Here is a 56,912-nt window from a genome sequence, read left to right on the forward strand (position 1 = left end):
CAACCTGAGATCGATCAGGAGCGATCCATAGTACGCGTTCAAAAGTTCTTTTTTTATTGAGACTTGCATCAAGAAAACAGATAACAGAATTCTGGTAAATCATTTGATTCACCCCCATCATTTTACTGGTTTCTCTAAAGCCAAAGGAGCACTTTCACGTATTAAAGCATTCATATCTGTAACCCAACGTTTATTGGCAAGCATGTGTTTTACCATAAACATTGATGTTCCGGCTTCAAGACCAATAAACTGATCGCATTTTAAACAACTTTTGCTTATGGTTAAGCTGGTACCATTCTTTTTCAGTTTTTCGAATATAGGTTCAGCTATGATGTTGACCATCTCAGAATCCATGCCTGGACGAACATCTGGCCGCCATGCATCGTGTAACCAATCAATATTCTTTATAAAATTGATCGGCCTTCCTATATCGAACACTACTTTCCATTCAATACCAATCTCTTTATAGTACCGCCTTTCAATTTCGAATAATTCAAGTGTCCTTTTGGTCAATTTATTCGTTGGTTTGAACGTTCTAGCTGTATCAATTATCCCCTTCTTATTGTCCTTAATGGATAACATAAAATCAGAGGTCTGAACAACATCATCCCCTTTTAGGTGAGCGTGCATAATATTTAGTTTCCTCGCTATCCGTTGAGTTTCTTCAATAGGAAGGGGAAATTGTTCTCTAATATCTGTAACCTGATCTGTCCATTCTTGTACAAGTAAGTATTGATACTCATATTTTGATAACGTATGATGAATACGGTTGGAATGCCATCCTTGCGTACGTGTTAACCACCCCTCAGATGCTACCTTATTATCATTTGCTTGAATGAACGGAATGTAATCCTGCCCTCTGCCCTGCCCTCTGCCATCTTTAAGTCGATTTTGGTGCGTTATATTTACAGTGTTTATCACTTTCACCCCCTTTAATAGTAGAAAACAGAAAGACGCATAACAAATTTGTTATGCGTCTCTAGAAGTATTATATATAAACATTAACCCTGGTATCTCATTCCAAAACAGATCTCCTTGTTATTCCGTAATCAAGTCTAACCTTAGTACACTTCACAAATTCCATCGTTTAAATACTACCAAATTCCAATTAACAGCTTTTAATATTATTGATTATTAACGAGAATCTGATTTTTTATCCGTCGCATTCAGAAAATATTCAGGTGTGGAATACCGTATAATTTTGCAATGCTCAAAGAGCATGATCAAAATAGGTTGTCCGTACATCAATGTACAACGCTCTAACAAATAACACCATTGAGTCAATTCCAATCTTCCGTAAGATTCAGCTCTCTCTTACAGATATCGCACTGAACATAAATAACTGTACCAAGACTTGTTGGAGTGAATGTATAGGAAAGCTTAGCTCCTGTTACATCAACTGCTTTACAAGCATCCCATTCCCTAATCCTCTTTTCCATTCCCGCTGTAATTTCAAATATCATTTCATCCCTCTTTAAATTATATTTTAATAATATAACCTTAAATTTCTATTTATTATTTGGTACTATGTCTAGAGAAGTCAAGTTGTATTATATATCTTTGGTATTAATTAAGAAACTTATCCGTTACATACTGGATTTATTATCTACATTAATTCTTAAAAAGGTATTGATTGCTCTCTATGAGGAAATAGTTCTTTTGTATAAACATTTTTACTTATTTTGAAGGATAAAAGCCCTTCAGCATCTCACGCATATTCGGCTTAATGTTGATATCCGGACGTTTTTCCTTGGCCAAGGCTTCAGCCTCTTCTACAGTTGTAGCAAGACCTAATTCAAGCAATAAGCCCGTAGCAACCGTACCTGTGCGATTTCGTCCGCCAGCGCAATGGAAATAGACTGTCTTCCCGTTATTCACGGCTGCTGTTACCGCTTGGATCGCTGCTAGTACAGAACCTTCTTGGCCGCTCTCATCCTCTACAATCGGATTATGATGACGGGTTACTTGTTCAGGGAAACCGTCTGCTTTGGTGCCGGTATCTCTTAAATCAAACACATCTGAAATCTCTTGCTCCTGGAGGGCATCAAGCAGTGCATTCTCCCCGCCAATATATACTTTACCTTCAATCAGTTCATGATAATTTACCATTATAGTTTCTCTCCTGTCTCATTATCAGCAGCTACTCCACCATCGTGACTATTCACCCGTTTCAGCAAATTGTTTGATACGCTCGCCCACTTGATCGCGAACCCGCTGGAAGACCGCCCACTTCTCCTCATCTGTTCCTTGAGCTTTCGCCGGATCATCGAATCCCCAATGCTCACGTTTAACCTGAGGTGGCGTAATGGGGCATTTATCTGCTGCATCTCCACATAATGTAATGACGAGATCAGAGCTGTTCAGCAGCTGCGGATCAATAATATCTGACGTTTGACCTGAGATATCTATACCTACTTCACTCATCGCCTGAACGGCCTTCGGATTCAAACCATGAGCCTCAATGCCGGCACTATACACATTCCATTCATTGCTCAAATATTTCTTGGCCCAGCCTTCGGCCATCTGGCTTCGGCAGGAGTTTCCAGTACATAAAAAGTAAATGGTTTTCTTATCCATGAGTCCCAATCTCCTTTGAGTTTAAAATAAGGTCAATGTTATATATAAACCAAGCAGTGTGATGAACAGCGTAGGGATCGTCAAAAGAATTCCTGTTTTGAAGTACGTGCCCCAGGATATCTTTACTCCTTTGGTGGAAAGCACATGCAGCCACAGTAAGGTAGCCAGCGAACCAATCGGTGTTATCTTCGGTCCTAAATCAGAACCAATAACATTCGCATAGATCAAAGCTTCCTTAATCAGTCCGGAAGTGTTCGTGGCATCAATGGCCAGCGCATCAATCATTACGGTAGGCATGTTATTCATTATCGAAGAGATCACCGCGGCAATAAAACCCATCCCCATCGTAGCGGCGAACAGCCCTTGATCTGCAAAGGCCTGGATAACATCAGCTAATACATTCGTAAGCCCCGCATTTCTTAGACCATATACGACAACATACATGCCGATGGAAAAGAACACAATGGCCCAAGGTGCCCCCTTCACCACTTCTATTGTGGGAACAGCAGGACTTTTCCTTGCCATGAGCAAGAAAAAGATCGCGATGATACCCGCCACTACGGATACCGGAATGTTCAGAAACTCACTGACAAAGTATCCTACCAGCAGAACCGCAAGTACAAACCAGGATAACTTGAACATCTGCTTGTCTTTAATAGCCGATTCAGGTTTTTTCAGCTGGGAGCTATCGAAGGTTCTTGGAATACTTTTTCGGAAGAATAGATAGAGTACAAAGATGCTTGCCCCTAAAGAAAATAAGGTAGGCATTAACATCCGTCCGGCGTATTCCATAAAGGTTAGCCCGAAAAAGTCGGCCGATACGATATTCACCAGATTGCTTACAACCAGGGGCAAAGACGTTGTATCCGCTATAAACCCGCTAGCAATGATGAACGGAAAAACCTTTTTCTCATCAAAATTTAGCGCACGGACCATAGCCAGCACAATTGGTGTTAGAATGAGCGCTGCTCCGTCATTAGCAAAAAATGCCGCTACTACAGCACCAAGAATGATGACATAGATAAACATTCGGGTTCCATTCCCGCTAGCAGCTTTGGCCATATGTAAAGCAGCCCATTCGAAGAATCCAATTTTATCGAGAATTAGGGAGATCAAAATGATTGCTACAAAGGCCAATGTTGCATTCCACACAATCAGCGTAACATCCAGAACATCCTTTAAGCCGACGACACCGACAAGTAAGGCGAGTAACGCTCCACCGCAGGCAGACCATCCAATGGACAACTTTTTAGGCTGCCAAATGACAAAAATCAATGTGACTATAAATATCAGACTTGCCAGAGCTACCAATGGTATTCCCCCATTGTATGTCTAACTCCACGCATCAGATCACTCCCTTCAAAGAGTTAAGTTTAATGTCATGAATCATTATATAATTATATGCTTATATATTCAACGAAAAAGTGTTACTCGCAGCATGCAGTTTTAGAAGGTTTATTCAAATGCAAGAGAATGTCACTCGCATCCGGAGTGAGATTTAGGATCGCCTTAACATGGGGTTTATCTTCAATGTTTAAAGAATAGTACACCCACTGCCCCCTTTTCTGTTCCTTTACCAGTCCGCTGCTTTTTAATTTACGTAGATGCTGACTAACGGCTGGTTGAGAAATGTCAAAGAGATCCACGAATTCACATACACACCACTCTCGCTCTTTTAGAAGTGTAAGGATAGTGAGACGTGTCTTATCTCCAAGGAGCTTTAAATCTTCTGCAAGATCATTAAGTGTATCCAATTTTAAATCTCCCCTCTCCGTATATAAGACGATACTTATATTCTAAGACCTTTAAGATGAATTATCAACATTGCAAAATAATATTTGCAATTTGCAATTAATTGCGCTATAACTACATCAAGAGGTGAGAACAATGGAAACCCCGCGAGAACTATTCCAAATCATGACCCGGCGGCTAGGATTTCTCAATAAGGACTGCTGCAGCGTAGGGGGATGTAATCTTTCCGCAACCCAAAGCCAACTGTTATATGAGATCGATCGGAGTCCTGAGCCTTCCATGCAACAAGTCGCCGAAACCCTTGGCACGGATATCACTACCTTTAGCAGACAAGTCCAGTCTTTGGTGAAAATGAACCTGGTTAGAAAGGCACCTAACCCCACAGATCGGAGAATTTTTACCCTGTCGCTTACACCTGAAGGAAAAATGGTAGCTACAACTATTGAGCACCAAATGAATCAGTACCTGAACGAAGCCTTTTCGCATATGAGTGAGTTTGAAGTAGAAACATTATTACGGTCCATTAAGCTTTTCAACGAATCTATGGGAAAGCTCAGCAATTGCTGTGCACCCGTTAAAGGGTAATTTCTCTTCTATTTTACTTGTATGTTGCAAATTATTTTAGCTAAGGAGTGTATAATCATGACCAATCTTACGGATGATCAGATCCGCCAAAATGTACGGGGGCGCTATCAAAAGATTGCTGTAAGAAACGTTGCGACTTCCCCTTCCAGCCGAACTTCTGCTGACAGCAGTTGCTGTGAATCCCCATCTGATTTCAGTGCCATATCTGCTAAGTTGGGTTACTCCAGTGAGGACATCGCTGCAGCTCCTGAAGGCGCAAATTTAGGTCTTGGTTGCGGTAATCCACAGGCTATTGCTGAACTGCAGGCGGGTGAACATGTTTTGGACCTAGGGAGTGGCGGCGGATTTGATTGTTTCCTGGCTTCCCGGCAGGTAGGTAATGAAGGCCATGTTATAGGTGTGGATATGACACCTGAGATGATCAGTCGAGCAAGAGATAATGCCCTTAAAGGTAAGTTCAGTAACACCGAATTCAGATTGGGAGAAATAGAGCATCTTCCCGTTGCTGATCATTCGATCAACGTCATTATCTCCAACTGCGTGATTAATCTCTCCCCAGACAAACAGCAAGTATTCCGTGAGGCTTATCGTGTTCTTCAGCCAGCCGGTCGTCTTGCCATATCAGATATCGTAACTACAGCTGAGCTTCCTCCTGAGATCAAAAATGACCTGGATGAATACTATTCCGGTTGTATCTCAGGCGCCTCTTCCATTGCCGATTTAGAGGTAATGCTCCATGACTCCGGCTTTACTGATATCAGCATTGAGCCAAAGGACGAATCTAAAACATTCATCCAAGATTGGGTTCCAGGTGCAAATGTTGACCAATACATCGTCTCTGCTGTAATTAAAGCGAGAAAGTAATCTTAAGGGGATGTTCATGTGATTAGTACATTAACTGTTCGTCAGGCCACACCTGAGGATATTCAAAGCATTCTTCGTATCTACAATCAGGGGATCGAGGACCGGATCGCTACACTTGAAACAGAGACGAAAGACTCCTCATATATGGAATCATGGTTCAATGATCACCAAGGCCGCTTTAGCGTTTTGGTTGCTGAACGCGAAGGTGAAGTCGTGGGCTGGGCCTCACTGAACCCATATTCCCACCGTTGCGCGTATAACGGCGTCGCTGACCTTTCTGTATATATTGATCGAAGCTTTCGTGGGCAAGGTGTAGGCAGCTCCCTCCTGGAATCCTTACACAAGGTAGCAAAGGAAAATAGCTTTTATAAAATGGTTCTCTTTACCTTTCCGTTTAATGAGAGTGGTCAAGGATTGTATCGGAAAATGGGCTACCGGCAGGTTGGTGTATTTGAGAAGCAAGGATTGATGGACGGAGCGTTTATTGATGTAATGATTATGGAGAAGCTACTATAAAAATGAAGTAAAAAAGAGAAGTTCCACCCGCAAACGGAGGAACTTCTCCTTTTAATCTATTCCTACAATCTCACTTCTTCTCTCCATAAATAACACATCTCTCCAGACTCCGTTCATTTTCCCGACTTTTTTTCTAAGTCCTATTTCACGGAATCCATGTTTAGCATGTAGTGATATGCTCATCATATTCTCAGGAAAAATTCCAGTCTGGATCGTCCAAAACCCGTTTTCCTCTGATTTTTCAACAAGCTTGCCAAGAAGCAAATGGCCAATCCCCTTCCCTCGTGCAGACGCTGTTACATAAATACTGTCCTCTCCAACACCAGCGTACACGCAGCGGGATGATACAGAGCTCAGAGAAGCCCATCCAACAATATCTTCATCATCTAAACAAACAAGGCTACACTCCGTATTATGACTGGAAAACCATTGCTCCTTTGAAGGGGCATTGGTCTCAAACGTTGCATTCCCTGTCTGAATGCCTTCCTCATAAATGGATTTAATCGCATCCCAATCTCGTTCGTTTGCTTTTCGAGTCAAAAGCATATTATTAACACCTCCGTGTTCTAATCGAAGTATCGCGGATGTCTCATATGTCTACTCGTGAAGAATCCCATACACTCCTGAAGCAGCAACTGCACCAAGGATCGTGGCTAATATGTATATCCAGAGATGGTGCACATTTCCGGATATGATCGCTGGGCCTAAGGATCGAGCCGGATTCATAGAGGCTCCGCATATCGGGCCTGCAAACATCGCCATTAATCCCACCGTCCCTCCTATCGCTAAGCCGGCAAAACCTTTCACTGCTTTACCATGTACCGCAGATCCTAAAATCACCATCATAAGCACAAAGGTTAGTATAAATTCCAGAGTGAAAGATTGGCCATCCCCAGACCGGGGTAGAGTAGCTCCTAGATTAGCGATGTTTCCGAATAAAAGATATAATGTACCACTCGCAGCCAGGGCAGAAATGCATTGAGTGAGAACATAAGAGAACCCTTCCCTAATTGAAATATCCTTCCGAAATAAAAAACCGAGTGTCACTGCAGGGTTAAAATGAGCTCCTGAAATGTGCCCAAAAGTGTATATTAGAGCCATTACAACCAAACCAAAGGTTATTGCAATACCATCATGCGTTAAGCTATTTGTAATGCTATTAATTACAATAGCGCCTGTTCCAGCAAAAACTAAGAAGTACGTACCTATGAATTCGGCCAAAAGTTTTTTCTTCAACATACTGTTTTCTCCTTCATCTTCACGAATAGGTGTTTAAGGGATCGCTTGGTTTGAACTCACATACCCCATCATCTTAGAAAAATAGTAAAAACGTGTGTTAGCCATGAAATAAAATGAGAATAAATAATAGCCACGCTGCAATAAATTACGGGGTGTTATCTTTACTTTAAGGTCGATTTTTTGGTGTGGTTCAATCGTAAATTCCGGCTGATCAAGTTCGATGTCCAACTCCTTCGTATCAATACAAAGTACAGCAGCAGTTAACTCCACAGGAAAATTATTGTGATTTTCTATGGAATAAATCACATCATTCCATCCAACCGATTCAAATCGCATGTCACTGCGGCCCATAAATTGAATGCTGGTGTCCGCGACATCAGAAATTCCGCCGCACTGCATACATTTGAAACTTGTTCTTCGCAAAGGGCCGGCATATGTAAAAAGAGAGTATGAAAATTCTCCTGTTATATTCCCACATTCCCGACAAACTGATTTAAATTGTATAGGGGCCGTTTCTTTTCTTTTTTCACTGATGGATTCAAAATAACTGTCTGAATGTTTTTCGGTATATGATTTTATGGTGTAGAACAGTTCCTTGCTGAGTTGTTTGTACTTCCCTTCCATATTATGTATGGTTTCAAGCATCTTTGTTCTTGTTAAAATATTGAAATTGTACTCTTTCGAGGCTTGATGAATATGGATATATTGATTTTGAAGATCTTCTAATCTACCTTTAAGATGGCTAGGAATTTTTGAAATGTCTTTTAAAAACTCCAAATTCATATTATATTCGTGGATAGACTTTAATTGCCTAGTGATTGGATCATCGAACGTGAAGATGACATTCATGGATACGGCCTCAAAGGGAGTTTTAGAAAAAAACATACAGACCTTTTCATTTTCAGTAGGTGAGTCTGCTACGTGATAATAAACAACTGATTTCCTGTCTGCATTCCCATTCTCAAAATACAATTTGCACTGATTAATATGAATATCCGAACCTTTAGGGAGATTTAGGATCTTCACTTCAAAAAAGGTTTCGTTTTGAAATCCAGTGATCTGTAAATCTAAGTTTTGCATATTCTTAAAATCAATATGAGCGGTAACCGGCTTTAACATTTCATAACCGAATGATGGATCTCCTATTTGGTAATACAAATTATTTTCAATTCCTGTCCTAAGGAGAAACTTATTTAGATAATAGACTTTCTCGCCTTCTGTAAACCCATACTTTAATAGATTATGTGCCAGAATGTTCTCCACCACATCCCCAGTTTTAATGCTTGGTGATGTTGTAATACTGAGAGAGCTTCCCTCAATTAAATGCTTAATAACCGTATAGTCATATGGAATGCAGCTGCTATCCAAGTCTCCAATGTTGCAACCATTCAGAAATAGAACCTTCGCATGAAGGGCTGTTGTACTTAATCTTTTTCGGTTGCTGGTGTAGCACAATTCCCCGTTGTAATAACAGCTTGGTAAAAAATGATGACGATCATTGAAGGTTTGCTTGGAGGCATTCTCATACCCACAAAATAGAAAGTCATCCATCACAACTGAACATTCTCTGGAATGAGCGATGTAATTTAACTCAACGACATTTGTTGACGAGGTCATCAAGTGCTCCAAATGAGCTAGATCGCACTGTCCTTTCGGAAAATAGTATGCCAAGCCATCGTTAAATACATGTTGCGCTTCACGGTCATTCTTTGTTTGAATGCGATTTAAAAGAAGGTATACGGCCTCCGCTTTTATCTCTGAATCTAAAGTGATTCTCTTAAATAAGTAATTCACTATGGAGTATTTATCCGTATATGGAAGGAATCCGACAAACTTGTTCAATGCTTCTATTTTGTACGTAAAGCTAAAGTCCATTGCGGAATATGGCAAGATGAGGAATACCGATTGAAGTTCATTCCGGAGTAATAATGATGTTAGATGCTTATAGTCAGTTAAATACAAGAACCGTTTTCTGTATACGATGGCATATAATAATGACAATAGTGTTTCTTCGCTACAAATATCTGTATATGTTTCAAATACACCTACGGCTTCTGTTTCATTTCCAGTCAAGCTTTCGTTATACAGTTCGATCAGATTCTGTACATGAACTGCGTCTAAGGAGAAGCTACTCATTGGTTCAGAAACCCAATCATATGGCTCATCCTTAATGGAGAACAACTGATGTACATTTTGTTCTGGATAGACGGGTAGCCAGTGCACATCTTCTTGCAGGCATTTATAAATTAATGAATACAGGTCCTCCCCTGTCACCACAGGCTGTAATTTGTATTTCATAATCTGTACTCCAATCTTATATGAATTGCACAAGCCTAAAAAAACAAACTACTATCCCAGACCATGTTGGACGTAAACCATTCAACACATTCCTGCAGTTTTAGACGTGTATCCTCTTCACTATCCCCTTCTATAACAAATGATGCTAAGCAATCGTTACAATGGTTACCATAATCAAAGGACTGCCCAGGTTCAGCCAGGATTTCATATTCGATAGCTTTGAATGGAATCTGAACTTTTGGTGCCCGTATAAACATCCCTTTTTTCGGATGAACAAGGACATTACCCACAATATTCACAGGCTTATCAGGAACAGATGTATTGAGATTGAGCTGACATTGAAGACGGAGCCACGATTCCATTAGATTAAAATCAAAAGCACTGTAAATCATATCTCCAATTTTGGAGCCACCTACTCGACTTGCAATTTCACAAAATACCAATTCATCATTCGGTGTATGAAAAATTTCCGCATGAAAAGCCATGATTCTTGGGGAAGGCAGTGCGTCTATACTTTGCTGAACAACTTGTTGTAATCGTGGAACTAAGGTATTATCAGCTTCCAATATGTAACTCCCCGAAGGATTCCCATCGGTGTAAGCTAAGCAGTCATTGATGTAAACAGACGGCCAAGAAAATAGTATTCTTCCGTCTTGATAAAGACCATCTACATGGTAAACGACTCCTGGAACATATTCCTCCACAATCCATTCGCCTTGAAAGCCTTTTTGTAGTCTTTCGATAAGGTCTGCATGATCTCTAATGATGCTTACACCCTCAGCCCCGGAACCATCTACAACCTTAACTACAAGAGGTAGGGAATGCTTTGAGGCAAATTGAATCAGATCCATATTGGTCCTAACCCTCTCAAATACAGGTACCGTCACACCGGATTCCTTTACGATTTGCTTCATAATGCACTTGTTCCTATAAGCAGTGGCACTTTTCAGATTCTGACCTTCTATCCCAAGCGTTTCTCGAAGTTCCGCAGCTCTTATAAGATCATATTCTGCAACTGCGATAATGGCTGAAAACCGGTAGTGACTGTGCAGCTCCATAGCTCTTCGCTCCACATTTCCATTAGCACCGAATCGATTAAAGCTTTCGATATATTCGTAGCGGTCATTCACGTGCAGGAAACTATCATGCGAATCGGATGAAGTGAGCATAACCAGTTCCTTGGAATCCAGCCATTGCTCATAAGGGGTGAACGAATGCAAGTTACGATTAAGAATTAGAATAGCCACTAGCCTTCCTCCTTCCTCCAGGCAACCGGAGTTGGGGAATGAATCCCCAACTCGGTTGGCCCAGGTATCCATGTTTTGTTAGAACGTTGCTTCTGGTAAACAGGTTATGGTTGAGCCTTAACACCACAAATTAGATAATATCCAACTTTATCTTCCAGAAACTCAACAGCTTCAGGTGCTTCATTGACAAATTGCTCGTAGTCTTTCTTATATTCTTCACTCGAAGACATTAGTTCCGCATAACGCTTGTTCTTATCTTCAGTAAAATTATGAATTTGAATATGCTGGAAGGAATGTGATTCCATATAGCTAATGTTTTCGCTCAGGAGAATACTCCCTGCACGGCATCCACTTATGAAATTCAGATTGTCTCTAATTTTTTGGGGCACTGGCACAAAGGAAACAAAATCAGTGTAGATAAAGATACCTCCTGGTGAGAGTAACCGCTCAACTTCCTTCATTGCTTTCTCACGATCTGGGATTAGATTAAACACACATTCACTGTAGATCAGATCGAATTGTTCATCCATGTAAGGCAGTGCCTGTGAATCTGAGACGAAGAATCCCACTTTTTTGTGAAGTTCTTTTGGCAAATCGGCACTCTTTTCACGAGCACGCTCAACCATCTTGTCACTGAAATCAACACCAATGAATTGAGTGCCTTCATCAAACTCACGGACAAGCTGTAGCAGGGTGGTTCCCATTCCGCACCCAATATCTAAAATCCGCTTTTTCCCATGATGCTTCACAAGCTCAATAATCATTTCTGTTGGTCCTGATGGCGAGAACTTATCCGTACCTGAAGGATACAACCCTTCCTCTTCTGCTACCGAATTATAGAAATCCCGAACGGTTTGGCTAGCAATAGTAAGCGGTGCTGGGCCTTCTGAGCAGCAATTATTACTGACTGTTTGTTGGTTTGACATATCATATCCTCCTGTTTTATCACCAAATTAAAATAAATGTTTCCTCCATAAACGAGGAGTAATGCTATTGATCTAGCAGCATCCTGTTGAAGGATCGCAGCTGCCTCCTGCTGTATCAAAGACACTTTTAATACCTTTAGTCACAGCGGGGTCCCTCACTAGTGGGGTATTACAATCGAATAATGGTGCTTGATCCAGGGGAATCTCTAGATAAGGCAGAACACCAATAAAGTGCTCGCTATAGGGCGCTTTGGTCATAATTTCATAGGTTTTGGCACAAACGGCCATTCGTTCTCCACGCGGAAAGCGGTGCCCGTCATCATCCACCACTTCACTCCAAGGCCCTTTATAAATCACTGCGTGCCCTTGATCAAGACAAACTCCTTGTTTACCTTTATAAGCCTCAATTACAAACCGCCGGAGTTCCCTTCCAGCCACTACTTTGTAGGGCAAGGTTTCCCTCCACACAATGGACATCCCATAGAATCCGGCTGTTTCTAATAGTTTGAATATTTCTTTTTCTTGTGGAATGAATTGAATGTGATGATTGTTAGTTGTTAAAGGAAGTTCATTATGAGTTAGCTCCTCATCTGTTAGCACAATGGTCAATAACAATTTTCCGCCACGACGAAGCACTCTGAACGCCTCGGACAGGATCTCTTGACTTGTATCCTTCAAACCCAGATTGAGTGTGTCACCTAAGAATACAGAATCGATAGTATCATTCTGGATAACTGGGTCTTTCAACCGCTGTTCAGATAGTGCTTGCTCCAATTGCTGATAAGCGGCAACATCTGAAAGTGTATTTGCTATAAGATAATTAGTAATGAATTCTGCTTTTGTTCTAAAATCGCCATATCCGGAACTCAGAATTTTACAATTCTCTGCTGAATAATTGGGATCATTTACTATCATTCGCCCCTGTGATCCTACGCTTTCTGAGATACGCTGAATTAGGCTTGGGTCGGAAGGTCCAACGACAACGATATCGGAGCCGTTAACAGTCAAATGCTCCGTAATAGAAAGCTGTAAATCAATTGAAAGAGACGAATTGGTAAGATCAAGCACTGCACCATTCTTGGAAGCAATGCTTAATGCCGTTCTTTCTAAACGTTCTAATGGAGAAAAGCTCATATTTGCGCCTTCTTTCTCATGATTTTAATCTCAGTTACAACATTTTGAATCCGAGCTTAAGGTTCCTTTATTCTGACTTGCAGTAAAAAGGTCTATGTTCGCTACTTGCTGGGCACGCATCGCTATAGCAATTGCATGTGCTTGACCGATCTCCTCGTTGCAGAGCCCATTCTGTTTAGCAGATACGACTGCTTTTTTAACTACCTCAATGTCACCTATGATAAAGGCAGCACCTAAGACAGCTAGTGCCCGTTCACGTTCAGATAAAGCATCGCCTGACAAAGCACTATTTGTAAACTCCAGCAATTTATCTTTTAATTCGGGTACTAAAGCGATCATGATCAACACTCCTTAGTCATAGGAATTAGCATTTTAAGCAACAGCGTTTAAAGATCCCCTCTTCAACTGGAGTCAAACTGGCAGCATATAGTTCGTCCACTCTGGGATCGGGATGCTTCCATTCCACATGAAATTCATGCTCGATTAGCTCTAATGCTTGAATAGAGGCAGTGTGAAGTAACGGAGAGCCTTTGTATAAATGCAATCTTGTTTCGTATTGAATCGGATCGATAATTTGTTCTAAATCATTATTCTCCACAAAAGCTCTGAATGTTGCTAATTCCTCTAATTTGACCCACGGGTTGTACATGATAAACGTTGGATTTAGTTTGATGCCAATATCGCTTAAAAAGGCTACTGCCTCTTCAATATCTTCCAATGAAGTCTGTTTTGCTACCGCATCAAGAACTTCTTGGGTTGGGAACTCTAAGGCGGAAGTAATAAATTTCACATTTAAATTGGACATTTCTTTTAAGGCTTCTTTGTTCTCCAGAATATGATCAACACGGGTAGTAAAGTCATAAGTCAGGTCTGGGAATTCAGTATGCAACCGTCGCAATACAGTTAAACCAAACCGTTTGGAGTTAAAGAAATCTGCATCTACAAAAGTTAAGTGCGTCATTCCATCCTCCATAAGTACACGGACATCCTGAATAACGAGATCTTCCGGCACCATTATGACTTTGCCATCATAGGCAGCGTAAACTGAGCAATATAGACATTTATGGTGACACCCTCTTGCAATTTCAGTTGACCCGACAATTTGTTTTCCGTCACACAATTTGTCAATTTGTACTTGCGGGTACTTATACAAAGGGGGCAGCAAATGCCTTGCAGGCAAACGAAAGTGATTCCTTGATAGATACGGATGAATCTGTTGATTTTCTGCCGCATGCTTTGCATTTACAATGCCTGGTAGTTCTGATTGCTGATCTCCGGACAGATATTTAGCCAATGCGACCAACGGTTCTTCCCATTCTCCTACAACACAGGTATCACTATACTTTCCAACTAGCCGCATCGCGTTAATGGTTGCATATTGTCCAAAGAACGTGATATGCGCTTTCGGATTAGCTTCGCGAACCTGCTTTGCTATTTCAATCCCTGGAAGAAGTGCATCGAAAAGAGGAATTGAGATGGCAACAAGCTCTGGGCCCTCAAATAAATCAGCTTTAATCCCATCCACATATGTGTCCAGTACGGTTACATTGAACCCTGCTTCTAGTAAACTGGCAGCACCCGAAGCAACAGTCATAGGCTGGAAGCCACCCTCAAAATTCGAAACGAGTAATATACTTAACACATCTTTCCCTCCTGTTTGCAAAATGCTATATGCTCCAAGCCTATTTCAAATGAAATAAGCAATGTGCCAAATGTAACCGGCTAAACACAATCACTGCACTTTGAAGCTCTTCAAGTAGAATCTCGCTGTATTAGGGTGAATTATGAGGAAATAATGAACGCAGAAAGAGCGAATGGGAAAAAATATTAGCTTTACACTTTACTGTTTAATCACTTGATTATATAATGATTGGGAATTAGTGGTATTGTCAATACAAAAAATTTAAATAATATCAAAATATTGAAAATGGGTGGTGAAGATTCTGCTTACTCTAGAAAAAACAGCCAATATATTCAAGCTAATGGGCGATAAAAACCGATTAACCATACTCTGCTTACTCCGGGAGAAGGAATTATGTGTTTGTGAGATTGTTGATTTTCTGCAAACGAGTCAGTCCAATATTAGCCAGCATATGCGAAAGTTAAAGGATGGCGGCTTAGTAAAAGAGTCCAAGCGAGGGCAATGGGTTCACTATTCCCTGACTGAGGAATTTGAATATTTCAACGAACTCATTGATACTCTTCCCGCTGATATCAAAAAAGATTTAGATCAACTCAAACCCAAATGCACATGCTAGGTTCAATTAAAACAGATACCTTCTTAAAGGAGTGGCCCTTATGCGGACTGTAATTATTAATCGTTTTTCTCCAAGTAGTGTTAATTACGAAGAATGGCTTAAAGATATTGACGGGGAATTTATTATGATTACAAAACCCGAACATGTATCTGGGTTTTCTGAATTTTTCATTCACAAAGCTGGCTTTAATGATTTTGATCAAAATGAAAACATATACAGGCATATTGTTGAATTACACGAAGCCAAGCAAATTGATTACATAATTGCCGCACAAGAATTTGACCTTCTAAAGGCAGCACAATTACGAGAATATCTTGGACTGCAGGGACAGAGCGTCGAGAGCGCTCTAGCTTTTCGTGACAAGGTTTTTATGAAAAATTTAGTGAAACACTCGATTCAAGTTCCTCATTTCATGAAGATAAACCATCTTTATGATGTGCTTGAGTTTGAGAAAAACAATGGATATCCGTTCGTAATCAAACCCATTGATAATGCAGGCTCCATGGGGGTACATGTCATTCATGACAAAGCGGAATTAACTGAAATGCTTGAGTACGGCTTAGAAACTAACCTTGAGATTGAGACTCATGTAGCCGGTGAGATGTATCACATTGACGGGCTGTATCAAAACGGCTCACTGCTGTTGTCCCGTCCCTCTCAATATGTTAATGGATGTTTAGCTTATCGTGAAGGAAATTATGTAGGTTCCGTCCTCTTAGACCAGAATCATGTCATGTATCAACGATTAAATGAAGCGGTTCATGCAATATTGAATGTAATGCCAACGCCTGATCATGCTATTTCCTTCCATGCTGAAATCTTCCACACCTTTAATGATGAATTGGTATTCTGTGAAATTGCATGTCGAGTGGGTGGTGGCTTAATTGTAGAAGCTATCGAATTTGCGACCGGAATTAATATTTTAAAAGAATCCATACGTTCACAGTGCGATGGTTCCATTTGTTATGATCCAACTAAAAATGAATTAGTTGGTTTTTGTGTTATTCCTCCTAAAGAAGGAGTCTTAGATGCCATTGATGGAGATCTACCTTTTGAATGGGTAGTTGAAAGCATCATAAAGACGGATAAAGTGGGAACAAAATTTGCTAAAGCAATCGCCAGTTCTTCCTATGTGGCCATGGTTCTAGTAAAGGGGGAAAGTGAAGAACAAATTAAAGAGCGCCTTGACTTGGTAAGTACATGGGTCGAAGAACATTTATCTTGGAAAAGTGAGGAGGAACTGGTGAGAGGGGCTAGCGTATGATCAAAGAATTTAAAGGCTTCCACAAAATAGTTCAACTAAGAATTTTATTGATTTTCATTAGTTCATTTGCATCGAATATGATCTTTCCCTTTATGTCTATTTATTTGGTCAAGAACACCACTGTAAGTACAGCCAGTCTAACTATTTCTATTGGAGTCATTGTTAACTTCTTGGCAAATATTATTGGCGGCTATTACGCAGACGTAATAGGAAGAAAGAAATTAATGGTTATCTCAGAGGGACTGAAGGCCACTGTTTTCTTCCTCATGATGCTCACAAATTCACCATGGTACTCCTCACCTTATGTAACAGCAATTGGGTTTATCTTTTACAACCTATGTTCAGGATTGTATTCGCCGGCTTCTGAAGCAATGCTGCTTGACGTGACAGAAAATAAGGAGCGTAGAGCTATGTATGGCTTCTTATACTGGATTTCTAATCTGTCGATGGCACTCGGTAGTTTAATTGGTACCCTTTTCTTTAACCAATACTTATCTGTACTGTTTATCATTCTGTTTATATCCTCGTTGGCGTCCCTCTTCATCACGATTTTCATGATTGATGAAACTTACGTTCCTTCGCGGAATGATTCTAAGGTTAAAATGAGTTTGTCTGAGCGCTTCAGTGACTTGTTTAAAAGCTATAGACTTGTATTAAAAGATCGTATTTTTATGATCTTTATCTTGTCCACGATGATCCTGTTCTCTATGGAAAGTCATTTTAGCAACTATATTGCCATTCGATTCGAAAAAGGCATTGATCAGTTCAACTTGTTTCCCTTTGACCTGTCATTAGGAAGTATTGAAATGTTTGGCTATCTTCGAGTGGAAAATACGATTCTAGTCATTGTGTTTTCCTTTATCACTGCTAGTTTGATTAAAAAGCTAAGTGAGAAAACAACTTATTATTCCGGCGCCATCTTTTATGTCGCTGGATATTCAATCATTGCGTACTCCAATCAGCCCTGGGTACTTTTTTTAGCAATGGCACTGGCTGTCATCGGAGAAGTTATTTTCGTCCCTACCTATGAGTCATACCTTGGAGATTTAGCCCCAGATGAATTGAGAAGCTCATATCTTGCTATGAACAAAATCGCTCTCAAAGGCAGTATGCTTATTGGTTCCTTAGGGATCTTCTTAATCGATTTGCTCTCACCTTCCGCCGTTGCTATACTCTTCTTCCTTTCAGGTATGGTTGCTCTCTACCTGGGAAGTACCGTTCTCAAAGATGTTCATAACCGGAGAGCAGCGCAGGATCACAATACAGTGAATATACAGTAAGTTTTGCATTAGTGAGGGTTATGATAATTGTCAAATCGTAATAGGAACAAGTTCTAGTCCACTGCCGCTTTTTTGTCAGAGGACTAGAACAATTACGTTTCCATTTACTCGTTCTTCTTCAATATCTGCAAGCGTTACAGTATCCACTCCCACAGCTCCCTTATTCGCTTTCACCCGTTTCCAGGCTTCGCATTGCACATCCCACTGGTAGATTTTTTAATACAAGGCAAGGAATTTAATCTTGTTGTTCTCCTTGGCCGCATGACCTAGCTTTCCTGGAGTTCTTGAACTTTTTCCTTGGGTGCCATGAGCCGCTTGGCATTCACTCACTCGTATCTCCTCCAAAATCATAAACAAAGCAGGGCTCCTTCCCTCTCTAATACGTGCCCCTGGGAACACTAGACTGAAAAATAAAGCCGTCCTAAAATTTCAGGACGGCTCATAATATTTGGGTTGTTTTCTAAGTTTTATTATCAGACTACTTCACAACTTTAATGTTCACTTCACAACTATAATGTTCACTTCACAACTTTAATGTCGACTTCACAACTTTAATGTCGACTTCACAACTTTAATGTTACTGAACATTAATCAAAAAATGTATCCAATTCCCCTAACCCTACTCCACAGTAACACTCTTCGCCAAGTTTCTTGGCTTATCAACATCATGGCCCAGGGCTAGAGACGCATAGTAAGCCAGCAACTGCAGGGTAACTACAGACAGTGCAGCAGTCAGCAGCGGCAGGGTCTGAGGGATTACGAACACCTGGTCAACGGAGCGGAGCAGGTCGTCTTTGTGCTCTTCGTGGGTGATGGCCATGACATGGGCGCCACGGGCCTTCACTTCTTTGATGTTGCTGACGGTCTTCTCCAGCACGGATTCCTGAGTCGCCAGAGCAATGACAGGAACGCCTTCTTCGATCAATGCCAGAGTACCATGCTTCAGTTCACCCGCAGCATAGGCTTCAGAGTGAATGTAGGAGATTTCTTTGAGCTTCAACGAACCTTCCTGAGCTACAGCGTAATCTACGCCGCGGCCGATGAAGAACAGGTGCTTGTGCTCAGCGATCTGCTCAGCGTAGGCTTTGATCGCGTCTTTTTGACCCAGAATGACTTCAACTTGCTCCGGCAGAGACTGCATAGCGGCCAGAATCTTGGCAACTTCAGACTCAGACTGTGTACCACGCACTTCAGCCAGATACAGACCCAGCAAAGTGAATGCGATCAGTTGGGAAGTGTAAGCTTTGGTCGAAGCTACAGCGATCTCTGGACCAGCCAGCGTAACCAGTACACTGTCTGCTTCCCGGGCAATAGAGCTGCCTACTACGTTAGTGATTGCCAGCACATGAGCTCCGTTCGCTTGACCTTCACGAAGAGCAGCCAGTGTATCTGCAGTTTCACCCGATTGGCTCACTACGATAACCAGTGTCTCTGGAGTCACGATAGGCGCACGGTAACGGTATTCCGAAGCAATATCATTCTCTACAGGAATGCGTACCAGAGACTCAATCAGGTTACGTCCAACCAGACCGGCGTTATATGCAGTACCGCAAGCTACCACCTGGATATTGCGGATGTTCTTGATTTGTTCTTCTGTCAGATTAAGCTCAGGCAGAATGACTTTGTTGCCTTCCGCATTCATCCGTCCGCGCATGGTATCGCGGTAAGCCTTAGGCTGCTCGTGGATTTCTTTCAGCATGAAGTGCTCATAACCGCCCTTTTCTGCGGTAACGGCATCCCAATCGACAGTAATCATTTCCCGAGAAATAAAGTTGCCTTCAATCGTCATCAGTTCGACAGCATCCCGTGTCAATACAGCCATTTCGCCGTCGTTCAGAATATATACGTTGCGGGTGTATTCCAGCAGTGCAGGAATATCGGACCCGATAAAGTTCTCGCCTTCTCCAAGACCGATGATCAGCGGGCTGGCTTGCCGTACAGCTACCAGCTTATCCGGTTCATATTCAGTCAGTACACCCAGAGCAAACGCTCCGCGCATGTAAGAAATCGCCTGCTGTACAGCCTTAACGATATCTCCCTTGTATTCACGGGCAATCAGGTGGGAGATGACTTCTGTATCCGTCTCGGAGGTGAAGTGGCATCCTCCGGCAATCAGCTCTTCCTTGAGATCCAGGTAATTCTCGACAATCCCGTTGTGTACTACCGAGAATTTGTGAGTGTTGTCTGTGTGAGGATGAGAGTTCTCATCGGATGGCTTGCCGTGTGTTGCCCAACGGGTATGGCCGATCCCTGCACTGCCTGTCAGCGGTGTCGCGTCCAGACGGGATTCCAGGTTTGCCATACGTCCCTGTGCTTTTACCACCTGCAGACCATCCTTCGTGAATACGGCAATCCCTGCGGAATCGTACCCGCGATACTCCAGCTTCTTCAGACCCTCTACCAAGATCCCCTGCGAATTCTGATTACCAATATATCCCACAATACCACACATTATATTTTCCTCCGTCCAATTTATCGTAATTAGGCGCGCATGAGGAAAGAAACGTGCCGTGCGGCATGTTTTGAAGAAAAGCAAATATGATGTTGTCCATTACACCCAACATGATAACCTGTCAATTACATCGTTAGTCACGATTATGCACAGTCTTCTCCTCTGCCGTGGCAGAACCGTCTGCGTTCCTGCAAATGCGCATACCCATGATTTGTACATCTTTAAGTTAGCACCCACAAAAGCGTTGTGTGCAAGGTCGCCCTCGCATTTTCCGCTTCCATTTACGGCTCTGGTGCATCACCGGGAGGTCCCCGCCGAACATTTCGAACACCTCCACCTCGTCAGCTTACATCTGCCGTGATCCGTTCAGACCGTCCTGCACTGCTTACACAGCCACCGGTCCTCCCTTCTCTCCCGCGCAAGATCAAGCTCTGGCGCTTGTGTTGCAATAACCTTACGATCCCCGCTTTCCTTCTGGAATGACACTTAGTCTATTATATGCACCTCAACCCGTTTTTGCAACGATGTGGCGAAGAAAACCTTTTTCATCCATTTCACACTTTTTCCAAACAGCCATGACCCCATTAATCATTCAGCCGGTGAACGAATCGGATTGATCCATCCACCGGCTACCCGTTCCTGCTACTTGAGTGAGTGATTACACCAGCTCGCGCTGAACCACTTCAACAATCTGCCCTACAAAAAGATCCAGCTCCGCCTTATCCGGCCCTTCGGCCATTACACGGATCAGCGGCTCGGTTCCCGAAGGACGCACCAGGACACGCCCGTTGTCGCCCAGCTTGCTTTCCACTTCTATGATCGCGGCCTCAATGGCCGGATTGTTCGGATAATTGGTTTTGTCCTGCACACGCACATTGACCAGCACCTGCGGATACTTAGTCATCATGGACTTCAGTGTGCTTAGCTTTTTGCCGGAAGACTTCATGGTATTCACCAGTTGAATCGCAGTCAGAATGCCGTCACCTGTAGTATTATAGTCCAGGAAAATCACATGGCCGGATTGTTCCCCGCCCAGATTATAGCCGCCGCGGCGCATCTCTTCCATCACATAACGGTCACCGACCGCAGTCTTCGCCGTATTCAGCGACAGCTTCTCCGTTGCCTTGTAGAAACCGATGTTGCTCATTACTGTAGATACAATGGTGCCATCCTTCAGCTTCCCTGCACGGTTCATCGCATCCCCGCAAATGCAGAGAATGAAGTCGCCGTCCACCTCGTCGCCGTTCTCATCGATAGCGATCAGGCGGTCCGCATCCCCGTCAAAAGCAAGCCCCAGATCCGCACCATGGCGCAGCACCTCTGCACGCAGAGTCTCCGGGTGTGTGGAGCCGAAGCCGTCATTGATATTAAGCCCGTCCGGCTCCGCCCCAATGGCAATCACTTCCGCGCCCAGTTCCTTGAACAATCGCGGTGCCAGCTCATAAGCTGAGCCGTGTGCGCAGTCGAGCACCACCTTCGTGCCCTTGAAGCTCTGGTCGATGGTAGTCTTCAGATACTCCAGGTAAAGGTATTTCGCTTGATCATCGACCCGCAGCGTGCCCAGACCCGATCCTACCGGACGCGGCAGCTCATCGTGCTCGGCATCCATCAGCTCCTCAATGCGCAGCTCCGTTTCGTCTGTCAGCTTGAAGCCGTCTCCGCCGAAGAACTTGATTCCGTTATCCTCCACCGGATTATGCGAAGCAGAGATCATCACTCCCGCATCCGCCTTCAGCAATCTGGTGATATAAGCTACAGCAGGTGTAGAAACTACACCCAGACGGATCACATCTGCCCCAATGGACAACAAACCCGCTATGAGTGACGATTCCAGCATCGGACCCGAGATCCGCGTATCCATCCCGATGACCACTTTAGGCTTTTCCACATTTCCTGCCAGCACATATCCCCCGCAGCGTCCAATACTGTAGGCCATTTCTGCTGTTAATTCACGGTTAGCCACCCCGCGTACGCCATCTGTTCCGAAATACTTACCCATCTTTTTTTCTCCTTTTGAATACGCTGCTTCAGCTTAATAAATTATAGTATGAATGATTCGATAATTCGTGTATGTCAGGTACATACAAATAGACTCGTTCGTGACCGGAAAGTTATGTTCCGCCCGTACTGTCAGCATTATTGCCGCTTGCGGGCGGCGTTGGTTCAGCAGTCTCCGGCGGAACATGTGTCGGCGTCGGGGTCTCCTCTATAATCTCGCCGGTATGCTCCGGGGTTGGCTCTACGAGCGTCTCGTTACCGGATGCAGGCTCAGCACTGGGCTCCGGCGTAGGCGTGGGGATAGGGCTACTGTCCGGCGCGGCAGTCGCGGCCGGAGCAGCAGGCGCTACCAGCTCCACCTTCGCAACAAGCTGCGAGGCGGTATTCTGCAGGGTAATGAACCGGGGGAGCGACACCTGCAGCGTAACATCGTAAACACCGGCCGTAAGCCCCCCGGCATCTGCAACCACACTGATGCTATCCTGGTCGAGCTGGTCCAGCAGCGTTGGCGCACCTGATAGGGTCAGATCCATAGTGGCGCTTCCAGGGTCTAGGATACGGGCTGTCAGCCCGCTGCTGACGCCCTCCAGCTTAATCGGGATAGCAGAGAGGGTCCGCTGGGTAATCTCCGCCGCAGAGACCGCTACGGTCATGGCTGCAGGCTCAATCTTGCCGGTGCCCTCCGGCGGCTTAAGCTCCAGCTTCATCTGCTCTGTGCCCGCATTCTTGATAGCGCTCAAATCCAGGACAGCCTCATACGAGGATAAGGTCTTAAGGGTCTCTGCACTGCCGTATACCGTTACCATATCCTGTTCCGGCGTTACCCTGGACAGCACCAGTGAACCGGGCAGACTGCCGGTGAAGCTGATGTCCAGCGGCAAGGTTTTGGACGGGAGGGTAACAGGCACTTCTACCGCTACTGTAGAGGGTTCAATGACCGCATCCTCCAGCTCGTTCCCCTTACTGTCCAGAGCGAAGAGCTTCAGCCGCTTCTCGCTAAAAGTCTCATTCTGCCCCTCCAGCTCCACCTTCCCCTGCACCTTCGCTACCCGTCCAAGATCACTTGCCGGAAGGGTAACCTCTACGGATACAGGGTCAATCACAGGGCTGCCTACTTCATAGCCTGCTGCCGGCTCTCCCGTAATATTCAGCGAGACGGGAAAAGACTTCGTCGTCCGCGCCTCGATATGCACATTCACCTGATTCGGGACCATAGCTTCCAGGGTTACACCACTCGGAGTCGAATACATCAGCGGAAGCGTGTTATCACCGGGCTTCACATCCTTCAGATCCAGCCATACCCGATAAGCATCGGAGAATTTATAGGTCAGATCGGACTTTTTGCCCATTACCTCCATCCTGACGCTGTCCACATCCTTGGTCAGTACATAATTCTCACTGTCAAAGCCTTCAATCTCCACTTTGACATTCTCAATCGTCTTCGATTCGTTATTAACCGTAGTCTGGTACGTTGGCGCTGTATCCACATGCACAATAGTCCACAGAATAATCCCCAGAGCCAGGGCAAGGATCTTGTTGAAGTTGTTGTTCTTCATCCATTTATCCATTGTCTTTATTCCCCCTCCGTTTCCAGAAAGCGGAGCTCTTCTCCATCAGGGGCGAGCTGCTTGCGCTCAGCTCTTGGTGCAGCTTCGAGATTAGGGACTCTTCCTTGATATCCCGGACAATTTGTCCATTGATGGCCAGCGAGATCAGGCCGGTCTCCTCAGAGACGACCACAGACACCGAGTCTGCCACCTCACTGATACCGATTGCGGCCCGGTGCCGGGTTCCCAGCTCCTTGCTGATGAACGGATTCTCCGAGAGTGGCAGGTAACAGGCTGCCGCAGCGATCTGGCCTCCTTGCATAATCAGCGCTCCGTCATGCAGCGGCGTATTGGGGATGAAGATATTAATCAGCAGCTCGGAGCTGACCTCAGAGCGCATGGCGATCCCGGATTCCGTATATTCATTAAGCCCCGTGGCCCGTTCGAATACGATCAATGCCCCGATTTTGCGGACAGCCAAATAATTCACGGCTTTAATCACTTCACCGATTAATTTACTGATCTCCTCATCATTCTCCGCATTGCGCCCGAAGAACTTGCCCCGGCCGAGCTGTTCGAGCCCCCGCCGCAGCTCCGGCTGAAAAATAATAAAAATCGCGAGTATCCCAAAAGTAAACACCTGGTTCATCAGCCACCTCAGGGTATACAGATCCAGTAGAGTACTGCCGCCCCAGATGACGACCAGGACCATAATCCCCTTCAGCAGCTGAACCGCCCGCGTCCCGCGCACCATGTTGAGCACTTTATAGATAATGTAGCTGACAATTAGAATATCAATTATATCTTTAATGGATTCTTTCCATGTAAGGTCGGTAAAGTAGCTCATGGCCGAAAACCCCCGTGATTTCAAATTAACTGGGTTTATGTAAATTGTCTGTTAAGCTTGAATCTTATTCTAGGTTATAACGTTACGCCTCCGGTTGCAAGTTTGGCGGCTGGTAAATTGATGAACCTGTCATTTCAGGCAACAAAAAAGCGCCATCTTTCCGGAAAAAGAGGCGCAAATGAGTTATCTGCTACAAGCGACCAACATTTAGCTATCGGTAGGCAACTTCAGAGAACATGTTCGTCACTTTATACCAGATCCAGCTTACGGCTTGGTCTATACTTTTGACTTGCCCGGAGATATGGGCGGTTGAAGCCTGATACAGCGAGCCGTCGATTACCGTTACGTTCCCGTTGACTTCCCCGTAGACTTGAGTCTTACCGTTCTCCACCGTCAGATCGCCGGAGATAATTTTGCCGGAGGGTACAATCACCGTATTCCCCTTGATCACAACCTGGTCGAGGTCTGCCCCTCTAACCACAAGCTGCCGATCCTGATTCCAAAAGGTTACGGAGCTCATCAGCATCACAAGAATGAACATCGACGCCGCCGTCAGGGCCGGATGTCGCTTGATCCAGGTGATGAAGGCTCTTTCCTTCTTGGGTTTCGGTAATGAATCCATAATCCGGCCAACCAAATCCTCCGAGGCCACAGGTGTCTGGTGCATCAGGGAAAACATCAGCATATCGGTCTGTTCCAGTTCTTTGAACCTCGCACGGCACTCCGTACAGGATAAAAGATGCTCCTTCAATTCCCTCTGCTGCAGGTCGGGCAAGTCGTCATCCAGGTAGTCGTGCATCATAGAGACGGCCAGTTTGCATTCCATAGGAGCCAATCCTTTCATACGTGCTAATTTAGTGCATAAGACTTGCTTAACTTACATACGTCCCTGCAATGCAGGAGTTTCATAAAAAATAATCTATTTTTACAATTTGGGTCCTAACTTCTTACGTAAAAACTCACGGCCGCGATGCACCCGGGTCTTGATCGTCGTTACAGGCATATCCAGCACATCGCCGATCTCCTGAAGCGACAAATCCTGCAGATAGCGCAGAATCATAACCGACCTGTACTTCACGGGCAGGCTGTCGATGGCTTCATAGATGAGTCTCTGTGTCTCCGAGAGCAGCAGTTCCGTCTCCGGGGTCACATTATCGCTCGGAATCATCGAATACCCGTCAATCCCCTCCTGGTCGTTCATCTCGGCATCCAGGGAATAGGTCGGGCGACGCTTGCGCAGCCGGTCAATGCAGAGGTTCGTGCCAATCCGGTAGATCCATGTCGAGAACTTCTGCTTATCATCATACCTGTCCAAATTTCTGTAGACGCGCAAAAAAGTCTCCTGAACAACATCCTCCGCCTCATGGCGGTTATTCAGCATACGGTAAGCCAAATGATAAATTTTGTCTTTATATAGTTCCACAAGCTCGGCAAATGCCCTTTGGTCACCCTTCAGGGCGAGCTTTGTCAGTCTGCCTTCCAGATTCTCCACCTGTTAACTCCCCCAGACTTGCCGCCCTTGGACTTTCAGCTCTTCGAAGACCACGGTACAAGCATTTAAATCGTAAATCATGTGCTTGCAAAAATCAAGGTTTGTATTGTTACCTTCTATATAATGTGCTGGAAAAGCTTACTGCGGGACGCTGGCGGCTGATCGCTGAAGGAACCCCCCTCGCCCCCTGGCGGCTGATTAGTCGGGGGCTGCGCAGAACATTTGGACTTCCGGTCGCTGTTATTGGCAGATTTCCTGATTAGAACCGCAGGCCGCGGTTGAAATCTGCCAATAAAGGCGAACGCTATCGCTCCTACAGTTCCAAATTTCCGCTTCGCCCCCTCCATCAGCCTGGTTCCCCCCTACTACTGCTACCGCTTTTCTTGTTGCCCAAAGTATATCTCAGGCAACAATGGGGTGGGGCATGGGCTCGGCCGGGTCCCTGGCCCCCGGCCTCCCTGGAACGGCAAAACCTCCTATCAGATGAAGCATGCCCGTGCCGTATGCCACTCTTAGGGCGGCACCTCACTTGTTTGCATCCACCTGTTTCATCCTCATTCTATTTCTATTCGGTTTTCCGCATACAATTGCCTATAACCCTCATGACCACCCAATGTATTCGGTTTTTGGCATACATTGCGCCGGACGGTACTGTGCGGACCCAATGTAATCGAAAAACCGACTACATTGCGCCGGATGGTGCTGTGCGGTCCAAATGTAGTAGAAAAACCGATTACATTGCGCCAGGTGGCGGTATGCGGACCCACTGTATTTGGCCCATGCGCCTTCACGACCTTTTAATGTGTTCGTTTTTTCGCATACATTGACCCATATGCCATCGTGACCGCCCATTGTGTTCGGTTTTCCGCATACAATGGGCCCGTGCGCCTTCGTGACCGCCAATTTCCTATAAAAAAAGCCCACCTCCGGCTAGGAGGTGGGCGGGAACTTCTGAAGCGCCTTAGGGCCGGCTTCAAAGATTCAAGACCGAGAGATCAAGACCTGAGACCGGAAAATCAAAACCTTAAAGCGGCTTCGCCGACTTTTAGACCCAAAACCTTAAAGCGGCTTCGCCGACTTTTAGACCCAAAACCCTAAAGCGGCTTCGCCGACTTTGAAGAACAAGATCGGTAGAGTAAAGTGCAGCTACGGTGATCAACGCAAACCATCAGCCGGTATTCCGAAGACCGGCGGCAATACCATTGATCGTGAGCAGTACCTCACGAAGCAGCTCAGCGTCATCCCCCTCAGCCTCACGCAACGCGCGAAGCTCGGAGAGGAGCTGAACCTGCAGGTAGCTGAGCGGATCAACGTACGGATTACGCAGGCGGATCGATTCCTGAATGACCGGAACATTATCCAGAATGTCCTGCTGGCCGGTGATCTGGAGAATCAGCTCGGAGGTCAGCTTGAACTCAGCCTCGATCTGGCCGAAGATACGCGCACGTGCTTCCTCGTTCTTGCCCATCCCGGCGTATTCCTTGGCGATGACAAGATCCGCCTTCGCAATAGCCATCTGCAGCGTATCGATCAGGGTCGTGAAGAATGAGAAGTTCGCATACATATGCTGCATGATCTTCATATTCTCTTCCTTGCCCTCATAGAAGCTCTGCAGACCGGTTCCGGCGGCATACCATGCTGGAAGCAGATAACGGCTCTGCGTCCAAGCGAATACCCAAGGAATCGCACGCAGGTCCTCGAAGCGCTCGCTGTTCTTACGCTTCGAAGGGCGTGAGCCGATATTCAGCTCCCCTACCTCCGGCAGCGGGGTTGATTCTTTGAAGTACGTCAGGAAATCCGGATCACGGAAGATCAGATCCTGATATTTGTTCAGTGAGACTTCAGAGATACGGGCAATAATCTCATCCCACTTGGCTTCGTACAGATCCGCTTGCGGCGATCTGGCATGAATAGCAGCCGTAATCAGAGCGGATGTCGCCTGCTCCAGACTGCGGTAAGCAATGCCTTTCATCGAATACCGGGAGGAGATAACCTCGCCCTGCTCGGTAATCTTAATCCCGCCGCCGATGGTGGAAGCCGGCTGGGCCAGAATGCTCCGGTTGAGCGGCATACCGCCGCGTCCGAGGGCACCGCCGCGTCCATGGAAGAATTTCAGCTTAATGCCGAACTCATCGGCAGTCGCTGTGATCTGCTTCAGGGCCACACGCAGTTCCCAGTTCGCTGTAACAACGCCGCCGTCTTTATTACTGTCGGAATATCCCAGCATGATCTCCTGCAGATCATTCATCGCACGGACCGCATCGCGGTAGATCGGCATGTTCAGCAGCGTACGCATAATCTGCGGCGCATCATGCAGGTCGTCAATCGTCTCGAACAGCGGCACAGCCTGCAGAGTACAGACTACCGTACCGTCGTTGTCTTTGCGGAACAAGCCGACTTCCTTGGAGAAGACCATAACCTCCAGAATATCGCTTGCCGCCTCCGCCATACTGATCAGATAGCTTGTAATACACTGCTTGCCGTATTCCTCCTGCGCCTCATAGATCGCACGGTATACCGCCAGACACTCCTCTGTCCCTTCACTATAAGACTGGTAAGGGGAAGTCAGCGGACGCGGATCATTCAGCAGCTTCTCCAGCAGCACAATCTTCTCTTGCTCCGACAGCTTGGAGTAATCCGGTGTAACATTCATCTTGGCCAGAACCTCTGTCATTGCATTCTCATGCTCCTGGCTGTGCTGGCGGACATCCAGCGTAGAGGTGTGGAAGCCGAACAGCTCCACCTGACGAATCAGCTTCTTAATGTAGGTATCTGCTACATAATCGGCGTAGTGATGCCGCAGGCTGCGGTCAATCACGTTCAGGTCGTCGATGAATTGCGCCGGGGATGAGTAGCGCTCTGGTGTTCCTTTTTTCTCATCGTCCAGCACATTCTGGGTCTTGGAGATCATATAGCTAAGCTTAATCCGGTAAGGCTCGTTATCATTACGCCAGGCATCGACCCGGTTAAGATTGATAATATTCCGGTCGGCCTCAATGGATTCCAGCAGCTCCGGCGTCACATTCACAATGCTTGTACTAAAGCTCAGGTACTGCATCAGCTCGCGCATAATACGCTGGTATTCACGAATAGCCAGCTTGCGCTGCAGACGTAGAGTCTGCAAGGTTACCTTCGCCTTCACGGAAGGGTTGCCGTCGCGGTCTCCCCCGATCCATGAACCGAAACGCAGATAGGTCGGCACATGCCAGTTCTGGCCCGGATAATACTTGCTCAGACAGCGCTCAAGCTCCTGATATACATCCGGCAGTACTTCAAAAATCGTCTCATGGAAGTAATACATCCCGTTACGCACTTCATCCAGTACCGTTGGCTTGCGGTCACGCAGTTCATCGGTCTGCCACAAGGTAATAACCTCATTCAGCAGCTTCTCCCGGAGCTGTTCGCGTTCGCGGAAGGTTAACGTCGGATTATCCAAGCCCATGACGTCGTCGGAGATCCGTTTGTGGATATCGAGAATCGCACGGCGCATAGCTTCAGTAGGGTGAGCGGTCATAACCAGCTCGAGCGACATGCCGCTCATGATCTCAAGAACCTCTTCGTGGGAGAAATCCCGTTCGCGAAGCTCCTGAACCGCGCTCTCAATCGACCCCGGCTGTACCGTCTCCCCGGCAGAACGTTCATAGTCGCGTTTGCGCCGAATCCGGTGGTTCTGCTCGGCGATGTTCACCAGCTGGAAATAAATTGCGAAGGCACGGATCACCTGATGGCGATTCTCCGGGTCCAGTGAGCTAATCAGCTCTTTAAATTCGTTGTGCAGTTCAGGCAAAAACAATGAGCGCAGCGATTTGCTGGTCTCCCGGATTTTCTCCACAATATCCAGCAGTTCGTTACCGCCTTGGTGTACCAAGACTTCGCCCAGTATGTTCCCCAGGAACCGTACGTCCCGCCGCAGCAGATTGTTGGAGTTGCTTTTGCTAACGGTAGTCGTAAGTTCGGTCATGCTGCTCCCCCCATCCTCTTCCGGATCAATGCTCTTAACATTGTCTATTTGAAAAGCTTCCTCATATCATACAATAAAAACGCCCGGAAATCTTCAACTTTATTGCGCGGTAAAGCAGTGCAGTGATTTCGATTATACACCAAACCGGCCATTTATGCAGTCCCAAAAAATTATGTATTTCTTTCTGGTATATTCTCTCTTTGATATGTGCTGTTTGCAGTGTTCATGTGAAGTTATGTGACGTATAACGACAAAAACAGCCAGCTCCGCAGAGCCGGCCGTTCATCACAGGTTAACTTTTATTTCATCGTGTGCCCTGAGCGGTTGTTGAATGCCAATTCGAATAATCCGGTAGCCGATAACCCGGCCAATCCGCCTGCCCATAGACGCAAGGTCAACTCCAGCTCTGTAAAAGGATACGCCGCCGCTCCAACCAGCAGACCGATGCCCAGTCCGATAAAAGGGATGCTGTTACGCGGCAAATGGGTATTATTTTTGATCAGCTGCACCAAGGCAAGAATAAATACGGCCAGGATGGAGGCAAAAGCCAATACATGGTCCAGCAGTTCGCGGTTCATCATGAGATTACTCCTTTCTGCGGGATGGTGGTGATTTCAACGGTGTTGGCAGCCGGATGGTAGGCAATCTGAGCGCCCAGCGCCTCCGCAATTTTACGTGCAGGAACATAGGTAACCCCATTCTCCAGCCACCCGTCCGCAATCTTCCTGCCATTCACCTGTACTGCAACTTTCATCTGAGTCTTCATCACTGGTTCCTCCTTGGGCTTGATCCGTTCAACCACCGCCTCCACGGCCGCAGCCGCAGGCTTTTTCCCCGTCCGCAACTCCGCCAGACTTAATCCGAAGCTCATCTGCAGATGCGGATAATCCTTGAAGCTAGTCCAGTCGCCGCCCCATTCGAACCCGATGGCCTTCGCGTGCTGCACCACCTCCAGCCAATCCCGAGTCCCATTCTGATTCCCGTCCCTGCTCATATCCCAGGAGACGCTGGAGCCATCCGGAAGCAGCAGCGCAAAATCCACCGCCAGCCCATAATTGTGATAACTGTACCCGCCGCGCGCATTCGTCACGATCGCTCCCGGCCGGGTTCGCCCCTGGGCATAGAGTGCATCCTGTTCGGCAATCGTCCGCAGACCTTGCGTGATCAGGATAGGCACACCGCAAGCATGAGAGCGTTCAATCAGTGCGGTGGCTGCGGCAAGAACGGCGGGATGAAGTCCTTTTAACCGGGCAGCAGATTTATTCAGGAGTTGAGTTAGCGTCAGCATGCGATTCCTCCCCTTTCCTGATTTCAGAGAGGACCACGAACAGATCCTGGCGTCTGGTGTACATCAAGAGGGTTAGAATGACTAGCCCTAGGGTCGTTCCCGTCTGGGCAATAGCCCAGGCATCCGATTGCAGCGAGCTTCGTATAGCTTCCGGGGCGGGAGCAGAGCTGAATCTGATCCAGAAGGCCACCGCCATTTTTACCGTATATGCCCCGAGGAAAAAGAACGCCGCCAGCATAAACAGACTGACCACGCGCACCCGGAATCTCCGGCGGAAATACAAAAAAAGCGCAGCCATCAGCAGCAGCGCACAGATAAAGGATATAGAATAGGCCAGTAACAACACAATATCAATGCTGCTCATCTTCTGCCCCCCGATCATAGATTAGGAACTCGGCGAACCCGTTGTTCCTGATTTCATCCTGAATGTCCTGAGAGACATTCTTGTACCTGCGGATAGAGAGCGACACCTTATGTCCTGCCAGCGCCAGCCGCCGCTCTCTGTCCCGGTGCAGGGGCGATAGACGCTTGATCCACGCACTCAGCACGTTATCCCCCCCTGTCTTCTTCATTAGTGCTACTGGTGTGGCTGTTTGCGGAATGGTCTATTTTCAAGCGCTGCAAGACTTCAAGCGTGGGTGCCATGAAGTCTGACCGCTCTTTGTCGAGGATATTCTGCAGCCTGTCCCGGTCCTCCTCAGCACGCTCCAGCAGTTCACGCGGCACCAGATTCCCCTTCACAATTGACCGCAAAAGCACAAGCATAATCATGAGCAGAATCAGAGCGATGATATAAGCCAGTCCATACTTATCCGCAAGCGGCAGCAGCTTCTCCAGATTCGCAACATCGTTGCTGTCCATTGCTTCACTCCCTTCTGTGTGGTTATTAAAATAGTTATTAAAGTAGTTATATAAGACGCACTTAAGATTTAAACTTGAAGCTTCATCGTCACTGCGGTGACATTTGGACTTAGCCCCCGGACGGGTCCGAGGGCAAAATAAAAACGCCCTCAGCGGCGCCTCTGGCAATCTACTCTTCAGTTACAAGGAACGTAAGTCCGTTCTCCATCAGAATCTGCTTGACCGCAGGCTTCAGCGTAGAGGGGACCTCGCTATACTTCGTCTTCCCCAGCGTGACGCGTTGTGCAAAAAACAATGCCATTGCTCTCACCACCTTTCTATAATAGAGGTAATGCACAGGTTAGACCCGTTGAACGATTACGTGTAGACTTGCGTGGCCATCTCCGCAATGAGATCCTCAATGAAATCCGCCCGTTCGCTGAGCGCGTTATTCTGCGCCTTTAGCCACAGATTCTCTTGCTGCAACTGCTCCAGCTCTGTCAGTACCGGCGGCTTGTTGGCCTCAGCCTCCTGGTACGCTTCCCACGCAGCCTGCAATTCAGCCTCTGTCGGCTGCGGCACCTTCAGCTTCCAGACCGCGATATACGGTCCGCGCTCCACCAGATCATAATCCTCGCCTTCGGTCAGCAGATTATAGTCGATGCCGTGGCGGTAGTGGACGCCTTCAACGGGTTGTTCGCTAATTTCTGGAAGCTTGATCTCGTAGCGTACCCGAGCCTTAGTCTCGGCCCCGGGCCGTAGGATAGGTTCAGGGCCGTTGTCCTGGACGATGAAGTCGTGAAGTGAGTTAGCGTCCGGGTATAGATACATGATTGCTAGTGCTATATTCATTCGAGCTCCTCCTTTACGCTATTTGAATAATATCAAGGTAATTAGTTGCCGAACCTCCTGTAGTAGTACCGGCATTATAAGGGATGTAAGCATAAATCTCGATATAATCACCTGCAAATAATCTGACTACAGCCGATCCTTGATATCCAGTACTTGCAGTCCCCGCCGTTTGTGAATAAGTATAATCTTTTGTTCTTGATCCATTTACATAAACCATTATTGTACAAGTTGTGTTAACAGGCGGAGTAGCTAAGTTTACCGAAGCACTAACAAGATATGCTCCTGTTTTTTTTGCCGTAAACCGACTGCTAGTAACTTCATCGAGATGGTCAAATGATTTATTCTCAAAGGTGATCTTAGTGAATACTCCAACAGGGATGTTTTGAGAATTTGTCTTATAGTATGAAGCGAAGCTTCTTGAGCCTAACGTATTATCTCCCCATGGGTTGAGCACTCCACCTGTTGTAAGTGTCCCACCTGCAATACCTTCCATTTGATTTCCAGTTAAAGAGCAGTTGAACTTTGTCACAAAGGAGCCATCATTTGAACCAATCCCAACTGCATTCCCAGTTCCAGTCGCACCGATTACATCGACAATTGATGCAGCGTTGATATTCACCCCAACAATTCGATTACTGAAAACACCACCATTGATTATTCCAGAGGAAAAATAGGCCAGAACACCACTGAATGATACCGTAGATGCTACAACTCTAAGGTTATTCAGCCGGAATCCGATGCATCTATTAACTATGAAAGCATCCTTACTCACAGTTGTAGCGGTGATGCTCTCTATCGTCACCTGCCCAAAATTGGAGTGTAACTCCATACTACTAAGGGTAACAGTTGCTGGATTGGCAGGGTTTCCTGTTATGGTTAGACCTCCATTGGGTCCAAAGTTAAATCCTCTAATAACTATGTCCTCTGGATAGTTACCAGAAGCGATATTGATGGCAGCTACATGACTGATAGTTTGGGGAAGTATGTTTATAGCCTTCTGAATCGTCCTAAACGCCCCACCCGCCGTATTCGCAAGCCCCGTATTCCCATCATTTCCATCCGTCCGGACGTAATAGGTAATATCCGCCGTAGTCTGCTGCGGTGTAGTAGACAGATTCGCTTTGCCATTCCAGGCCGCCTTCTCCGCATCGGTTACGAAGCGGTTGGACGAGTCCTGGACGATGACCGATGGCGAGTGCGTGGAAGGATGCACATAATTATTAGCCCCCTGCGCCACGCTATCCAGCTTCGATTTGTCCGCTCCAGCCATCAGCCCGGCAGCAGTCGTGGTCGCAACCGCCGTAGACGCCTTGGCATTCCATGCCGTGCGCTCCGCGGCTGTGATGTGCTTGACCGCATCCGCGGCGTGATCCTGCGCGGTCTTGACGGCGGTGTCCAGAATATCCATATTGCCGTTCAGGTCGGTGATATCTACAATGTCTGTACCATCGGGCTTTTTCAGCCCCAGATTACCTGTTGTTTTCATCGCTCACACTCCTATTCATATACTCTTAGTTCGTTCCAGGTCTTGCCGTGCGCACCGTTCCAGGTGAGGGACTTCAAGGAGTCCCACCAGGTGTAGCTGTATACGAAGCTATAGTCCAGATGGGCCGGCTTAATCTCTTCCATGATCTGAATCAGCCCCGCCATATTGGCCGGGATGCCCAGCGTACCGACGAAGCGTACCTCGAAGCTGTACGCTCCGGGCACCTCCACCACCTCCACATCCCCGCCGGAAAAAGCAGACGCCGTCCGCCGGATCATCTCCGGTGTCGTCGTGCCGCTGCCCCGCAGCTTGGCCTTGATCATCTCTCGCCGGGTGGCGTAGGACTTGTTCGTATCCGAGGTCAGTCCCAGCATCCGCTCCCAGCGGGACAGCCCCCAGGTAGCGGACTCCAGCGTCTTCTGATCGTCACTGTCGGCCATGGCGTAAGCCACTTCACCGCAGGCTCTACCTGCGCTGGCCTGCACAGCCTCCATCTCAGGCACGCCCTGATAATATTCAGGCAGGTATTTCATCAGATCGGGAACGGTAATCTCCGGCCCCTCCCCTGTCACACCATCTGCCGAATATGCCACAACGCCATATATACTGTCTCCATAAGCCACAGCTACACCCCCTTCAGCTGATTCCAGGTCAGCGGACCCTTCGGCATATAATCATGGGTATGTGCAGCCGCCGGATAGACCGAAGGCTTACCATCTACACCTGACCAGGGAACCGTATCCGCAGCCTGGGCATAATCGACCTTGCCGTTGTTATTCGTGTCGTAGATGCTTTTCAGCATATCACCTGTGCTTTGGCCTGCCGCCAGCAGCATATTGCTGCTGCCGCTGCCGATGAACAGCTTGCCGCTATCTGTGCAGTAGCCCAGCTCGCCTGCAGCCAGCGTACCCAGCGCACTCTCCAGGCCGCGGCGGATTTGAATCAAAGTCTTCCGTGCCATGGTCACCGCCTCCTAGAATGTTCCGCCGTCGATAGTGCTTACCGTGAGCTGGTTGCCATTGGCCGAATCGTAGACGATACTTGAGCCGTCAATGTTGACCTCAATCCCCGTCGAGTTTACTAGAATTCCCTTACCCGGCTTGGCTGCAACACTGGTTGAGCCGACAATGATCCCATTGCCTGCCCCGACGGTCAGCGTGACACTATCCGCCTGCCCGCCGCCGGTAAGACCATTTCCAGCCGTGATCGTCTGCAGCGCGCCGCCCGTCCGCACCCAGGCGCTCCCGTTCCAGCTGTAGATTTTCTGCTCATCGTCCACGTAGGCGGTCCATCCTACAGCCGGAACATAATAAGCCCAGCTACCTGCGGCATACTCCGCAATCTGATTGGTTTTACCCGCCCAGGCTCCAGTCGCTCCAGCCGGGATAATATACCGGTCTGCTTCCACAGGACTTCCTGGCGGAGCCGTCAGATGCTGATCCTTCACCGAAGCCTGCGGCTCAATATTATGCTTGGCCAGCTCGATTTCGTTTTTGATTTTTTGTGCGGACCACAGATCTGTAATCGTCGAACCGCCATCGTTGATCACCCTATGCTTCGCGGCATCGTTAAGATGCGTTGCAATTTCTGCGGCGGTCTTCGAATTCGTGCCGTCCGACACTTTATTGGGATGCCCTGCTGTAAGATCCGCCTTGAGCACCTTGGCATACGTGGAGCCGTCAGCGATATCGTCCACCGTGCCGCTCACATCTGTTAATTTCTGCGCGTTAACCCGGCGCCAGGCGGTCCCGTCATCGAAATACAAATACCCGTTGTTACTCCCGCTGCTCACAAGGTACAGACGCCCCACCGAGGCTGCCGCAGGACGCGAAGCTTCGGGACCGGACAAGGCCCGGCCCACCATGGAGTTAGAAGTACCGTCTCCGATATAGACCTCTTTCGTATCTGTACAGAAGCCCATTTCACCCGCCTTCAGCATCCCGTAAGTGGACAGCTCGGCCCGGGTACCGCGTTTGACCTGAATAGTCTGTGCCATATTACACCTCTCTTCTAAAAGATCCGCCGTCAATCAGACCGGCCTGTTTATACCGCTCCAGTTCAAGCTGCGTAGCCGTAAGCCCGCCCTGTAACTGGTTCACATCATCCGCTTCCACAGTGTCTCCCGGTGTCTCGTAAGTCACATAGACTTCGGGCACATCCGCATAGATGTTAATGAGCCGCCGCCAAGGGGCCTCGTCCGGGAAAGAGACCGAATAATTCCGCACCTCTGTCCCGCTGAAGCGTGAGCCTGTGTACACGGCCAGCGTCTGATTGTTAATATTGTCGTGGGCCAACAGTCCGCTGAATACACCACCTGTGAGCCGAAGCTTCTCCTCTACAACATGACTGCCGCCATTTGCCTTTTTGTTCAGCTTATCCTGAAAAACATCGATCTGCTCCGGATATCCCATACCTACACCTCCAGAACGACATTGCCGAACAGCGGCACTTCTGTCTCCAGCAGCGGGATATTTGCCGTTCCGCCGTTCAGCTTCAGCCCGCTATAGTCCACTACGCCCTCCGTATTCAGCAGCAATGCGCCAATGACCGATTGACTGATATAGGTAGCGGCAAAAGCCTTCTCCTTACGATACTTCTCCAGGAGCGCCGTAAAAGCTTGAATAACCGGCTGCAACGCATAGCCGGCTGCCAGCGTAACCTTAGCTGAGACATCAACCACCTTGCCTGTGGCCGATTCCACCGTCACCACCGCGCCCACCGGAGCCTGGCCCTCGCCAAGGCCCGGCGCAGGATCAATAAACTGCTGCACCTGGGAGACCAGCAGCGGGGAGGCGGGCTGATGCTCCGCGTTCACAATGACCACCTTGACCGTCTTCGGTCCGGCCCACAGCGGGAAGACCCGCGCTCCCCCTACACCCTGGATCTGCTGTGCCCACTCCATGTAATGATATTTATTGCCGCTCGTTGCAGGCCGCCGGGCCGAATCGAAGTACCGCTGCCGCAGCGCTTCATCCGTCTCCGCATCCGTGCCGGGAACCAGCAGGCCCGTAACCTCCCCCCGCGCAAGTCCAGGGATATAATCAATCGGCAACAGCACGCCTGAATACTGATTCCCCTCAGCCCCGGCAGTCTCGCTCTCCAGGCGGTACGTCCCGGGAGCAAGCTTCTCCGCAGCACTATAATGGAGCAGTCCCAGGGAGAAACGGCTGCCCAGCGGAATGTCCAGAGGCTGTTCGCCGCCGGTATAGAACCTCGCGCCAAGCTGCGCTTTGCCTGCGGGCTGACGCTTCAGTCCTGTCCAGGCAATGGTTCGTTCCAGATATTCACCGTCCGCCGTATCCGGGAAAAACAGATTATTGCTGACCTCAAGCTCCAGATACATCTGGGCCATTTCGGCAGCTGCCGGCGCAAGCGCATCATAGATAATACTTCCCTCGCGCTTGTCCAGCCCCTCTGGAACCCGATCCAGCATGCGTTCCAGCAGAGCCTCGTACGTCTGATCCTCATACATTGCCAATCCCCTCCTTTCTCAGCTCCACATCGCCATATACAGTTACAGCCGTACAGCTGAAGCTAACCGTATCCCCTTCAAAAAGAATCTGTACCTCCTCAAGCGCCTGAATCCGCTCATCCTGGAGCAGCGCATCGCTGATCAGGCGGCGCAGCTCCGGCCGGGCCAGCAGCCTGTCCTGACCCAGCACCAGCTTCCACTCCGTTCCGTAGTCCGCGCTATAGATCAGGTGCTCATAACGGCTGGTTTGCAGCACCTTGATTGCTGCCTGCTTCACCGCTTCGAGCCCGTCTACCCGCCCGCCGATCCGCCCCCGCTCCCAGTCCATCCGGTACGTCAGGCTCGGAGCATTCCCCGCAGCGGTCACATTCCCTTCCAGCGCTCCCGTCACCGGACCGGATCTGCCTATTGCCGGAATCATAAATCCACCAGCCGATCGAGGACAATATAGCTCTGTCCGCCTTGCATCCGCACGAGCAGCACGCGGTCTCCCGCTTCAAGTCCACGCCGCAGCAGGATCTCCCGGCCTTCGATCACAGCCTTGCTCTCCATCACGGATTCAACCACAACCAGTGCGGCTCCTGTCAGCAGCAGCCGCTGCTCCACCTGAATCTGCAGCGGCTGTGCCAGAACCACCGTCCCATAAGACAAAGCCACCGGATTCGTATTGGATACGGCCCCGAGGCTTGCCTGTTTAATAATATCGAGCATGTTGTCTACACCACCTTAATGTCTAGGGACATCGTATGCTCCCCTCCGGAAATTTTATGGCTACATTGATCCACCAGGAACAGCTGCGTCTGGAATTCATCCAGCAGCACATAGATGAAGTTCCCCGCCCTCACCCGTATATCGCCAATAGCCTGTACCGAGAGGCTGACTTTCTCGCGGTTATGCTGCTTGAGCAGATTGCCTGCCTTTTCCTGAATCTGCGCAGCATTCGCATTATCGTCCGCCTTCTGGTAGAGATGCAGGATACCCCAGCGCTTTACATTTTCTTTATCTGTGACCGGATAGAACTCGCGTTTGCCGGTCTTTTCGTTGTCCTGATAGAGCAGAATCGTATTGTACGTATTATCGTCGATGCTTTTTTTCAGCGAATAATCATACAGGTAATGGCCTGCCCCCAGAATCACCTTCAGCAGCATGGACTGCGGACTGCGCAGCGTCAGCTTGCCGAAATCATCATAAAAGGCCATCAGCTGGCCCTTATACTGCAGCTCACTGCCGACAGCGCCCATAATAATATCGAGCAGCTTCTTGCCGTCTTCGATCAGCGAGGGGATCTTGTACTCCGCCGGTTCCAGTAATCCAAGCCGCAAGCCGCGGTCTTTGGCAATGGTGCTGATCACCTCAGCCGCAGTAACGTCCTGAAGCACATAACTGCCATTGCCCAGCAGATAGCGGATCTGATCGTACGCCGTCAGCTTGATCTCCTGATTCGCTCCCGTGTCGATGCTGAAGACGAAGCCGTAGAATACATCGACTCCGTCTCTGCGGAACTGCACAATATCCCCATTGCTGATCGCGAACTTCTTATGCTGATACATCCCGCTGTCCACCAGCGTAAGCTCAAGCGTCGCAGGCTTGCCGGTCCGGGTCGTTTTCCACGTGATATCCGTAACGATCCCGGCAATATTCCAGATGGCGCCTTCCTTATTAATTACGATTAATTCCATCGCCACGGCCTCCTAAGACAGCTTGATCACTCGGCCAATTTTGAGCTTCTTCAGTTCACTGTCCGAGATATTGTTCAGCTTTTGCAGCGTTTTGGATTTACTGCCGTCACCGAGGAGCTTTTGGGCGACCGACCAGAGCGTATCCCCGGCTTTGAGCGTATAGGTAGCAGGTGCTGCCTTCTCACTTGCCCTTTTCTGCTGCTTCTTCACTTCACCGGTACTGCCCACCTTGACAGCTAACGCCTGATAGAACACATACTTTTTGAGTCCAAGTGTATAATCGATATCCCCCGAGGACCCCGCACTCAGCTTCCAGGAGAAGTTCTCAATACTGACCGCCATATTAATGCCAATATCCCCGGTAAAAGTCTGCTGCGCCTGCGCCCTGGCCTGCTTCAGCCAATCCGGGGTCTGCGTATTCTGCACGTTCGCCGATTTTAGCCCTGAGAAAACAAACCGGACCGGCCTGCGGCTAAGCATCCATTTGCGGATCAGCTCCACGTATTCGTAGGGCTTCAGCAGCTTGCCTGCATTCTCGCCGGAGTACACCACGAACGGATAATACTGTGCCGGAAACATACTCTCGATCGTAATCTCCGTCAGCTTCGGATATGCAATCGCATTGATTTCGCCAAAATCCACAATGGTGTAGCTTTTGCCATCGCTGTTCTCCTTGATCTCCAAGGTCTCAGGGTTCACCGGAAGCCGGATCACCTCTTCATAGTTGTTGAAGCTAAGATAGAATCCATACTCCTCCATGTTACGTGTACACCCCCTGCGCCGTAGAGACGAACTCCTCTTTCAGCTTCTGCCCGATCTTCGTGATGATGGAGTCAATATCGCCCGAATTATTAATATTCCCTGTTGTTACCTGCACCGTTGGCGTTAGCTCAACAAAATTCTGAATCGACTGAATCTCCGCCAGCTCCCGCAGCATATCCAGATCATCACTGGAGATATCGACCTTTTCATTGATCTTGCCTACCTCGCCCACCTTGTTGACGTTGTTCAGGCTGCCGTTTTGGTTGGCGAAAGCATTAGTAGAACCTCCCGGGATATTCTTAAGAGACTTAGGGTTAGTTAACTCCTTGGCTTTATCCGCCATTTGTTGTCCCTTATCCATGAAATTGTTCATGGCATTCTTTCCTATTTCATTCCCCTTGCCATATGCCGCTTTTGTATCCTTATAATCTGTTAGCTTGGATATTTCCAAAACTACCTTGTCTGCTGGTTTATATGCTTCAAGGCCTTGACGATATTTCCCAATAATATCACTGGCACCATGAGGGGTCTCCGGTTCCTCTACATCTAGTTTGACCTTACTGATCCCTAATGTGTCGAAGAATGGAATGTTGCTCAGCATATCAACCAGTGAGTTGAACTTGTCGAGCACCCACTGAATAGCCTTAGCCATTACCTTCATGAATCCTCCGGCGAATCCTTCTGCGCCTACAGCAATACTATACATAACATCCAGCGCACCAGCGGCAAGACCATAAAAGAATCCCTGTACTTTATTGACAGCCCAATTAAATATATAAACTAACACATCGCCAGCCAAAGTGAAAAAATTCTGGATACCAATGGCTATATTCTGCACAACTGCAGCCAGGTAGTAGAACGATCCCACAATAAATCCAATCACCTCGCCCGCCGAGACGCCAAGATGCTGCAAAATCATCAATAAGACTGCTATCACCGCAATGACGATTAAGATTGGCCAGTTAGCAGCCAGCCAGGCTGCAGCGAGCATATAGACCTGAACAATCATAGCTGCCAGGAAAACAATCGCTATCGCCTCAAGAATAGGCTTGATGAAAGACCAGTTATCCTGAACCACTTGAGCCAGCCATAACAATCCATTAACCACCATTGAGATCACATTCGCTATGACAAGAAACCCGTTAGCCATCGCATCAATCAGCGGTGCAAGCTGTCCTGAAGTTAACGCGTTGTTAATCATATCCATTACCGGCCGCAGAGCGCCCATTGCCTTAGCACCAATCTGTCCGAGCGCATTGTCAATATTCTCGTTCATCACGTTCCATTTCTCAATATCCCCCGGCTGTGCTGCTTCCTTCACGGCCTTCTCCCCGAACGACTTAATCGTGTTAAAAGGCGTTACCACATCAGCCGTTTTGAGGAATTTCATGATCTTGGAATCGCCGCCCGGTGCAGGCGGGACTGGTGGAGGTGGAGGTGGCGGCAACGGCGGCGGTACCGGGTCCTTCTTCAAGTTGATTTTCGGTTTCGGAAGAACCTCAGGTTTCACCACTGGCGGTTTAACATCCTCTTTTTTCACCTCAGGTTTCTTCTCTTCCTCTTCCTTTTTTTCTTTTTCCTTGAGGCCCTCCCACCACTTCACCTCTTTGGGCTCGGGCTTTTTTTTCTCAGGCTCCTCTACAGCAGGCGCGGCGGTAAGCATCCTGACCCCCAACTGCTGGGATTGCGCAGCCCTTTGGCTTTGCTGCATCACCACTGTTCTGGACACATCCACTTTGACAGGCAGCCGTTTGAAGCCTTCCAGCAGCGTGTCATTAATCTGTTGCAAGGATTGAATGATCCGATCCTCTGAACGGATGATTTGTTCACTGGAACGTTTCACCGCCGCCTGAAAACCTTTTACCGACCGGTTAACCATGTCGAGATTAATATTCATCCGCAGGCTTTGTTTGTGGACGGCTTTCCAGATCGTAACCGACCTGCGCGAGATAATGACTGCTTTGGAGCTATCGATTTCCATTCTTTCACCCCCTTCATCGCTTCTTCCCCTTGCTCCGCGCGCGCTCCCGCTTCTCCTTGTCCACGCGTACAGAGATCATGGCATAGATCGCCGCGCGTTCGCGGACGGAGAGCTTCATCAGCTCATGCGGGAGAATATGCAGCTCATGGAGGGCGTAATAGGCCAGATTGGCCTCACCATCGCCCTCGTTGATTAGTTTTTTACGTCATCTACCAGCTCGTTCATATCTGTGGCGAAGCCGTTCAGGGCCTGTACCCGTTCCCCAAGCGCAGCGAATTCCCCGGGCAGCAGCATTTTGCGCAGCAGCGATTCGGCGCCCATCACCCCGTAGGAACGCTGAAGCTCGGTATTTTTCAGATCCGGATGCACAATGCTTGCCGTCATGAGCTTCGCCATATATTCGTTGGGGTCAATATCTGTAGTGTAGGTGCCGTTCTTTCCCTTGACCTTGCGGGTGGCTGCCTTACGGCATTCCTGGTTCTCTTCCTCATTCATACTGCGCAGCTTCCAGACGGCAGGGTTACCTTCCTTGTCCTTGAACCGCAGCGAGACCGCGAATTCCTCTGTTGTATCACAAGCCGCATTTTGCGCAAAAAACAAACTTAATTCACTCATGTTGTGTTGTTCCTCCCGGATTCTTATTGTGTTAGAGCAGCGGAGAGGCCCGCCGCAGCATACCGCCGCACAGCAGCTATGGCTTCAATGAATATCCAGATACTTTGCGGGGACCCCGAACCTAAACAGTCATTTAATCTTTTACAACCTGTGAATAGCCCGCTTATGCTCTATTGGCCGGCATTAACCGGAGCAGCGAAGGGCTGCACCAATTCCACATCCTCGAAGGTAAAAGCAACCTCTTCCTCCAGCGCATCGGACTCCGTATCCAGCGAAGCCATAATGACACTGTCCAGATTGACATCCTTCAGCATGATGCGCTGGGCGCCCACGGTTGAGGACGGATCTTCATTGGTCACGATAATGCTGAAGTATTGGTCAATCCCGGTCTTCATGTATTCCAGCATCATCTGACGGAAACGGCTCGTCATATAGAAAATTGTCATCGTACCGCTGCCCGACCAGCCGGTCGCCTTATGCTGCACTCCGCGGCGTCCAAGCGTCTTCACTTCCGCCTTCTGCTTCTCAACAGTGGCTTCCAGGGTTTTGACATAGAACATCTCTTCCGTCTGTCCGTTAATCGTCGCATACGCCCGGCCCTCCTGGCCGGACAGCGTATCGCTGGCTCTCAAGAATGTCATCTTAGACCACCTTCACTTTCATATATACTTTTTCTACCGAATCTACCGGCTTCACCGCTACCTCCAGCACTACGCTGTCACTGTCCGCTCCAGGAGTCACTACAATGTCGCTCTGCGCATTGAAGTTCTCAATCGCCCCAAGGTTCTGCAGATCATTCATATAAGTGACGCACTGCGACCAGAACAGCGCACGCCCGTCCTCGTTATTCGGCAATTTTCCAATGAAGTAGCTCTCAAAAATCCGCTTCAAATCACCAGCGATCCCATCCAGCACACGCAGCACGCGGTTCTTGGAGAAGGCCTTGCCTTTGTCTGTTGAGAAGGAGGTGAACGTGTTAATGTCCTGCTCCACTACTGCCCGGCCTCCGCTATAGGTAAATAGCAGCTCTCCGTCTGTAAGCGCCTCTACAGTCTCGGAATGGCTGAAACGCACATCCGCGTCTACAGCATCGTCATAGGCCTGATAAGTCAGGGATTCATTCACCGCAGCAGCGGCAGTAGCACCGGCAACCCAAGCCACGGCATAAGCTTTATCCACTACCGTCCCATCGCTCAGAATTACACCGTTCGCCACACTGATAATCCCTTCATGGTCAGCCGTAGCGTAATCGGACAAGACTGCCTGCACCTTCTTGCCTTCCGTATTACGCAGACGCTTCACATAGGCGCTATACAGGGACTTCAGCGTGTTATCCTGTGACACGAGACCCACAGTCTGGAAATCCTGAACCTCCAGCGCCGACAAGAACGCACTATGCTCCGCATTCGTGACCGTTCCATTTGCACCGCCCGAGAGCGGCAACCCGGCTGTCACCGTCAGTGCACCGGATTCACTAGGCTTAAATTCTACATAAGCATTCGCAGCCAAGCTGGAAGCAGAGCTTACCGTCTGCTTGTCCACCTCGGCCCCATCAAGCAGCGTCCGGACATCGAACTGGGTAGTGTCATCGATATTTTTCTCAATCACTACCTTAAGCGCATTCCCGCGTTCCCCGCCATACAGCGCAGTCGCCTGAACTCCGTTATTGGTCACAGCAGCCTTCACACCCTGATTCAGGCGGTAGAGCAGCAGTGTGCCCGCCCGCTTCAGCACCTCTCTCACCGGCAGCAGCTCTGCAGCCGTCAGATCGTAACCCAGCTTTTGCTGGAAATCGTCCTGAGCTGTAAGCTTTACAATGACGCCCGCTGGTCCCCAAGGCAGTGCAAGCGCCAAAGCAGCCGTACCGCGTTCCCCCATTTTACCTGCCACAATGCCGTTCGAGGCTACATTTACGTATACCCCCGGACGTACCTTGTTTTGTGTTGTCCATGTTCCTCCAGCCATTAGATAACCTCCTTATTTAGATACAGCTCCATTAAATGCTTAGCCTCTTCCAAGGTGTAGCTCCCGTCCTCTTGCAGAACTACCTCCAGTACATCCTTTTCCTTAGGCCCAAACAGGGCCGAGTTCCTGAGCTGCTTTTTCCCAAAAGCATCCGGTTTCCCGCTTCCGCGTTCCTGCTCAATTGCTGTCGTTTCCTTAAAACTCATTTCAGCCACGCCCCTTCTGTGAAGTGTCCCATCAGCTCTGCCTCTTCCTCCGGCTGCTTCTGCTTCTGGAGATAGAGCATGTAGTCCACGGTGAACAGCGCCCCCCGTCCCTCTGCTCCGGCCACCCAGGACTGGCGCACCACCCGATAAGCGGGGTTTACACTTTCTCTTGCATCCAGCGCCTCACAGAGCCCGTCAGCTATAGCCTCTGCATCCAACAGACTGCCTTGCTCATAGCGGATACCGAAGCGGTAGACCGCCATGTATCTGCCTTCACGCTGCCTGTCGTAGGTTGCCGAGAGCAGTTCCAGCCTGAAGTAGGCTGACTGCGGCTTATCCCCTTCCGCATAGACAGGAATATCCGGGAAAAACTGCCCAAGCGCAGCAGTGATATTTCCCCGTAGATGTTGTACCGTCATGATTTCATTCCTCTCATGATTAGATGTGGTAATCCCTCCTGCCTTTCTTGAAGTCACCCACGGATTCGATTCAGGAAGAATAGTACCCGTCTTGTATCCGGCAATGACCGAAGGAGCTTTCACCGCGCTTGTCTGCCGGCCTGTCTTAGGCTTCGATAATGTGGAGCATTCATGCTCCTGCGGTGTCCTTCTGCTTCATTTGCCATGTTATAATCATAGACCCCCTGAGACCTTGCGCAGGCGCTTTTACAGAGGAGTTAACGATAACTTCTGGTGGAAAAAGGGATGGTTCACGGCGTTCCCCGCTCTTAGCCCCGTCACTCCTGCACGTCCTGCTTCAATGGAAGGGTTCAATATACGGCGAGGCCGCCAGAACATATAAGCTCATGCAAAAAGACCGTATCACCCCGGCGGGCAATACGGCCATCTGATTACATATGGAGTCTGCATTTTGTGTCCAAAACATTTCTACCCCTTCGGCAGGTTCCCTCCAGCCGGGGTCTTCGTGAGCGCAGCCAGAGACAGCAGCTGCAGATCAGCGAGCGCCAGCGCCATCTTATAGAACGCCTTCGACCTTATCTTCACATAAGTATCCTTGCTCACCGGAGGATCGAACACATGATTATAGATAGTGTAGTCGTAACTCTCCTCCCTGCGCATGTATCTCTCCCGCACCAGTTGCTGTTCCCTCTGGGTAAGCCGCTCTACAACCGAATCGATCACAGCACAGTATGCCCGTCTTGCAGCAGGCACATCTACATTATGTGTGGCAATTGCTGCTGTCTGATCAGTAACCGTATGGGTTGCGCCATGGAACCGTTCCGTATAGGAGTACGTAATCCCGGCCTCTTTAGCCTCAAACGTTACAGATTTGAAAATCCGGTACTTCTCCAGCATATTCTCTATAGTGACCTGAGTCCGGCGGCGGTCAAGCTCGGGCAGCGAAGATAGAATCATCATCATTTATACCACTCCTTAGATGTTATACAGATTTAAGAACTTTGTTGCGGACCTTTCCGGTCAAATGTGTTAAAATTCTACTTGTTCGTATAGTGTTCGCCTTTTTTCATAATATACCACTTATCTACCAATTCAGTAAAACCTCATTTTCGCCCGTTTTGCAGCATAAACAAGCTAAATGCATGCCCATTCTTACCTTTTGGCAACAATAGACTCTTTATTGTTTACCTATTGGCATAAATAGCTTATAGTAAGTACAACAGCTTTTTAGGTGATTAGGGATAAGGAGTGGTTATCGATGGCAGAGGAATTCGGATACTATCTGAGACAGCTTCGGGAAGGAAAGGGATTGACCATTAATCAGCTGGCAGCGCTTGCCGGTATCAGTGGAGCCCAAATCTCACGAATCGAGAATGGATTACGGGGTGTACCCAAGCCGGCTACCCTGCGTAAGATTGCTGAAGCGACCGATGTGTCTTACGAGGAGCTGATGGGCCATGCCGGTTATTTAACCGAGACTGAGAGCAGTACAGAGGGCACTGTGCCTGCCTGGGCCACCAGCAAGGATAAGCGGGACTTCCGCCAAATGCTGGAGGATGACGGTGAGCTGATGTTTGACGGAATTCCCCTGAACAAGGAGGATAAGCAGCGAATCAAGGACGTACTAACCGGCCTGTTCTGGGAGGCTAAGCAGATGAACAAGCGGACCAAGCCCAAGCACCCTCCAGGTAAAGAGTAAATACCAGGCAATCCAACTACTATTAACATGCTGCGGGTGAAGAATATGGATGAACTAATCAAGCGTTTGGTCAAAAAATACAATAGCAGCAGCCCCTTCGAGCTGGCTGAAGCACTGGGGATTCACATCCGGTTCATGCATCTGGGTGACGGCACCAAGGGCCTCTACTACCGCAAGCTAAGAAGAAGGTTCATCGTCATTCATAACCAGCTGCCGCTGGAGTGGCAACGATTCGTATGCGCCCATGAACTCGCGCATGACCGTCTGCACAAAGGGGTCAACCGTTTTTTTCTGGAGGAGAATTCCTATTTCTCGCCAGGCAAGCTAGAGCGGCAGGCTAATCTGTTCGCGGTCAAGCTGCTATCGGTCGGCACTGCCATTGAGCAGGATGAGTCCTTACAGAGCTATTATGCAAGGATTGGCATCCCGGCTGAGGTTGTCTTTTTTTTAGACGATTAAAGGAACGTATGTTCCTTTAATGACGCAACAAAAAACTCTTACCGCAGTAAGAGTTCATTGGCCAGCCATAAGCTGTTCGATCGGGATGACACGATTTGAACATGCGACCCCCTGGTCCCAAACCAGGTGCTCTACCAAGCTGAGCTACATCCCGAAACTATTAGATTATTATGGAGCGGGTGATGGGAATCGAACCCACGCTATCAGCTTGGAAGGCTGAAGTTCTACCATTGAACTACACCCGCACAGGTGAAATGAAATATCGGGATGACACGATTTGAACATGCGACCCCCTGGTCCCAAACCAGGTGCTCTACCAAGCTGAGCTACATCCCGTTAATATAAATGGCGCGCCCTGAGATATACGGATGCTACGCATCCGATTGCGAAGTTATCCTATCGAAGCTTATGCTCCAACGAACTCGTTCGAATCTGGGGACACTTTGTTGAATCAATGAAGTATAAATGGCGCGCCCTGAGAGATTCGAACTCCCGACCTTTTGATTCGTAGTCAAACGCTCTATCCAGCTGAGCTAAGGGCGCAAAAAATTTGGAGCGGACGACGGGAATCGAACCCGCGACCCTCGCCTTGGCAAGGCGATGCTCTACCGCTGAGCCACGTCCGCAAATAAGTGGTGCGCGTGAAGGGACTTGAACCCCCACGTCTTACGACGCCAGATCCTAAGTCTGGTGCGTCTGCCATTCCGCCACACGCGCATGAATCAATAAAAGTGAGCCATGAAGGACTCGAACCTTCGACACCCTGATTAAAAGTCAGGTGCTCTACCAACTGAGCTAATGGCTCATATTTGGCAGGGGATATAGGATTCGAACCTATGATGACGGAGTCAGAGTCCGTTGCCTTACCACTTGGCGAATCCCCTACAATAGATACCTATATAATGCCCACAATCTCCCTCAAATATCAAGAACATTATGGTGGAGGCTGAGGGGTTCGAACCCCCGACCCTCTGCTTGTAAGGCAGATGCTCTCCCAGCTGAGCTAAGCCTCCATATGTATGGTGACTAATAAGGGTACTGATTAAAAATGGTGACCCGTATGGGATACTCTTCACTCCGTTACGAGATTGCGAAGTATTCCTTACGATGCCTATGCTTCAACGAACCCAGGGAATTCTCATCCCATAAAAAATGGTGACCCGTATGGGATTCGAACCCATGTTACCTCCGTGAAAGGGAGGTGTCTTAACCCCTTGACCAACGGGCCTTAAAAAACTTGTGGAGCTCTCAACCGGATTCGAACCGGTGACCTCTTCCTTACCATGGAAGCACTCTACCTGCTGAGCTATGAGAGCATGGCTCCCCGAACAGGACTCGAACCTGTGACAACTCGATTAACAGTCGAGTGCTCTACCAACTGAGCTATCAGGGAATATTGTCCGCTTGGCAACGTCCTACTCTCCCAGGACCCTTCGGTCCAAGTACCATCGGCGCTGGAGGGCTTAACGGTCGTGTTCGGGATGGGTACGTGTGGAACCCCTCCGCTATCGCCACCAAACGGGCATTTACAGCGTAAATGCTTCAGGAATTTGATTCCTGAAAACTGAATCCGAAACGAATTTGTGTGTTAGTGTGTTTGGATAAGCCCTCGACCGATTAGTATTGGTCAGCTCCATGCATTGCTGCACTTCCACCTCCAACCTATCTACCTCGTCGTCTTCAAGGGGTCTTACTAATTGGGAAATCTCATCTTGAGGGGGGCTTCACGCTTAGATGCTTTCAGCGCTTATCCCGTCCGTACGTAGCTACTCAGCCATGCTCCTGGCGGAACAACTGATGCACCAGCGGTACGTCCATCCCGGTCCTCTCGTACTAAGGACAGCTCCTCTCAAATTTCCTGCGCCCACGACAGATAGGGACCGAACTGTCTCACGACGTTCTGAACCCAGCTCGCGTACCGCTTTAATGGGCGAACAGCCCAACCCTTGGGACCTACTTCAGCCCCAGGATGCGATGAGCCGACATCGAGGTGCCAAACCTCCCCGTCGATGTGGACTCTTGGGGGAGATAAGCCTGTTATCCCCAGGGTAGCTTTTATCCGTTGAGCGATGGCCCTTCCATGCGGTACCACCGGATCACTAAGTCCGACTTTCGTCCCTGCTCGACTTGTAGGTCTCGCAGTCAAGCTCCCTTATGCCTTTGCACTCTGCGAATGATTTCCAACCATTCTGAGGGAACCTTTGAACGCCTCCGTTACTCTTTAGGAGGCGACCGCCCCAGTCAAACTGCCCGCCTGACACGGTCCCCATACCCGCTAAGGGTACTAGGTTAGAACCTAGATACGATCAGGGTGGTATCCCAACGGCGCCTCCGCAGAAGCTTGCGCTCCTGCCTCACCGGCTCCCACCTATCCTGTACAGATCGTACCCAAATTCAATATCAAGCTGCAGTAAAGCTCCATGGGGTCTTTCCGTCTTGTCGCGGGTAACCTGCATCTTCACAGGTATTAAAATTTCACCGGATCTCTCGTTGAGACAGCGCCCAAGTCGTTACGCCATTCGTGCGGGTCAGAATTTACCTGACAAGGAATTTCGCTACCTTAGGACCGTTATAGTTACGGCCGCCGTTTACTGGGGCTTCGGTTCACAGCTTCGGGTTTAACCCCTAACCGCTCCCCTTAACCTTCCAGCACCGGGCAGGCGTCAGCCCGTATACTTCGCCTTGCGGCTTCGCACAGACCTGTGTTTTTGCTAAACAGTCGCTTGGGCCTTTTCACTGCGGCCCCCTCGGGCTATTCACCCTACCGAGGCACCCCTTCTCCCGAAGTTACGGGGTCATTTTGCCGAGTTCCTTAACGAGAGTTCTTCCGCGCGCCTTAGAATTCTCTTCTCGCCTACCTGTGTCGGTTTGCGGTACGGGCACCTTCTCCTGACTAGAGGCTTTTCTTGGCAGTGTGAGATCATGACCTTCGCTACTGTAATTTTCGCTCCCCATCACAGCCCAGCCTTACGATGTGCGGATTTGCCTGCACACCAGCCTCACTGCTTAGACGGACATCCATCAGTCCGCGTCACTACCCTCCTGCGTCACCCCATCGCTCATAGCGGATTACGGTGGTACAGTAATTTCAAACTGTTGTCCTTCGACTACGCCTGTCGGCCTCGCCTTAGGTCCCGACTTACCCTGAGCGGACGAGCCTTCCTCAGGAAACCTTGGGCTTTCGGCGGATCAGATTCTCACTGATCTTTTCGTTACTCATACCGGCATTCTCACTTGTATACTCTCCAGCGCTCCTTACGGTACACCTTCAACGTATATACAACGCTCCCCTACCCCAGATGCAACGCATCTAGCCATAGCTTCGGTGGTGTGTTTAGCCCCGTTACATTTTCGGCGCAGAGTCACTCGACCAGTGAGCTATTACGCACTCTTTCAATGGTGGCTGCTTCTAAGCCAACATCCTGGTTGTCTGTGCAACTCCACATCCTTTCCCACTTAACACACACTTGGGGACCTTAGCTGATGGTCTGGGCTGTTTCCCTTTTGACAATGGATCTTAGCACTCACTGTCTGACTCCCGGCAAGAAGTAAATGGCATTCGGAGTTTGACTGAGCTTGGTAACCCTTGCGGGCCCCGCACCCAATCAGTGCTCTACCTCCACCACTCCATTCACCGAGGCTAGCCCTAAAGCTATTTCGGGGAGAACCAGCTATCTCCGAGTTCGATTGGAATTTCTCCGCTACCCCCACCTCATCCCCGCATTTTTCAACATGCGTGGGTTCGGGCCTCCAGTGCGTGTTACCGCACCTTCACCCTGGACAGGGGTAGATCACACGGTTTCGGGTCTACGTCCACATACTAAATCGCCCTATTCAGACTCGCTTTCGCTGCGGCTCCGGCTTCTCACCTTAACCTTGCATGTTAAACGTAACTCGCCGGTTCATTCTACAAAAGGCACGCCATCACCCATAGAAAGGGCTCTGACTTTTTGTAAGCACACGGTTTCAGGTTCTATTTCACTCCCCTTCCGGGGTGCTTTTCACCTTTCCCTCACGGTACTGTTTCACTATCGGTCGCCAGGTAGTATTTAGCCTTAGCAGATGGTCCTGCTGGATTCATACGGGGTTTCACGTGCCCCGCACTACTCGGGATCCGTCTCGGAGAGAACACAGTTTGGGCTACAGGGCTTTTACCTCTATCGCGGGCCTTTCCAGACCTCTTCACCTACTCTATTCCTTTGTAACTCCATGTGAGACGTCCCACAACCCCAAGAGGCAAGCCCCTTGGTTTAGGCTGTTCCGCGTTCGCTCGCCGCTACTGACGGAATCACTATTGTTTTCTCTTCCTCAGGGTACTTAGATGTTTCAGTTCCCCTGGTCTGCCTCTGCGTATCCTATGTATTCAGATACGAGTAACTGCGAATTACCACAGCTGGGTTTCCCCATTCGGACACCCCCGGATCAAAGCTTGCTTACAGCTCCCCGAGGCAGTTTCGTTGTTCGCCACGTCCTTCGTCGGCTCCTGGCGCCTAGGCATCCTCCGTGTGCTCTTAGTAGCTTAACCAATGCGTTTTCCCTAAGGAAAACCGCTTAGCATCGCCATTCATTCAAAACTTGTTTACACAAGTTCAGCTTAAAGGAATGTTCTAAAACGCAAATTCGTTTCGGTATCCAGTTTTCAAGGATCAAGTTGTTGCATATACTGTTGTAAAGAATGATTGGTGGAGCCAAGCGGGATCGAACCGCTGACCTCCTGCTTGCAAGGCAGGCGCTCTCCCAGCTGAGCTATGGCCCCAAATAAGTATTCAGTTTGTAAGTGTTATATGGTGGGCCTTGGTGGACTCGAACCACCGACCTCACCCTTATCAGAGGTGCGCTCTAACCAACTGAGCTAAAAGCCCATATAACAAAACTTTACAGTAATGAAGCAATCAATGAATTGATTGTTCGCTTGGCGGCGTCCTACTCTCCCAGGACCCTTCGGTCCAAGTACCATCGGCGCTGGAGGGCTTAACGGTCGTGTTCGGGATGGGTACGTGTGGAACCCCTCCGCTATCGCCACCAAACGCATACGAAAGAGACTTGCTCTTTCAAAACTGAACACGAGTGAGTGTCCGAACCCGAAGGTTCTATTGTGGAAGCGAAGCTTCCGATTTGAATGTTTCCGTTGCAGGAAACGATTCTCCATAGAAAGGAGGTGATCCAGCCGCACCTTCCGATACGGCTACCTTGTTACGACTTCACCCCAATCATCTACCCCACCTTCGGCGGCTGGCTCCCTTGCGGGTTACCCCACCGACTTCGGGTGTTGTAAACTCTCGTGGTGTGACGGGCGGTGTGTACAAGACCCGGGAACGTATTCACCGCGGCATGCTGATCCGCGATTACTAGCAATTCCGACTTCATGCAGGCGAGTTGCAGCCTGCAATCCGAACTGAGACCGGCTTTGCTGGGATTGGCTCCACCTCGCGGCTTCGCTTCCCGTTGTACCGGCCATTGTAGTACGTGTGTAGCCCAGGTCATAAGGGGCATGATGATTTGACGTCATCCCCACCTTCCTCCGGTTTGTCACCGGCAGTCACTCTAGAGTGCCCAGCTCAACCTGCTGGCAACTAAAGTCAAGGGTTGCGCTCGTTGCGGGACTTAACCCAACATCTCACGACACGAGCTGACGACAACCATGCACCACCTGTCTCAACTTTCCCCGAAGGGCACCTGATGCATCTCTGCTTCGTTAGTTGGATGTCAAGACCTGGTAAGGTTCTTCGCGTTGCTTCGAATTAAACCACATACTCCACTGCTTGTGCGGGTCCCCGTCAATTCCTTTGAGTTTCAGTCTTGCGACCGTACTCCCCAGGCGGAGTGCTTACTGTGTTAACTTCGGCACCAAGGGTATCGAAACCCCTAACACCTAGCACTCATCGTTTACGGCGTGGACTACCAGGGTATCTAATCCTGTTTGCTCCCCACGCTTTCGCGCCTCAGCGTCAGTTACAGCCCAGAAAGTCGCCTTCGCCACTGGTGTTCCTCCACATATCTACGCATTTCACCGCTACACGTGGAATTCCACTTTCCTCTTCTGTACTCAAGTCACCCAGTTTCCAGTGCGACCTCAGGTTGAGCCCAAGGTTTAAACACCAGACTTAAATAACCGCCTGCGCGCGCTTTACGCCCAATAATTCCGGACAACGCTTGCCCCCTACGTATTACCGCGGCTGCTGGCACGTAGTTAGCCGGGGCTTTCTTCTCAGGTACCGTCACTCCGGTAGCAGTTACTCTACCGGACGTTCTTCCCTGGCAACAGAGCTTTACGATCCGAAAACCTTCATCACTCACGCGGCGTTGCTCCGTCAGGCTTGCGCCCATTGCGGAAGATTCCCTACTGCTGCCTCCCGTAGGAGTCTGGGCCGTGTCTCAGTCCCAGTGTGGCCGTTCACCCTCTCAGGTCGGCTACGCATCGTCGCCTTGGTGGGCCGTTACCCCACCAACTAGCTAATGCGCCGCAGGCCCATCCCCAAGCAGCAGATTGCTCCGCCTTTCATTCTCTCCTCAGGAGAAGAAAGAAATTATCCGGTATTAGCTACCGTTTCCGGTAGTTATCCCAGGCTTGAGGGCAGGTTGCCTACGTGTTACTCACCCGTCCGCCGCTAAGTCTGAAAGGAAGCAAGCTTCCTTTCACACTCCGCTCGACTTGCATGTATTAGGCACGCCGCCAGCGTTCGTCCTGAGCCAGGATCAAACTCTCCAAATTGGTATTTAGAAAGAGCGATTGCTCATTTTGAAACATCTGACGAGAATTTACATTCTCACGATGAATTTCTAAAGCGTACAAGACGCTGTGAAACTCATCACTGTTTGGATCTCACCGAAGTGATTTCCCACTCACTCGTTGTTCAGTTTTCAAAGATCAATGTCTCATTTTAGCTCTTCACCGCACCTCAGCGGCGACCTTCATAATATATCATAGTGTTTCGTTGTTTGGCAAGCTTTTTTTTGAAAAAGTTATTTTTCATTATTTCCTGCCTGCGTCTTCTCATTAAACATTCAAAAGGAGCGCGAGATATAATGTATCATGTCGGCTCCCTTTTCGTCAAGCTATTCCATTCATTTTATTTATTCCGGTTATCAGCCCGCTTCGAAACTAGTGCTTGAACTGAGAAGAACGTCCACCCCACGCATACTTAGACAGCTCTTTTTGTGGAGCAAATCGTGCATACATACGGAAAACTGTTTTATATCGATTGGCAATCGCATGCCTAATGTTCTGATCTAAACGTTGGTCACTCATATCCAGCAGCATCTCATCCAGCTCTTTACGCAAAACATAGTCCAGCTCCTTGCATTCCTTCTCATTGAATAACATCCCCAACATATGCTTGGCCTCCTTCATGAAATTCATAGTTATCCAAAATCATCAAACGCCGTTTCATCTCAATCAAAAAGCCATTTGATGTGGGAAGCTCTATTGAAGTGCTTACACTAAATTAACCGGAGTATTGAACCTATAACCAATATCATAAGAAAATTCCATTTTAGGACTCTCTTTATTCAACCTGGCAGGAGATCCAAATGTTCCGGCTTTACTGTTATGCACAATTCCCCGGAATTTTATGATAAAAGCCAAAATGTAATTGTGCTCTCGATGATTGCTGCAACAAATAACAGAATCACAATCCAGACTGAAGCGGTGAAGGTCTGCCGCATAAAGGCCTGCCAGTTCACTGGCTCTTTCCCGCTCCGCTTCATCACTCCAAAGAGTGCAGAGAGCACCTTACTGCCGAACTTCAGCCCAAAGGCGCAGGCAATGATGATGGCCGGAATCTCAATGATGCCATGCGGCAGCAGTCCTTTTACAATCAGCGTGAACAGATCCTGTCCCTGTATCGCGGACAAATGAATCAGATAGCCGATAACCGCACCGTTGATGAGCAGGAAGAACGCCGGCAAGAGGCCGAATAAGGCGCCCAGATAAATGATGACTACGCTTTTGATACTATTGTTCAGAAAAATGAATACAAAAAAGCTCCACTGCGGATTGGACGACTCTCTAAGGTTCCCGCTAATCTTACTGATCCCCTTCAATTGCTCATTCAGCAGCTGCTGAAGACTATCTGTGCCGAGCCAGCCCAAGATTCCCCCCGCTATGAACAGGATTGTGGCCATTAGGAGTGCGGTGCGAATCGTCCTTAGATCCTTGATAAATGTATTAAAAGATAACATGCGTACCTCCTGATTTGGATTCTGCCGAATTGCAATTCGTATGGATTGATTCATATCTGAGGTCATAAGCGCCCTGTACGAGCATACATTTAGAACAAACAAGCATTTCGCATGGGAGAGGAGCGCTGACATTATGAATTCTTTTTATGTATTTAGCGGCAAAAAGATCAAACGGTTCCTGTACATTTTTGCTGCTGCGCTTCTTACCGCCGGCGTTGTCTATGTGGAGAGGGGCAATATCACCGTATTCTCTGAAGCTGCCCCTTCTGCCATTTACAGTGTGCCGACGGAAAAGAAGCTGATCGCCTTGACCTTCGATATCAGTTGGGGAGAGAAACGGCCTGAGCCGATTCTGAAGGTGCTGGAAGACAAGAAGGTGGATAAAGCGACATTCTTCCTGTCCTCACCTTGGAGCAAAACCCATCCTGAAATCGTAACAAGCATCAAAGACGCCGGGTTCGAGATTGGCAGCCACGGTCACAAGCATGTGAACTACAGTACGCTAAGCAATGATGAAATCCGCACCCAGATCAGTACGGCCCATACAGTATTGACGGAGCTAACCGGTTCTCAGCCCAACCTGATCAGAATGCCTAATGGTGATTTTGACAAAAGAGTCCTGCAGGTGGCGACCGATCTGGGCTATAAAGTCATTCAATGGGACACGGACTCACTGGACTGGAAGAACATCGGTGTGGACAACATCGTTAACCGTGTAACGAGCAAAGCCCATCCCGGAGATATTGTGCTGCTGCATGCCAGCGACTCCTG

General features: G+C 48.3%; 57 protein-coding genes, 14 tRNA genes and 4 rRNA genes (2 of these 75 cut by a window edge). 9 read left to right on the top strand and 66 right to left on the bottom strand.

Going from position 1 to position 56,912, the window contains the following annotated elements:
* The 7 genes from MKX51_RS27310 to MKX51_RS27340 all read right to left on the bottom strand — a co-directional run.
* Positions 1-103, bottom strand: partial view of a Mu transposase C-terminal domain-containing protein gene (locus tag MKX51_RS27310; protein WP_340994574.1) — the 5' portion only. Its footprint begins 2,039 nt before the window's first position; 103 of the gene's 2,142 nt are visible here — the first part of the coding sequence; its start codon is at positions 101-103; its stop codon lies off the left edge, out of view.
* A 14-nt stretch (positions 104-117) separates the two neighbouring features.
* Positions 118-921 carry a TnsA endonuclease C-terminal domain-containing protein gene (locus MKX51_RS27315; protein ID WP_340994575.1) on the bottom strand — a complete coding sequence of 268 codons (804 nt, stop codon included), beginning with the start codon at positions 919-921 and terminating at the stop codon, positions 118-120.
* 359 nt (positions 922-1,280) lie between these two features.
* A complete protein-coding gene (locus MKX51_RS27320; RefSeq protein WP_340994576.1) occupies positions 1,281-1,463 on the bottom strand; it encodes a hypothetical protein in 183 nt (60 codons plus the stop codon).
* Positions 1,464-1,677: 214 nt separating this feature from the next.
* A complete protein-coding gene (locus MKX51_RS27325) occupies positions 1,678-2,109 on the bottom strand; it encodes a protein-tyrosine phosphatase family protein (RefSeq protein ID WP_340994577.1) in 432 nt (143 codons plus the stop codon).
* Positions 2,110-2,157: 48 nt separating this feature from the next.
* A complete protein-coding gene (arsC, locus tag MKX51_RS27330) occupies positions 2,158-2,577 on the bottom strand; it encodes an arsenate reductase (thioredoxin) (protein ID WP_340952680.1) in 420 nt (139 codons plus the stop codon).
* A 21-nt stretch (positions 2,578-2,598) separates the two neighbouring features.
* Positions 2,599-3,894 (bottom strand): arsenic transporter, encoded by a 1,296-nt coding sequence (locus tag MKX51_RS27335; RefSeq protein WP_445322084.1) that lies wholly within the window; start codon positions 3,892-3,894, stop codon positions 2,599-2,601.
* Between the two features lie 110 nt (positions 3,895-4,004).
* Complete coding sequence (locus MKX51_RS27340) at positions 4,005-4,331, bottom strand: ArsR/SmtB family transcription factor (RefSeq protein ID WP_340994579.1); 327 nt, start codon at positions 4,329-4,331, stop codon at positions 4,005-4,007.
* Between the two features lie 133 nt (positions 4,332-4,464).
* Between MKX51_RS27340 and MKX51_RS27345 the strand changes: the two genes are divergently transcribed.
* The 3 genes from MKX51_RS27345 to MKX51_RS27355 are packed head-to-tail and all read left to right on the top strand — an operon-like array spanning position 4,465 to position 6,294.
* Positions 4,465-4,914: a MarR family winged helix-turn-helix transcriptional regulator gene (locus tag MKX51_RS27345; RefSeq protein WP_340994580.1), complete on the top strand. Its 450-nt coding sequence runs from the start codon at positions 4,465-4,467 to the stop codon at positions 4,912-4,914.
* A 57-nt stretch (positions 4,915-4,971) separates the two neighbouring features.
* The gene (locus MKX51_RS27350; protein WP_340994581.1) at positions 4,972-5,778 is read left to right on the top strand and encodes an arsenite methyltransferase; all 807 of its coding nucleotides are present in this window, start codon (positions 4,972-4,974) and stop codon (positions 5,776-5,778) included.
* A gap of 21 nt (positions 5,779-5,799) precedes the next feature.
* Entirely contained in the window at positions 5,800-6,294 is a 495-nt protein-coding gene (locus tag MKX51_RS27355) for an arsinothricin resistance N-acetyltransferase ArsN1 family A (RefSeq protein WP_340995722.1), read from the top strand.
* A 51-nt stretch (positions 6,295-6,345) separates the two neighbouring features.
* Here MKX51_RS27355 and MKX51_RS27360 read toward each other — a convergent pair whose 3' ends face one another.
* From MKX51_RS27360 to arsL, 8 genes are all read right to left on the bottom strand, one after another.
* Positions 6,346-6,840 carry a GNAT family N-acetyltransferase gene (locus MKX51_RS27360; protein ID WP_340994582.1) on the bottom strand — a complete coding sequence of 165 codons (495 nt, stop codon included), beginning with the start codon at positions 6,838-6,840 and terminating at the stop codon, positions 6,346-6,348.
* Between the two features lie 51 nt (positions 6,841-6,891).
* Complete coding sequence (locus MKX51_RS27365; protein ID WP_340994583.1) at positions 6,892-7,533, bottom strand: aquaporin; 642 nt, start codon at positions 7,531-7,533, stop codon at positions 6,892-6,894.
* A gap of 33 nt (positions 7,534-7,566) precedes the next feature.
* A complete protein-coding gene (locus MKX51_RS27370; RefSeq protein WP_340994584.1) occupies positions 7,567-9,831 on the bottom strand; it encodes a hypothetical protein in 2,265 nt (754 codons plus the stop codon).
* Between the two features lie 35 nt (positions 9,832-9,866).
* A complete protein-coding gene (locus MKX51_RS27375; RefSeq protein WP_340994585.1) occupies positions 9,867-11,078 on the bottom strand; it encodes an ATP-grasp domain-containing protein in 1,212 nt (403 codons plus the stop codon).
* Between the two features lie 104 nt (positions 11,079-11,182).
* Positions 11,183-12,004, bottom strand: coding sequence for a putative arsinothricin biosynthesis methyltransferase ArsM (gene arsM / locus MKX51_RS27380; protein WP_340994586.1), 822 nt, complete (start codon positions 12,002-12,004; stop codon positions 11,183-11,185).
* A 72-nt stretch (positions 12,005-12,076) separates the two neighbouring features.
* Positions 12,077-13,138, bottom strand: a complete 1,062-nt coding sequence (locus MKX51_RS27385) for a hypothetical protein (protein WP_340994587.1) — start codon at positions 13,136-13,138, stop codon at positions 12,077-12,079.
* 30 nt (positions 13,139-13,168) lie between these two features.
* Positions 13,169-13,477, bottom strand: coding sequence for a carboxymuconolactone decarboxylase family protein (locus MKX51_RS27390; protein ID WP_340994588.1), 309 nt, complete (start codon positions 13,475-13,477; stop codon positions 13,169-13,171).
* Positions 13,478-13,502: 25 nt separating this feature from the next.
* On the bottom strand, positions 13,503-14,780 hold the full coding sequence (arsL, locus tag MKX51_RS27395; protein WP_340994589.1) for an arsinothricin biosynthesis radical SAM protein ArsL: 1,278 nt from the start codon (positions 14,778-14,780) through the stop codon (positions 13,503-13,505).
* 292 nt (positions 14,781-15,072) lie between these two features.
* On the opposite strand from arsL, the gene MKX51_RS27400 reads away from it, so the two are divergent.
* Genes MKX51_RS27400 through MKX51_RS27410 form a run of 3 tightly spaced genes read left to right on the top strand, consistent with a single transcriptional unit; the run spans position 15,073 to position 17,940 of the window.
* Positions 15,073-15,396, top strand: a complete 324-nt coding sequence (locus MKX51_RS27400; RefSeq protein ID WP_340994590.1) for an ArsR/SmtB family transcription factor — start codon at positions 15,073-15,075, stop codon at positions 15,394-15,396.
* A 40-nt stretch (positions 15,397-15,436) separates the two neighbouring features.
* The gene (locus MKX51_RS27405; protein ID WP_340994591.1) at positions 15,437-16,660 is read left to right on the top strand and encodes an ATP-grasp domain-containing protein; all 1,224 of its coding nucleotides are present in this window, start codon (positions 15,437-15,439) and stop codon (positions 16,658-16,660) included.
* Positions 16,657-17,940, top strand: a complete 1,284-nt coding sequence (locus MKX51_RS27410; protein ID WP_340994592.1) for an MDR family MFS transporter — start codon at positions 16,657-16,659, stop codon at positions 17,938-17,940. Before MKX51_RS27405 ends, MKX51_RS27410 begins: the two co-directional genes overlap by 4 nt.
* A gap of 619 nt (positions 17,941-18,559) precedes the next feature.
* Here MKX51_RS27410 and glmS read toward each other — a convergent pair.
* From glmS to MKX51_RS27565, 31 genes are all read right to left on the bottom strand, one after another.
* Positions 18,560-20,392, bottom strand: a complete 1,833-nt coding sequence (gene glmS / locus MKX51_RS27415; RefSeq protein WP_340994593.1) for a glutamine--fructose-6-phosphate transaminase (isomerizing) — start codon at positions 20,390-20,392, stop codon at positions 18,560-18,562.
* 658 nt (positions 20,393-21,050) lie between these two features.
* On the bottom strand, positions 21,051-22,391 hold the full coding sequence (gene glmM, locus MKX51_RS27420) for a phosphoglucosamine mutase (protein WP_340937797.1): 1,341 nt from the start codon (positions 22,389-22,391) through the stop codon (positions 21,051-21,053).
* A gap of 112 nt (positions 22,392-22,503) precedes the next feature.
* Positions 22,504-23,958: a CdaR family protein gene (locus tag MKX51_RS27425; RefSeq protein ID WP_340994594.1), complete on the bottom strand. Its 1,455-nt coding sequence runs from the start codon at positions 23,956-23,958 to the stop codon at positions 22,504-22,506.
* Positions 23,951-24,784 (bottom strand): diadenylate cyclase CdaA, encoded by an 834-nt coding sequence (gene cdaA / locus MKX51_RS27430; protein WP_076081805.1) that lies wholly within the window; start codon positions 24,782-24,784, stop codon positions 23,951-23,953. Before cdaA ends, MKX51_RS27425 begins: the two co-directional genes overlap by 8 nt.
* Before the next feature lie 211 nt (positions 24,785-24,995).
* Positions 24,996-25,610: an anti-sigma factor family protein gene (locus tag MKX51_RS27435; RefSeq protein ID WP_036724508.1), complete on the bottom strand. Its 615-nt coding sequence runs from the start codon at positions 25,608-25,610 to the stop codon at positions 24,996-24,998.
* Positions 25,611-25,709: 99 nt separating this feature from the next.
* Complete coding sequence (sigW, locus tag MKX51_RS27440; RefSeq protein WP_036696241.1) at positions 25,710-26,276, bottom strand: RNA polymerase sigma factor SigW; 567 nt, start codon at positions 26,274-26,276, stop codon at positions 25,710-25,712.
* 1,168 nt (positions 26,277-27,444) lie between these two features.
* Positions 27,445-30,237 carry a phosphoenolpyruvate carboxylase gene (ppc, locus tag MKX51_RS27445; protein ID WP_340937791.1) on the bottom strand — a complete coding sequence of 931 codons (2,793 nt, stop codon included), beginning with the start codon at positions 30,235-30,237 and terminating at the stop codon, positions 27,445-27,447.
* 299 nt (positions 30,238-30,536) lie between these two features.
* Complete coding sequence (locus MKX51_RS27450) at positions 30,537-30,815, bottom strand: holin (protein WP_340757619.1); 279 nt, start codon at positions 30,813-30,815, stop codon at positions 30,537-30,539.
* Positions 30,815-31,525, bottom strand: coding sequence for a M15 family metallopeptidase (locus MKX51_RS27455; protein WP_340994595.1), 711 nt, complete (start codon positions 31,523-31,525; stop codon positions 30,815-30,817). The genes MKX51_RS27450 and MKX51_RS27455 overlap by 1 nt, the downstream gene beginning before the upstream one ends.
* Positions 31,497-31,889 (bottom strand): hypothetical protein, encoded by a 393-nt coding sequence (locus tag MKX51_RS27460; RefSeq protein ID WP_340937788.1) that lies wholly within the window; start codon positions 31,887-31,889, stop codon positions 31,497-31,499. The genes MKX51_RS27455 and MKX51_RS27460 overlap by 29 nt, the downstream gene beginning before the upstream one ends.
* On the bottom strand, positions 31,876-32,073 hold the full coding sequence (locus MKX51_RS27465) for a hypothetical protein (protein ID WP_036696237.1): 198 nt from the start codon (positions 32,071-32,073) through the stop codon (positions 31,876-31,878). The genes MKX51_RS27460 and MKX51_RS27465 overlap by 14 nt, the downstream gene beginning before the upstream one ends.
* Position 32,074: 1 nt before the next feature.
* The gene (locus MKX51_RS27470; protein ID WP_076081811.1) at positions 32,075-32,386 is read right to left on the bottom strand and encodes a hypothetical protein; all 312 of its coding nucleotides are present in this window, start codon (positions 32,384-32,386) and stop codon (positions 32,075-32,077) included.
* 169 nt (positions 32,387-32,555) lie between these two features.
* Positions 32,556-32,687, bottom strand: coding sequence for a hypothetical protein (locus MKX51_RS27475; protein WP_340827608.1), 132 nt, complete (start codon positions 32,685-32,687; stop codon positions 32,556-32,558).
* Between the two features lie 56 nt (positions 32,688-32,743).
* On the bottom strand, positions 32,744-33,217 hold the full coding sequence (locus MKX51_RS27480) for an XkdW family protein (protein ID WP_340994598.1): 474 nt from the start codon (positions 33,215-33,217) through the stop codon (positions 32,744-32,746).
* Between the two features lie 13 nt (positions 33,218-33,230).
* Entirely contained in the window at positions 33,231-34,703 is a 1,473-nt protein-coding gene (locus MKX51_RS27485; protein WP_340994599.1) for a hypothetical protein, read from the bottom strand.
* Positions 34,704-34,714: 11 nt separating this feature from the next.
* Positions 34,715-35,326 carry a putative phage tail protein gene (locus MKX51_RS27490; RefSeq protein ID WP_340994600.1) on the bottom strand — a complete coding sequence of 204 codons (612 nt, stop codon included), beginning with the start codon at positions 35,324-35,326 and terminating at the stop codon, positions 34,715-34,717.
* 2 nt (positions 35,327-35,328) lie between these two features.
* Positions 35,329-35,664, bottom strand: coding sequence for a hyaluronate lyase N-terminal domain-containing protein (locus MKX51_RS27495; protein ID WP_081751111.1), 336 nt, complete (start codon positions 35,662-35,664; stop codon positions 35,329-35,331).
* 12 nt (positions 35,665-35,676) lie between these two features.
* Positions 35,677-36,699 carry a DUF2793 domain-containing protein gene (locus MKX51_RS27500; protein ID WP_340994601.1) on the bottom strand — a complete coding sequence of 341 codons (1,023 nt, stop codon included), beginning with the start codon at positions 36,697-36,699 and terminating at the stop codon, positions 35,677-35,679.
* A gap of 1 nt (position 36,700) precedes the next feature.
* On the bottom strand, positions 36,701-37,114 hold the full coding sequence (locus tag MKX51_RS27505) for a phosphoglucomutase (RefSeq protein ID WP_340994602.1): 414 nt from the start codon (positions 37,112-37,114) through the stop codon (positions 36,701-36,703).
* A 2-nt stretch (positions 37,115-37,116) separates the two neighbouring features.
* Positions 37,117-38,175 (bottom strand): baseplate J/gp47 family protein, encoded by a 1,059-nt coding sequence (locus MKX51_RS27510; protein ID WP_340994603.1) that lies wholly within the window; start codon positions 38,173-38,175, stop codon positions 37,117-37,119.
* Positions 38,168-38,596 carry a DUF2634 domain-containing protein gene (locus tag MKX51_RS27515; RefSeq protein WP_340937768.1) on the bottom strand — a complete coding sequence of 143 codons (429 nt, stop codon included), beginning with the start codon at positions 38,594-38,596 and terminating at the stop codon, positions 38,168-38,170. The genes MKX51_RS27510 and MKX51_RS27515 overlap by 8 nt, the downstream gene beginning before the upstream one ends.
* Positions 38,593-38,886: a DUF2577 domain-containing protein gene (locus MKX51_RS27520; RefSeq protein WP_209879675.1), complete on the bottom strand. Its 294-nt coding sequence runs from the start codon at positions 38,884-38,886 to the stop codon at positions 38,593-38,595. The genes MKX51_RS27515 and MKX51_RS27520 overlap by 4 nt, the downstream gene beginning before the upstream one ends.
* 5 nt (positions 38,887-38,891) lie before the next feature.
* Entirely contained in the window at positions 38,892-39,854 is a 963-nt protein-coding gene (locus MKX51_RS27525; RefSeq protein ID WP_340937765.1) for an XkdQ/YqbQ family protein, read from the bottom strand.
* A 12-nt stretch (positions 39,855-39,866) separates the two neighbouring features.
* Entirely contained in the window at positions 39,867-40,613 is a 747-nt protein-coding gene (locus tag MKX51_RS27530; RefSeq protein WP_340994604.1) for a LysM peptidoglycan-binding domain-containing protein, read from the bottom strand.
* Position 40,614: 1 nt separating this feature from the next.
* Entirely contained in the window at positions 40,615-42,597 is a 1,983-nt protein-coding gene (locus tag MKX51_RS27535; RefSeq protein ID WP_340994605.1) for a hypothetical protein, read from the bottom strand.
* A 192-nt stretch (positions 42,598-42,789) separates the two neighbouring features.
* Positions 42,790-43,212, bottom strand: coding sequence for a phage tail assembly chaperone (locus MKX51_RS27540; RefSeq protein WP_036696211.1), 423 nt, complete (start codon positions 43,210-43,212; stop codon positions 42,790-42,792).
* A 170-nt stretch (positions 43,213-43,382) separates the two neighbouring features.
* Entirely contained in the window at positions 43,383-43,853 is a 471-nt protein-coding gene (locus MKX51_RS27545; protein ID WP_340994606.1) for a phage tail tube protein, read from the bottom strand.
* A 1-nt stretch (position 43,854) separates the two neighbouring features.
* Entirely contained in the window at positions 43,855-45,177 is a 1,323-nt protein-coding gene (locus MKX51_RS27550; RefSeq protein WP_340994607.1) for a phage tail sheath family protein, read from the bottom strand.
* Entirely contained in the window at positions 45,177-45,383 is a 207-nt protein-coding gene (locus MKX51_RS27555) for a hypothetical protein (protein WP_340994608.1), read from the bottom strand. The genes MKX51_RS27550 and MKX51_RS27555 overlap by 1 nt, the downstream gene beginning before the upstream one ends.
* Entirely contained in the window at positions 45,380-45,802 is a 423-nt protein-coding gene (locus MKX51_RS27560; RefSeq protein WP_340994609.1) for a phage tail terminator family protein, read from the bottom strand. The genes MKX51_RS27555 and MKX51_RS27560 overlap by 4 nt, the downstream gene beginning before the upstream one ends.
* 468 nt (positions 45,803-46,270) lie before the next feature.
* Entirely contained in the window at positions 46,271-46,759 is a 489-nt protein-coding gene (locus tag MKX51_RS27565) for an ArpU family phage packaging/lysis transcriptional regulator (protein WP_445322085.1), read from the bottom strand.
* A gap of 301 nt (positions 46,760-47,060) precedes the next feature.
* Between MKX51_RS27565 and MKX51_RS27570 the strand changes: the two genes are divergently transcribed.
* Positions 47,061-47,501, top strand: a complete 441-nt coding sequence (locus tag MKX51_RS27570) for a helix-turn-helix domain-containing protein (protein WP_340937756.1) — start codon at positions 47,061-47,063, stop codon at positions 47,499-47,501.
* Positions 47,502-47,546: 45 nt separating this feature from the next.
* Complete coding sequence (locus MKX51_RS27575) at positions 47,547-47,960, top strand: ImmA/IrrE family metallo-endopeptidase (protein ID WP_340937755.1); 414 nt, start codon at positions 47,547-47,549, stop codon at positions 47,958-47,960.
* Positions 47,961-48,040: 80 nt separating this feature from the next.
* On the opposite strand, the gene MKX51_RS27580 is transcribed toward MKX51_RS27575, so the two are convergent.
* The 20 genes from MKX51_RS27580 to MKX51_RS27675 all read right to left on the bottom strand — a co-directional run bounded on the left by MKX51_RS27580 (position 48,041) and on the right by MKX51_RS27675 (position 56,141).
* A tRNA-Pro gene (locus MKX51_RS27580) sits at positions 48,041-48,114 on the bottom strand.
* 17 nt (positions 48,115-48,131) lie between these two features.
* A tRNA-Gly gene (locus tag MKX51_RS27585) sits at positions 48,132-48,205 on the bottom strand.
* A 17-nt stretch (positions 48,206-48,222) separates the two neighbouring features.
* Positions 48,223-48,296 (bottom strand) — tRNA-Pro (locus MKX51_RS27590).
* Between the two features lie 130 nt (positions 48,297-48,426).
* Positions 48,427-48,503, bottom strand: a tRNA-Arg gene (locus MKX51_RS27595).
* 8 nt (positions 48,504-48,511) lie between these two features.
* Positions 48,512-48,586: transfer RNA gene (locus MKX51_RS27600), tRNA-Gly, on the bottom strand.
* 7 nt (positions 48,587-48,593) lie between these two features.
* Positions 48,594-48,677, bottom strand: a tRNA-Leu gene (locus MKX51_RS27605).
* A gap of 15 nt (positions 48,678-48,692) precedes the next feature.
* Positions 48,693-48,765: transfer RNA gene (locus MKX51_RS27610), tRNA-Lys, on the bottom strand.
* A 5-nt stretch (positions 48,766-48,770) separates the two neighbouring features.
* Positions 48,771-48,844 (bottom strand) — tRNA-Gln (locus tag MKX51_RS27615).
* A 53-nt stretch (positions 48,845-48,897) separates the two neighbouring features.
* Positions 48,898-48,973: transfer RNA gene (locus MKX51_RS27620), tRNA-Val, on the bottom strand.
* 140 nt (positions 48,974-49,113) lie between these two features.
* Positions 49,114-49,188, bottom strand: a tRNA-Glu gene (locus MKX51_RS27625).
* A 12-nt stretch (positions 49,189-49,200) separates the two neighbouring features.
* Positions 49,201-49,276: transfer RNA gene (locus MKX51_RS27630), tRNA-Thr, on the bottom strand.
* A 1-nt stretch (position 49,277) separates the two neighbouring features.
* Positions 49,278-49,353, bottom strand: a tRNA-Asn gene (locus MKX51_RS27635).
* Between the two features lie 9 nt (positions 49,354-49,362).
* Positions 49,363-49,479: ribosomal RNA gene (gene rrf, locus MKX51_RS27640) — 5S ribosomal RNA — on the bottom strand.
* A 78-nt stretch (positions 49,480-49,557) separates the two neighbouring features.
* Positions 49,558-52,485, bottom strand: a 23S ribosomal RNA gene (locus MKX51_RS27645).
* A 155-nt stretch (positions 52,486-52,640) separates the two neighbouring features.
* A tRNA-Ala gene (locus MKX51_RS27650) sits at positions 52,641-52,716 on the bottom strand.
* 29 nt (positions 52,717-52,745) lie between these two features.
* Positions 52,746-52,822: transfer RNA gene (locus MKX51_RS27655), tRNA-Ile, on the bottom strand.
* 48 nt (positions 52,823-52,870) lie between these two features.
* Positions 52,871-52,987, bottom strand: a 5S ribosomal RNA gene (gene rrf, locus MKX51_RS27660).
* 124 nt (positions 52,988-53,111) lie between these two features.
* Positions 53,112-54,672, bottom strand: a 16S ribosomal RNA gene (locus MKX51_RS27665).
* The 16S, 23S and 5S rRNA genes sit together here with 14 tRNA genes alongside, the layout of an rRNA operon.
* A gap of 390 nt (positions 54,673-55,062) precedes the next feature.
* Positions 55,063-55,293, bottom strand: a complete 231-nt coding sequence (locus MKX51_RS27670) for a hypothetical protein (RefSeq protein ID WP_036692450.1) — start codon at positions 55,291-55,293, stop codon at positions 55,063-55,065.
* 236 nt (positions 55,294-55,529) lie between these two features.
* Positions 55,530-56,141 (bottom strand): stage II sporulation protein M, encoded by a 612-nt coding sequence (locus tag MKX51_RS27675; RefSeq protein WP_340994610.1) that lies wholly within the window; start codon positions 56,139-56,141, stop codon positions 55,530-55,532.
* Between the two features lie 133 nt (positions 56,142-56,274).
* On the opposite strand from MKX51_RS27675, the gene pdaB reads away from it, so the two are divergent.
* Positions 56,275-56,912, top strand: the 5' portion of a protein-coding gene (gene pdaB, locus MKX51_RS27680) for a polysaccharide deacetylase family sporulation protein PdaB (RefSeq protein ID WP_036692446.1). 166 nt of this gene lie beyond the right edge of the window; the window shows 638 of its 804 coding nt (coding positions 1-638); the start codon lies at positions 56,275-56,277; the stop codon falls past the right edge of the window.

It is taken from the genome of Paenibacillus sp. FSL M7-0420, from assembly GCF_038002345.1.
Lineage (GTDB): Bacteria > Bacillota > Bacilli > Paenibacillales > Paenibacillaceae > Paenibacillus_AQ.

Bases quoted from the DNA above. Each gene is read 5' to 3' on its own strand.
- MKX51_RS27320 (WP_340994576.1), bottom strand. From the start codon at position 1,463: ATGATATTTGAAATTACAGCGGGAATGGAAAAGAGGATTAGGGAATGG.
- MKX51_RS27325 (WP_340994577.1), bottom strand. From the start codon at position 2,109: ATGGTAAATTATCATGAACTGATTGAAGGTAAAGTATATATTGGCGGG.
- arsC (WP_340952680.1), bottom strand. From the start codon at position 2,577: ATGGATAAGAAAACCATTTACTTTTTATGTACTGGAAACTCCTGCCGA.
- MKX51_RS27345 (WP_340994580.1), top strand. From the start codon at position 4,465: ATGGAAACCCCGCGAGAACTATTCCAAATCATGACCCGGCGGCTAGGA.
- MKX51_RS27350 (WP_340994581.1), top strand. From the start codon at position 4,972: ATGACCAATCTTACGGATGATCAGATCCGCCAAAATGTACGGGGGCGC.
- MKX51_RS27360 (WP_340994582.1), bottom strand. From the start codon at position 6,840: ATGCTTTTGACTCGAAAAGCAAACGAACGAGATTGGGATGCGATTAAA.
- MKX51_RS27365 (WP_340994583.1), bottom strand. From the start codon at position 7,533: ATGTTGAAGAAAAAACTTTTGGCCGAATTCATAGGTACGTACTTCTTA.
- MKX51_RS27370 (WP_340994584.1), bottom strand. From the start codon at position 9,831: ATGAAATACAAATTACAGCCTGTGGTGACAGGGGAGGACCTGTATTCA.
- arsM (WP_340994586.1), bottom strand. From the start codon at position 12,004: ATGTCAAACCAACAAACAGTCAGTAATAATTGCTGCTCAGAAGGCCCA.
- MKX51_RS27385 (WP_340994587.1), bottom strand. From the start codon at position 13,138: ATGAGCTTTTCTCCATTAGAACGTTTAGAAAGAACGGCATTAAGCATT.
- MKX51_RS27390 (WP_340994588.1), bottom strand. From the start codon at position 13,477: ATGATCGCTTTAGTACCCGAATTAAAAGATAAATTGCTGGAGTTTACA.
- MKX51_RS27405 (WP_340994591.1), top strand. From the start codon at position 15,437: ATGCGGACTGTAATTATTAATCGTTTTTCTCCAAGTAGTGTTAATTAC.
- MKX51_RS27410 (WP_340994592.1), top strand. From the start codon at position 16,657: ATGATCAAAGAATTTAAAGGCTTCCACAAAATAGTTCAACTAAGAATT.
- glmS (WP_340994593.1), bottom strand. From the start codon at position 20,392: ATGTGTGGTATTGTGGGATATATTGGTAATCAGAATTCGCAGGGGATC.
- glmM (WP_340937797.1), bottom strand. From the start codon at position 22,391: ATGGGTAAGTATTTCGGAACAGATGGCGTACGCGGGGTGGCTAACCGT.
- MKX51_RS27425 (WP_340994594.1), bottom strand. From the start codon at position 23,958: ATGGATAAATGGATGAAGAACAACAACTTCAACAAGATCCTTGCCCTG.
- cdaA (WP_076081805.1), bottom strand. From the start codon at position 24,784: ATGAGCTACTTTACCGACCTTACATGGAAAGAATCCATTAAAGATATA.
- MKX51_RS27435 (WP_036724508.1), bottom strand. From the start codon at position 25,610: ATGGAATGCAAACTGGCCGTCTCTATGATGCACGACTACCTGGATGAC.
- ppc (WP_340937791.1), bottom strand. From the start codon at position 30,237: ATGACCGAACTTACGACTACCGTTAGCAAAAGCAACTCCAACAATCTG.
- MKX51_RS27450 (WP_340757619.1), bottom strand. From the start codon at position 30,815: ATGAACCGCGAACTGCTGGACCATGTATTGGCTTTTGCCTCCATCCTG.
- MKX51_RS27455 (WP_340994595.1), bottom strand. From the start codon at position 31,525: ATGCTGACGCTAACTCAACTCCTGAATAAATCTGCTGCCCGGTTAAAA.
- MKX51_RS27460 (WP_340937788.1), bottom strand. From the start codon at position 31,889: ATGAGCAGCATTGATATTGTGTTGTTACTGGCCTATTCTATATCCTTT.
- MKX51_RS27470 (WP_076081811.1), bottom strand. From the start codon at position 32,386: ATGGACAGCAACGATGTTGCGAATCTGGAGAAGCTGCTGCCGCTTGCG.
- MKX51_RS27475 (WP_340827608.1), bottom strand. From the start codon at position 32,687: ATGGCATTGTTTTTTGCACAACGCGTCACGCTGGGGAAGACGAAGTAT.
- MKX51_RS27480 (WP_340994598.1), bottom strand. From the start codon at position 33,217: ATGAATATAGCACTAGCAATCATGTATCTATACCCGGACGCTAACTCA.
- MKX51_RS27485 (WP_340994599.1), bottom strand. From the start codon at position 34,703: ATGAAAACAACAGGTAATCTGGGGCTGAAAAAGCCCGATGGTACAGAC.
- MKX51_RS27495 (WP_081751111.1), bottom strand. From the start codon at position 35,664: ATGGCACGGAAGACTTTGATTCAAATCCGCCGCGGCCTGGAGAGTGCG.
- MKX51_RS27500 (WP_340994601.1), bottom strand. From the start codon at position 36,699: ATGGCACAGACTATTCAGGTCAAACGCGGTACCCGGGCCGAGCTGTCC.
- MKX51_RS27505 (WP_340994602.1), bottom strand. From the start codon at position 37,114: ATGGGATATCCGGAGCAGATCGATGTTTTTCAGGATAAGCTGAACAAA.
- MKX51_RS27510 (WP_340994603.1), bottom strand. From the start codon at position 38,175: ATGTATGAGGATCAGACGTACGAGGCTCTGCTGGAACGCATGCTGGAT.
- MKX51_RS27515 (WP_340937768.1), bottom strand. From the start codon at position 38,596: ATGATTCCGGCAATAGGCAGATCCGGTCCGGTGACGGGAGCGCTGGAA.
- MKX51_RS27520 (WP_209879675.1), bottom strand. From the start codon at position 38,886: ATGCTCGATATTATTAAACAGGCAAGCCTCGGGGCCGTATCCAATACG.
- MKX51_RS27525 (WP_340937765.1), bottom strand. From the start codon at position 39,854: ATGGAATTAATCGTAATTAATAAGGAAGGCGCCATCTGGAATATTGCC.
- MKX51_RS27530 (WP_340994604.1), bottom strand. From the start codon at position 40,613: ATGGAGGAGTATGGATTCTATCTTAGCTTCAACAACTATGAAGAGGTG.
- MKX51_RS27535 (WP_340994605.1), bottom strand. From the start codon at position 42,597: ATGGAAATCGATAGCTCCAAAGCAGTCATTATCTCGCGCAGGTCGGTT.
- MKX51_RS27540 (WP_036696211.1), bottom strand. From the start codon at position 43,212: ATGAGTGAATTAAGTTTGTTTTTTGCGCAAAATGCGGCTTGTGATACA.
- MKX51_RS27545 (WP_340994606.1), bottom strand. From the start codon at position 43,853: ATGACATTCTTGAGAGCCAGCGATACGCTGTCCGGCCAGGAGGGCCGG.
- MKX51_RS27550 (WP_340994607.1), bottom strand. From the start codon at position 45,177: ATGGCTGGAGGAACATGGACAACACAAAACAAGGTACGTCCGGGGGTA.
- MKX51_RS27555 (WP_340994608.1), bottom strand. From the start codon at position 45,383: ATGAGTTTTAAGGAAACGACAGCAATTGAGCAGGAACGCGGAAGCGGG.
- MKX51_RS27560 (WP_340994609.1), bottom strand. From the start codon at position 45,802: ATGACGGTACAACATCTACGGGGAAATATCACTGCTGCGCTTGGGCAG.
- MKX51_RS27565 (WP_445322085.1), bottom strand. From the start codon at position 46,759: ATGATTCTATCTTCGCTGCCCGAGCTTGACCGCCGCCGGACTCAGGTC.
- MKX51_RS27570 (WP_340937756.1), top strand. From the start codon at position 47,061: ATGGCAGAGGAATTCGGATACTATCTGAGACAGCTTCGGGAAGGAAAG.
- MKX51_RS27575 (WP_340937755.1), top strand. From the start codon at position 47,547: ATGGATGAACTAATCAAGCGTTTGGTCAAAAAATACAATAGCAGCAGC.
- MKX51_RS27670 (WP_036692450.1), bottom strand. From the start codon at position 55,293: ATGTTGGGGATGTTATTCAATGAGAAGGAATGCAAGGAGCTGGACTAT.
- MKX51_RS27675 (WP_340994610.1), bottom strand. From the start codon at position 56,141: ATGTTATCTTTTAATACATTTATCAAGGATCTAAGGACGATTCGCACC.